43 protein-coding genes and 4 pseudogenes (1 of these 47 cut by a window edge) are annotated in these 57,671 nt (G+C 72.3%); 26 read left to right on the top strand and 21 right to left on the bottom strand.

Going from position 1 to position 57,671, the window contains the following annotated elements:
* The 4 genes in view from ACIQGV_RS10050 to ACIQGV_RS10035 are tightly spaced (each overlapping or abutting the next) and all read left to right on the top strand, a layout consistent with a single transcriptional unit that may run on beyond the window.
* On the top strand, positions 1-940 hold the 3' portion of the coding sequence (locus ACIQGV_RS10050) for an alpha/beta fold hydrolase (protein WP_402492865.1). The gene continues 434 nt to the left of window position 1, outside the view; 940 of the gene's 1,374 nt are visible here — the last part of the coding sequence; its start codon lies beyond the left edge, outside the window; its stop codon occupies positions 938-940.
* Complete coding sequence (locus tag ACIQGV_RS10045) at positions 937-2,853, top strand: hypothetical protein (RefSeq protein ID WP_402492863.1); 1,917 nt, start codon at positions 937-939, stop codon at positions 2,851-2,853. Before ACIQGV_RS10050 ends, ACIQGV_RS10045 begins: the two co-directional genes overlap by 4 nt.
* Positions 2,850-3,986: an AAA family ATPase gene (locus ACIQGV_RS10040; protein ID WP_402492861.1), complete on the top strand. Its 1,137-nt coding sequence runs from the start codon at positions 2,850-2,852 to the stop codon at positions 3,984-3,986. The genes ACIQGV_RS10045 and ACIQGV_RS10040 overlap by 4 nt, the downstream gene beginning before the upstream one ends.
* Positions 3,983-8,527 carry an SAV_2336 N-terminal domain-related protein gene (locus ACIQGV_RS10035; RefSeq protein ID WP_402492859.1) on the top strand — a complete coding sequence of 1,515 codons (4,545 nt, stop codon included), beginning with the start codon at positions 3,983-3,985 and terminating at the stop codon, positions 8,525-8,527. Before ACIQGV_RS10040 ends, ACIQGV_RS10035 begins: the two co-directional genes overlap by 4 nt.
* Before the next feature lie 56 nt (positions 8,528-8,583).
* Here ACIQGV_RS10035 and ACIQGV_RS10030 read toward each other — a convergent pair whose 3' ends face one another.
* A complete protein-coding gene (locus ACIQGV_RS10030; RefSeq protein WP_402492857.1) occupies positions 8,584-12,501 on the bottom strand; it encodes a CHAT domain-containing protein in 3,918 nt (1,305 codons plus the stop codon).
* A gap of 285 nt (positions 12,502-12,786) precedes the next feature.
* Positions 12,787-13,269: a hypothetical protein gene (locus ACIQGV_RS10025; RefSeq protein ID WP_402492855.1), complete on the bottom strand. Its 483-nt coding sequence runs from the start codon at positions 13,267-13,269 to the stop codon at positions 12,787-12,789.
* A gap of 138 nt (positions 13,270-13,407) precedes the next feature.
* On the opposite strand from ACIQGV_RS10025, the gene ACIQGV_RS10020 reads away from it, so the two are divergent.
* Genes ACIQGV_RS10020 through ACIQGV_RS10005 form a run of 4 tightly spaced genes read left to right on the top strand, consistent with a single transcriptional unit; the run spans position 13,408 to position 16,643 of the window.
* On the top strand, positions 13,408-13,800 hold the full coding sequence (locus tag ACIQGV_RS10020) for a molybdopterin-binding protein (protein ID WP_402492854.1): 393 nt from the start codon (positions 13,408-13,410) through the stop codon (positions 13,798-13,800).
* A gap of 37 nt (positions 13,801-13,837) precedes the next feature.
* The gene (gene modA / locus ACIQGV_RS10015) at positions 13,838-14,668 is read left to right on the top strand and encodes a molybdate ABC transporter substrate-binding protein (RefSeq protein ID WP_402492852.1); all 831 of its coding nucleotides are present in this window, start codon (positions 13,838-13,840) and stop codon (positions 14,666-14,668) included.
* On the top strand, positions 14,665-15,552 hold the full coding sequence (locus ACIQGV_RS10010; RefSeq protein WP_402492850.1) for an ABC transporter permease: 888 nt from the start codon (positions 14,665-14,667) through the stop codon (positions 15,550-15,552). The genes modA and ACIQGV_RS10010 overlap by 4 nt, the downstream gene beginning before the upstream one ends.
* Positions 15,549-16,643: an ABC transporter ATP-binding protein gene (locus ACIQGV_RS10005; protein ID WP_402492848.1), complete on the top strand. Its 1,095-nt coding sequence runs from the start codon at positions 15,549-15,551 to the stop codon at positions 16,641-16,643. Before ACIQGV_RS10010 ends, ACIQGV_RS10005 begins: the two co-directional genes overlap by 4 nt.
* 305 nt (positions 16,644-16,948) lie before the next feature.
* Here ACIQGV_RS10005 and ACIQGV_RS10000 read toward each other — a convergent pair whose 3' ends face one another.
* On the bottom strand, positions 16,949-17,749 hold the full coding sequence (locus ACIQGV_RS10000) for a sulfite exporter TauE/SafE family protein (protein WP_402492847.1): 801 nt from the start codon (positions 17,747-17,749) through the stop codon (positions 16,949-16,951).
* A 101-nt stretch (positions 17,750-17,850) separates the two neighbouring features.
* Here ACIQGV_RS10000 and ACIQGV_RS09995 point away from each other — a divergent pair, with 101 nt between their 5' ends.
* Positions 17,851-18,645 (top strand): AraC family transcriptional regulator, encoded by a 795-nt coding sequence (locus tag ACIQGV_RS09995; protein WP_402492845.1) that lies wholly within the window; start codon positions 17,851-17,853, stop codon positions 18,643-18,645.
* Between the two features lie 278 nt (positions 18,646-18,923).
* Positions 18,924-19,304: a DUF3592 domain-containing protein gene (locus ACIQGV_RS09990; RefSeq protein WP_402492843.1), complete on the top strand. Its 381-nt coding sequence runs from the start codon at positions 18,924-18,926 to the stop codon at positions 19,302-19,304.
* A 169-nt stretch (positions 19,305-19,473) separates the two neighbouring features.
* Here the strand turns inward: ACIQGV_RS09990 and gcvH are convergent, their stop codons facing one another.
* Entirely contained in the window at positions 19,474-19,899 is a 426-nt protein-coding gene (gcvH, locus tag ACIQGV_RS09985) for a glycine cleavage system protein GcvH (protein WP_402492841.1), read from the bottom strand.
* Positions 19,900-20,090: 191 nt separating this feature from the next.
* Between gcvH and ACIQGV_RS09980 the strand changes: the two genes are divergently transcribed.
* Together ACIQGV_RS09980 and ACIQGV_RS09975 are read left to right on the top strand one after the other, a co-directional pair.
* A complete protein-coding gene (locus ACIQGV_RS09980; RefSeq protein WP_402492840.1) occupies positions 20,091-20,402 on the top strand; it encodes a hypothetical protein in 312 nt (103 codons plus the stop codon).
* 792 nt (positions 20,403-21,194) lie between these two features.
* Positions 21,195-21,599 (top strand): hypothetical protein, encoded by a 405-nt coding sequence (locus ACIQGV_RS09975; RefSeq protein WP_402492838.1) that lies wholly within the window; start codon positions 21,195-21,197, stop codon positions 21,597-21,599.
* Between the two features lie 300 nt (positions 21,600-21,899).
* On the opposite strand, the gene ACIQGV_RS09970 is transcribed toward ACIQGV_RS09975, so the two are convergent.
* From ACIQGV_RS09970 to ACIQGV_RS09960, 3 genes are read right to left on the bottom strand one after another with little or no spacing between them, the layout of a single operon-like run.
* The gene (locus ACIQGV_RS09970) at positions 21,900-22,223 is read right to left on the bottom strand and encodes a hypothetical protein (protein ID WP_402492836.1); all 324 of its coding nucleotides are present in this window, start codon (positions 22,221-22,223) and stop codon (positions 21,900-21,902) included.
* A 9-nt stretch (positions 22,224-22,232) separates the two neighbouring features.
* Positions 22,233-22,397, bottom strand: a complete 165-nt coding sequence (locus ACIQGV_RS09965) for a hypothetical protein (RefSeq protein ID WP_402492835.1) — start codon at positions 22,395-22,397, stop codon at positions 22,233-22,235.
* Positions 22,398-22,399: 2 nt separating this feature from the next.
* Entirely contained in the window at positions 22,400-23,323 is a 924-nt protein-coding gene (locus tag ACIQGV_RS09960; protein ID WP_402492833.1) for a LysR family transcriptional regulator, read from the bottom strand.
* 100 nt (positions 23,324-23,423) lie between these two features.
* Between ACIQGV_RS09960 and ACIQGV_RS09955 the strand changes: the two genes are divergently transcribed.
* The 3 genes from ACIQGV_RS09955 (at position 23,424) to ACIQGV_RS09945 (ending at position 25,341) form a co-directional block, all read left to right on the top strand.
* Positions 23,424-24,428, top strand: coding sequence for an NADP-dependent oxidoreductase (locus ACIQGV_RS09955; RefSeq protein WP_402492831.1), 1,005 nt, complete (start codon positions 23,424-23,426; stop codon positions 24,426-24,428).
* Positions 24,429-24,459: 31 nt separating this feature from the next.
* Entirely contained in the window at positions 24,460-24,843 is a 384-nt protein-coding gene (locus ACIQGV_RS09950) for a barstar family protein (RefSeq protein WP_402492830.1), read from the top strand.
* Between the two features lie 204 nt (positions 24,844-25,047).
* A complete protein-coding gene (locus ACIQGV_RS09945; protein WP_402492829.1) occupies positions 25,048-25,341 on the top strand; it encodes a hypothetical protein in 294 nt (97 codons plus the stop codon).
* 8 nt (positions 25,342-25,349) lie between these two features.
* Here ACIQGV_RS09945 and ACIQGV_RS09940 read toward each other — a convergent pair whose 3' ends face one another.
* The 3 genes from ACIQGV_RS09940 to ACIQGV_RS09930 all read right to left on the bottom strand — a co-directional run bounded on the left by ACIQGV_RS09940 (position 25,350) and on the right by ACIQGV_RS09930 (position 30,281).
* Positions 25,350-26,324, bottom strand: a complete 975-nt coding sequence (locus tag ACIQGV_RS09940) for an alpha/beta hydrolase (protein WP_402492827.1) — start codon at positions 26,322-26,324, stop codon at positions 25,350-25,352.
* Positions 26,325-26,602: 278 nt separating this feature from the next.
* Positions 26,603-27,670, bottom strand: coding sequence for a DUF3533 domain-containing protein (locus ACIQGV_RS09935; protein ID WP_402492825.1), 1,068 nt, complete (start codon positions 27,668-27,670; stop codon positions 26,603-26,605).
* 379 nt (positions 27,671-28,049) lie between these two features.
* On the bottom strand, positions 28,050-30,281 hold the full coding sequence (locus ACIQGV_RS09930; RefSeq protein WP_402492823.1) for an MMPL family transporter: 2,232 nt from the start codon (positions 30,279-30,281) through the stop codon (positions 28,050-28,052).
* 151 nt (positions 30,282-30,432) lie between these two features.
* Between ACIQGV_RS09930 and ACIQGV_RS09925 the strand changes: the two genes are divergently transcribed.
* Positions 30,433-31,002, top strand: coding sequence for a TetR/AcrR family transcriptional regulator (locus ACIQGV_RS09925; RefSeq protein ID WP_402492821.1), 570 nt, complete (start codon positions 30,433-30,435; stop codon positions 31,000-31,002).
* 404 nt (positions 31,003-31,406) lie between these two features.
* Here the strand turns inward: ACIQGV_RS09925 and ACIQGV_RS09920 are convergent, their stop codons facing one another.
* The gene (locus ACIQGV_RS09920) at positions 31,407-31,574 is read right to left on the bottom strand and encodes a hypothetical protein (protein WP_402492820.1); all 168 of its coding nucleotides are present in this window, start codon (positions 31,572-31,574) and stop codon (positions 31,407-31,409) included.
* 584 nt (positions 31,575-32,158) lie between these two features.
* Between ACIQGV_RS09920 and ACIQGV_RS09915 the strand changes: the two are divergent.
* Positions 32,159-32,347, top strand: a pseudogene (locus tag ACIQGV_RS09915) (porphobilinogen synthase); the annotation flags it as partial.
* A gap of 141 nt (positions 32,348-32,488) precedes the next feature.
* A pseudogene (locus tag ACIQGV_RS09910) lies at positions 32,489-32,755 on the top strand (aldehyde dehydrogenase family protein); the annotation flags it as partial.
* A gap of 272 nt (positions 32,756-33,027) precedes the next feature.
* Here ACIQGV_RS09910 and ACIQGV_RS09905 read toward each other — a convergent pair.
* Both ACIQGV_RS09905 and ACIQGV_RS09900 read right to left on the bottom strand, forming a co-directional pair.
* Positions 33,028-33,483: a (2Fe-2S)-binding protein gene (locus ACIQGV_RS09905; RefSeq protein ID WP_402492818.1), complete on the bottom strand. Its 456-nt coding sequence runs from the start codon at positions 33,481-33,483 to the stop codon at positions 33,028-33,030.
* A 55-nt stretch (positions 33,484-33,538) separates the two neighbouring features.
* Positions 33,539-35,620, bottom strand: a complete 2,082-nt coding sequence (locus ACIQGV_RS09900; protein WP_402493193.1) for a molybdopterin cofactor-binding domain-containing protein — start codon at positions 35,618-35,620, stop codon at positions 33,539-33,541.
* A 297-nt stretch (positions 35,621-35,917) separates the two neighbouring features.
* Between ACIQGV_RS09900 and ACIQGV_RS09895 the strand changes: the two are divergent.
* The 3 genes and pseudogenes from ACIQGV_RS09895 to ACIQGV_RS09885 all read left to right on the top strand — a co-directional run.
* Positions 35,918-36,184 (top strand): annotated as a pseudogene (locus ACIQGV_RS09895) (transposase); the annotation flags it as partial.
* Positions 36,185-36,648: 464 nt separating this feature from the next.
* The gene (locus ACIQGV_RS09890) at positions 36,649-38,031 is read left to right on the top strand and encodes a DUF5685 family protein (RefSeq protein ID WP_402492816.1); all 1,383 of its coding nucleotides are present in this window, start codon (positions 36,649-36,651) and stop codon (positions 38,029-38,031) included.
* Between the two features lie 628 nt (positions 38,032-38,659).
* Positions 38,660-39,436 carry an endonuclease/exonuclease/phosphatase family protein gene (locus ACIQGV_RS09885; RefSeq protein WP_402492814.1) on the top strand — a complete coding sequence of 259 codons (777 nt, stop codon included), beginning with the start codon at positions 38,660-38,662 and terminating at the stop codon, positions 39,434-39,436.
* A gap of 130 nt (positions 39,437-39,566) precedes the next feature.
* On the opposite strand, the gene ACIQGV_RS09880 is transcribed toward ACIQGV_RS09885, so the two are convergent.
* On the bottom strand, positions 39,567-40,994 hold the full coding sequence (locus tag ACIQGV_RS09880; protein ID WP_402492812.1) for an MFS transporter: 1,428 nt from the start codon (positions 40,992-40,994) through the stop codon (positions 39,567-39,569).
* Between the two features lie 96 nt (positions 40,995-41,090).
* Here ACIQGV_RS09880 and ACIQGV_RS09875 point away from each other — a divergent pair, with 96 nt between their 5' ends.
* Positions 41,091-41,726 carry a helix-turn-helix domain-containing protein gene (locus ACIQGV_RS09875; RefSeq protein ID WP_402492810.1) on the top strand — a complete coding sequence of 212 codons (636 nt, stop codon included), beginning with the start codon at positions 41,091-41,093 and terminating at the stop codon, positions 41,724-41,726.
* A gap of 211 nt (positions 41,727-41,937) precedes the next feature.
* Complete coding sequence (locus ACIQGV_RS09870) at positions 41,938-44,718, top strand: SpoIIE family protein phosphatase (protein ID WP_402492809.1); 2,781 nt, start codon at positions 41,938-41,940, stop codon at positions 44,716-44,718.
* Between the two features lie 55 nt (positions 44,719-44,773).
* Here ACIQGV_RS09870 and ACIQGV_RS09865 read toward each other — a convergent pair whose 3' ends face one another.
* The 3 genes from ACIQGV_RS09865 to ACIQGV_RS09855 all read right to left on the bottom strand — a co-directional run bounded on the left by ACIQGV_RS09865 (position 44,774) and on the right by ACIQGV_RS09855 (position 48,882).
* Entirely contained in the window at positions 44,774-45,652 is an 879-nt protein-coding gene (locus ACIQGV_RS09865) for an ABC transporter substrate-binding protein (RefSeq protein ID WP_402492807.1), read from the bottom strand.
* Between the two features lie 737 nt (positions 45,653-46,389).
* On the bottom strand, positions 46,390-46,869 hold the full coding sequence (locus ACIQGV_RS09860) for a hypothetical protein (RefSeq protein ID WP_402492805.1): 480 nt from the start codon (positions 46,867-46,869) through the stop codon (positions 46,390-46,392).
* A gap of 984 nt (positions 46,870-47,853) precedes the next feature.
* Positions 47,854-48,882, bottom strand: a complete 1,029-nt coding sequence (locus ACIQGV_RS09855; protein WP_402493191.1) for a L,D-transpeptidase — start codon at positions 48,880-48,882, stop codon at positions 47,854-47,856.
* Between the two features lie 721 nt (positions 48,883-49,603).
* On the opposite strand from ACIQGV_RS09855, the gene ACIQGV_RS09850 reads away from it, so the two are divergent.
* Positions 49,604-50,572, top strand: a complete 969-nt coding sequence (locus tag ACIQGV_RS09850; RefSeq protein ID WP_402493189.1) for an endonuclease/exonuclease/phosphatase family protein — start codon at positions 49,604-49,606, stop codon at positions 50,570-50,572.
* Positions 50,573-50,634: 62 nt separating this feature from the next.
* On the opposite strand, the gene ACIQGV_RS09845 is transcribed toward ACIQGV_RS09850, so the two are convergent.
* Positions 50,635-50,901: a hypothetical protein gene (locus tag ACIQGV_RS09845; RefSeq protein WP_402492804.1), complete on the bottom strand. Its 267-nt coding sequence runs from the start codon at positions 50,899-50,901 to the stop codon at positions 50,635-50,637.
* 749 nt (positions 50,902-51,650) lie between these two features.
* Between ACIQGV_RS09845 and ACIQGV_RS09840 the strand changes: the two genes are divergently transcribed.
* Positions 51,651-53,051 carry an isopeptide-forming domain-containing fimbrial protein gene (locus ACIQGV_RS09840; protein WP_402492803.1) on the top strand — a complete coding sequence of 467 codons (1,401 nt, stop codon included), beginning with the start codon at positions 51,651-51,653 and terminating at the stop codon, positions 53,049-53,051.
* 98 nt (positions 53,052-53,149) lie between these two features.
* On the opposite strand, the gene ACIQGV_RS09835 is transcribed toward ACIQGV_RS09840, so the two are convergent.
* Entirely contained in the window at positions 53,150-55,519 is a 2,370-nt protein-coding gene (locus ACIQGV_RS09835) for a CHAT domain-containing protein (protein ID WP_402492801.1), read from the bottom strand.
* Between the two features lie 20 nt (positions 55,520-55,539).
* Positions 55,540-56,745: a hypothetical protein gene (locus ACIQGV_RS09830; RefSeq protein WP_402492800.1), complete on the bottom strand. Its 1,206-nt coding sequence runs from the start codon at positions 56,743-56,745 to the stop codon at positions 55,540-55,542.
* A gap of 241 nt (positions 56,746-56,986) precedes the next feature.
* On the opposite strand from ACIQGV_RS09830, the pseudogene ACIQGV_RS09825 reads away from it, so the two are divergent.
* A pseudogene (locus ACIQGV_RS09825) lies at positions 56,987-57,324 on the top strand (alpha/beta fold hydrolase); the annotation flags it as partial.
* 13 nt (positions 57,325-57,337) lie between these two features.
* Here ACIQGV_RS09825 and ACIQGV_RS09820 read toward each other — a convergent pair.
* A partial coding sequence (locus tag ACIQGV_RS09820; RefSeq protein WP_402492798.1) for a peptidoglycan-binding protein occupies positions 57,338-57,671 on the bottom strand: 334 nt, incomplete at its 5' end.

The following is a 57,671-nucleotide window of genomic DNA, read 5'->3' as shown; positions in this document are numbered from 1 at the left end:
CTCCGGCTCCTCCGGCTCCTCCGGTTCCTCCGGCTCCTCCGACTCCTCCGGCTTCTCCGGTTCCTCCGACTCCCCCAGCGCCTCCGGCTCCCCCGGCTCCCCCAGCGCCTCCGACGACGAACTGGTCCGGCTGCTCGAGGACACGGGTCTCGTCGACGGCTACGACGACGCGCTGACCGCGCTCACCGACTCCGACGAGTTGCGCGAGGCATGCGCGGCCGCCCGGGACCAGCCTGCCGCGGGCGAACTCGGCACGGCCGCGAGCCGGGCCGCCGTCGCCCTCCTGCTGGCCGCTGCCGGGGACACGGTGGTGTGCACCGGCGCCGAGCGGGACCGGATGGTCGACCTCCTGAGCAGCCGCATCGGCGGTACGGCGCGCGGCCCCGCACTGCGTGCGGCAGGCGTGCTGCTCCAGTTGGGGCTGCGCTGGACTCCTCAGTCCGTGCTGGACCGCAAGCGGGGCCGGTTCACCGCGGACGGGGCGGCCGTGATCGGTGACATCCTGCGCTACCAGGCGCACGGCGGCCCGCTCCGCGACCATCTGGCGCAGACCATCCGCCTGGGCCAGGAGCCGCCCGTCGTGATCGGTCACAGCCTCGGCGGCATCGCCCTCGTGGACACTCTCGCCATGGCTGCCGTCCGCCGACAGCCGTTACCGGTAAGGCTGCTGGTCACCGTCGGCTCCCAGGCTCCTTTCCTCCACGAACTCGGCGCCCTCCCCGGCCTGCCGCCCGACGCCTCCCTGCCGCCCGGCTTCCCGGCCTGGTTGAACGTCTACGACCGCCGGGATCTGCTTGCGTACCTGGCCGAGCCCGTCTTCCACGGCGACCCCCGGGTGACCGATCACGAAGTGCGCAGCCGCCAGCCCTTCCCCGTCTCGCACAGCGCGTACTGGAAGATCGCCTCGGTGTACGACCGGATCGGTGAGGCGCTGCGATGATGCCCGTCCTCGATCCCCGGAGAGTGTTCGCGCTGGTCGTGGGCGTCGAGTCCTACCAGGTGGGCCCCGGCTGGTCCCTTCCGGGCCCGGCACGCGACGCCGTTCGCTTCGCCGACTGGCTCACCGGCGACGCCGGTGTTCCACAGGCCAATGTGCATCTGCTGCTGTCCCCGCTGGAGCAGGGCCGGGTCCGGCCGTCCCTGCCGGCCACCTCGGAGAACGTTCATCGAGCCCTGTTCGAGGAACTCCCGCAACGCGACGGCGACCTGCTGTGGATCTACTGGGCGGGACACGGTTATCTCGATGCCCGGTTGCAGCAGCTCCTGCCGTGCACGGACGCCACGCCCATGTACACGCGTCATCTCAACCTGCAGTCGGCTCTGCAGTGGTGGCGATCGAGCAATGTCACGGCGGGCCGCTTCCGCCGCGTCGTCGCCGTGTGCGACACCTGCCGCATCGAGACGAGGCGAGCGAAGGGGCTGCGGTTCGGCACCTTCGAGCCCGAGGCGGGTGAAGTCGTTCCCGAGCGCCGCCAGTTCGTCCTCTACGCCGCACGCCCCGGTGAGGCGGCCAGGAACGAGGCGGAACGGGAGGCGGGGCAGTTCACGGACACGCTGCTCAGACACCTCGAGGGCAAGTCGGTCGACGACGGTGTGCGGGGGCTGGCGGGCATCGCCCGCGACGTCCTCACGGACTTCAGAATCATGCAGGCGAACGGCGAGGCATGGCAGCAGCCGCAGTTCGTGCTCAGCGAAGCCTGGGACGGGTCGGCCCTCTTCGGCGACAGCTGGACCGACGACTCCGCCGAACCTGCTCCCGGACGCGCCCGGTCGGCCGTTCTCGACCAGCTCGCCTGGACCGAACTCGGGCAGCTCCTGAGCAACCGCCGGCTGCCCCCGTACTCCTACGACGCCTACCGCTGGGCGTTCGAGGTCACCGGCTGCGCCGTACCGCCGTCCGATGCGCTGCCCTCGGCCCATCTCCTGGACATCGTCCGGGACCTCGACAGCCGCCAGGGCAGACACCACGGACTCCCGCTCGTCCTGCCGTTCGTACGCCATCTGGCCGCCCGGGTCCCCGAGAAGGACGCGGACTGGGGCCGCGAGGCCGACGCCTGGGTGGACCGCACCCGCGCCCGACTCGGCGCGAGCCCCGTCCCGGTCCCGCCGGAGCTCCCGGTCGAGGACGTCTCCCTCCACATCCGTCTCACGCCGGACGACAACGGCCTGTACTGGACTCGGATGTGGCGCTACCAGCGCCGCTTCGAGAACGTATGGGAGTCCGATCGGCCGCTGGGCCTGGACGACGTCCGTGCCGAGCTGGACCGACAGCTCGCGGCCCGGCCCTCCTGCGCCCCGACGCGCATCGAGTTCCACGTGCCGTACGACCTTCTGGACGAGCCGTTCGAGTCCTGGCCCGTCCGCTGGCGCAGCCGGCAGACGAAGGAACTCGGCTGCTACTTCGATGTGCTGCTGCGCTGCCCCGACGAACGGCAGGGTCTCGCCGAGGCTCCCTGGCACCGCAAGTGGGCCTGGTTCAAGACCCAGGGAAGCCGGCATCCCCAGGCGGTGCGCGACGTCTGCGACAGCGATGTGTCGGCCGGTCTCGGCGCCTCGCTGCAGCAGGCGGAGCCGCCCGTGTGCGTCTTCGCCGAAGTCACCGACGCCCTGCTCATGGACACGCTGGACGCCGTGCTCGACGGCGGAGTGCCCATAGCCATCTGGCGCCGCCCCGGCGCCCGCCCGGAAGAAACCGCCGAACCGATCCGTACCGCACTGGCGGTGGATCCGGCCGTGCTGGACGTGCTGTCCCTGCCCGCCCGGCTGCGGCAGGCACGTATCGCCCGTCGCCCTCTCGCCCTCATGTGGGACGATCCGGGGCGCATTCCCGGAAGGCGGACCCTCTCTTCATGAATCGCGCATCGGTGAGCACGGCGGGAGCGGACAAGGACTGGTGGATCTACCGTGGCACGGGCACCGTGGCGGAGAAGCTGGACCGCCTTGCCGCGCACAGCCCCCCGTGGCGGGCTTTCAAGGGCGAGCCGGATCCCCGGTACGCCGCACCGGGCATCACGGGAGCCGCCTGGGAGGAGACCCACCGCCGCGGCGCCGGCTACGTTCCCGACGAGGCCGAGAAGGACATCGTCAACACGGCTCTGTACCTGCGCCGTCCGCTGCTCGTCACGGGCAAGCCCGGGGTGGGCAAATCGACGCTCGCCCACAGCATCGCCGCCGACCTGCAGCTCGGTCCGGTGCTGCACTGGCCGGTCACCAGCCGCAGCACACTGCGGGACGGCCTCTACCAGTACGACGCCATCGGACGGCTCCACGACGCCAATCTGCGTCATCTCGACGCCGCCACCGCACCGCAGTCCCCACCGCCGAGCGTGCCGGTCCGGCAGTCGACGTACCACCCGCCGCCGGCGGCCGCCCCCGCGCCCCGCCCCCGGAGCGGCTCGATCGCCCCGTACCTCCGACTCGGCCCTCTGGGCACCGCGCTGCTGCCCCAGGCCAGACCCCGCGTCCTGCTGGTCGACGAGATCGACAAGAGCGACATCGACCTGCCCGGCGATCTGCTCACCGTCTTCGAGGAAGGCTCCTTCGAGATCGCCGAGCTGGCGCGGATCGCCGCCCGGAACCCCAGGGTGAGAATCGGTACGCACGACGACCCCGAACCTCAGGTCCAGATCGAACGCGGCCGCGTCCAGTGCCTCGCCTTCCCTGTCGTCGTCCTCACCAGCAACGGGGAACGCGACTTCCCGCCACCCTTCCTGCGCCGCTGCATCCGACTGCACCTGGAGCCGCCGGGCCAGGAGAAACTCACCCAGATCGTCCGGCAACGGCTCGCTCTCGACGAGAACACCGACGACACCCCGTACCGTGACCTCATCGAGGACTTCCTCGTCCGCCGGGTGGAAGGCGACCTCGCCACCGACCAGCTCCTGAACGCCGTACAACTGCGGCTCAGCGGAGCCTGGTCGGGCGAGGGGGAGCGCGCCAAGTTCCTCGACACCGTCCTGCAACGGCTGACCGGCCCGTCCGCGTGATCGAGGATCTCTCACAGGCTCTCCGGAAGGCCGGCGTCGACGCCGGACCCGATGAACTGGCGGAGATCCTGTGGCTGGCCGCCCGCATCGACGGCGGCGGCATGCGCCCGGCCGGCCGCCCCGACGACGTGCGGCTCGACACCGCTGCCGCCGCACCGCCGCGGGCGCACGATCCCGGCACTCCGGCCGCCGCCGACGGCTCCCCCCGCCTCGAACGGTTCTACAGCGCCGCCGACATGGCCGGACCTCCGGCCGCCGGGGCGCGGGGCGTCGACCTCGTGCGCGTCCGGCGTGCCGCGTCGCTGCGCGATCCGCTGGCCGTGATGCGGGCGCTGAGGCCCCTCGGCCGACGGACCGGTCCGCCCGGCCGGGCCCTGGCCGGTGAACTCGACGAGGAACTCACCGTTCGCAGCACCGTCGAGCAGGGTCTGCCGGTGCCGGTCATGCGCCCCCCGCGGGGCCGATGGCTGGACCTCGCCCTGGTCGTGGACGCCCACCACTCCATGCTGCTCTGGCACGACCTGATGACCGAGCTGCGCCGGGCCTTCACCCAGGCCGGCGTCTTCCGCGACGTCCGGACCTGGCACCTGCACGGGACCGGGCCGGGCGAATCGCCCTCCGTCGCGCGGACGGGCGGCGGACCCCGCAGCGTTCAGGAGGTCGCCGACCCCTCCGGCCATCGGCTGGTGCTGGTCGTCACGGACACGGTGGCGGAGGGCTGGAGCACCTCAGGGATCCAGGAGATGCTGCGGCAGTGGTGTCTGCACGGCCCGGTGGCACTGCTCAACGTGCTGCCCCGCAGACTGTGGGACCGCGGCGCCGTACGGCCGAGGCCGCATCTGGTCAGGGCTCCCGGACCGGCCGCGCCGAACGCGTCCTGGCGTCTGGAGCAGCCCGTCCGGGGACGCCGCCGCGAACGTCACCGCGCGGTCCCGGGCGACGGCATCGCGGTCCCCGTCGTGAAAGGGGACGCCGCCTCGATCTCCGCGCTGGCGGAATTCGTGGCGGGCGACGGACGCTGGACCCGCTTTCCCTGTCTCACCGTCACGAACCGGCCGGCTCCGCCGTCCCCGCGGAGTGCGCCGAACGCACAGCCTCCCGCCACTGTCGAGGAGGTCCTCCGGCGCTTCGAGGCCGACGCCTCGACGGTGGCCCGGACTCTGGCGGGCTATCTGTCCGCCGTGCCCCTGACCCTGCCGGTGCTGAACCTCGTACGGCAGGTCATGCTCCCGGAGTCCGAACCCGGACATCTGGCGGAGGTCGCACTCGGTGGTCTCTTCGAGTCCTGGGAACAGGATGCCCGTGAGGGCCGGGCGAACCTGGACCGGATGCCGTTCCGCTTCCGCGCAGGCGTACGGGAGGCGCTGCTCGGCTCCCAGCGCCGGGACGACATCACAGCGGTGCAGGCGCTCGTACGCCGCGAGCTGGGAGCCTTCGTCACCGATCGGAGCACGTCAGGGTCGGCCGGTGACTTCCTCGCCGCGCGAGGAACCGGGTCGAAGGAGCGGCGGAGCCGGCACACCATGAGCCCGCACGCTCAGCCCTTCGCCGAACAGGCAGACGCACCGGGCCCCGTGGGCCTTTCCGTCCCTGAGAGGTCCGAGCCGCCCGAGCCGTCCGGCGGGCAGTTGCCGCGCCCCGGTGAGCGTGACGACGTACGAACTCGGCTGCGGGAGGCGACCCTTCGGGCCGCGAACGGACACAGCGCCCTCGTGCTGCTGATCGGAGATCCCGGGTCGGGGAAGTCGTCCGCCGTCGCACGCGCCGTTGAGGACATGCCGGACGGCTGGAGGCTGTGGAGGCCCGATGCCTCACTCCCTCTGGCGGAGGGAGCGCCTCAGGTCGGTCCCCGGACGGTCGTCCTGCTCGACGATCTCCAGCACTACACGACGGCTGCCGGTTCCTTCGTCGAAGAGATGGCCTTCTTGGTACGAGGGCTGATCGAGGACACCGAGCGGGCACCCGTCCTGATCCTCGGAACGCTCACCCCCGAGGCATGGGACAGCTTCCTGGCCATGGCGCGAGGAGGGCCGCCCGGGTTCCACGAGAGCTGTCGCGCCCTGATCGCCCGGGCGGACGTCGTCCGGTTCACCCCGGCCGAGGCCGCGCCCCCGCAGGGGACGGGCGGGAATCCGGACGCGGGGCTCGTGACGATCATCGGTACCCGGGGGCCGGTCGCAGGCGGAAGCCGGGTCGAGGTTCTGGGGACCGGACTCCTGCTCGGCCCGCGCCTGGTCCTCACCGCCGCGCACATGCTGCATCAGCACAGCCCACCGGAGCATCCGAAGGTCCTCATCAGACGCGGCACCGCTCGCGCGGCCGACGCGCTCGACTGCCGCGTTCTGTGGAACGACGCCACCCACGACGCGGCCCTGCTGCTCATCGAGGACGGCCCCTCCCCCGACGGTCCCTTCCCCACCCCCCGGTGGGCCGAACCGGCCGGCGACGAGCCGATCGGCCCGTGCCATGTCGCCACCACGACCGGCTCCGGCGATCGTCACGCGCCCGTCGGCGGCCATCGGACCGGCATCCTGCACACCACGGCCCCGCACCCGAGCGCCACGTACGAGTTCGAGCCCGTCCCGCCTCTGCCGCAGTCCCCGGGCACGCGATCGTGGACACGGCTCGTGTCCGGCGCTCCCGTGTTCTTCGGCGACTTCTTCATGGGCCACGTCATCGCCGTGCGGGAGGACGGCTCAGGACGCCCTCGACCCGTTGTCGCCGGGATCGGTGCCCTGAGCCGCGACCAAGGGTTCACCGACGTCTGCCGCAGGTACATGCGGGACATCCCGCGCTTGGCCCTGCTTCCGTCCGCGCCCGCAGGAGTCACCGGTGACAGCCGCGCGAGCAGTGGCCCGGGCGAGCGCCGAGCGCAACGGGTCTTCGTCTCCCACGCCTTCGAACGCGCGGACACCCTCGACACCGAACGGGTCCAGAGGGTCGACAAGCTGGGACAGTCGCTGAGGGCCAGGGGTTTCGACGTGTATGACGACCACCGCCTGCGTGGGATCTCTCCCGGATGGGGCACCGCGATGCTCCAGGCGAGGGACACGGCGGACGTGATCCTGGTGTTCGGCTCCCCCGCGTACCGGGACCACTCCGAAAGTCATGAAGCCGGCTCTCTGGCCGGCGTGGCCTTCGAGGCCCGCCTGCTGCGCGACGAACTCACCCACAGCCCGGACCACGGCCGGCAGAGGATCGTGCCTGTGCTCATGCCCGGCAGTACCGACGCAGACCTCCCGGACTTCCTCAGGTCTCTCGATCCTGTCGTGCTCGGCCCGGACTCCGACACGGACTTCGCTCGGATCACGGCACGCATCGGGCAGTATCCGGCCACTGCCGACCGGCCGGTGACGGCTCACCGGGCACGTCGGCTCATCGACCTCGCGGCGCTCCAGTGGGACGCAGGTCATCGCACCGAGGCGGTGGCCACCGCCGATCGAGGCATCGAGATCTACCGGCGCCTGACCTCGGAAGACCGCGCCGCGTACCAGCCGCTGCTGGCCCGGTCCCTCGTCGTCCAGTCCGATCGTCTGGCCGAAACCGGTCGCGCAGAGGAAGCGCTCCGCGCCGCGCGCGACGCCGTCGACACCTACGAGGGGCCATGGCACACGACGGGCACGGCGCGGGCCGGCCGCGCCGCGGCCCTGTCCGGCCTCAGCCTGCGGCTGTCCGAAGCAGGACGTCCCGAGGACGCTTTCACCGCCGCGACGGAGTCTGCCGGCCTCTTCCGCAGCCTGCCCGCCGAGATCTCCTCCCCTCATCTGGCCGGCTTCACCACCTCGATGACACGCCTCAGCGAACTGCTGGCGGAGTCGGGGCGACGAGAGGAGGCCCGCGCCCTGGACGAAAGCCTTCTGGCCCAGCAACGCCGGGTGCTGGGCGAGAACCATCCCGAGACCCGCGCAACCGCCGGCCGTCTGTCCGTCCGGCGTACGGGGACGGCGCGGGCGGGTGAAGCGGGCGGCTCGGCCGAGAACCCTCCGGCCGAGTCAGGTGCCCGGCCGCTCCACCGTGCGCCGACCGGTCGGGTACGCCACGACGAAAAGATCACGGTGTACGTGTCGGCCGAGGAACTGATGGACCTGGAGCACGCCCGCATGCTGCTCCGCAGCGAGCACGGACTCGCCGTCGACCGCGGGCGCATCGTCCGCGAAGCCCTCGCCGTGGTGCTGGCGGACATGGAGGCCCGGGCGGACGCGAGCATCCTCGTACGACGGCTGAAACCCGGCGCCACGGACGTACGCGCCACTGCCGTGCAAACGCCCGGGCCCTCCGGCGACCCGCCGCCCTCACCCGAAGCCGGCACGTCGCACGGCCAGGGCCCCCGTGGCCGAGCAGCCCGTGACGAAAAGATCACGGTGTACGTGTCGGCCGAGGAACTGATCGATCTGGAGCACGCCCGCATACTGCTCCGCAACGAGCACGGACTCGCCGTCGACCGCGGGCGCATCGTCCGCGAAGCCGTCGCCGTGGTGCTGGCGGACATGGAGGCCCGGGCGGACGCGAGCGTCCTCGTGCGACGGCTGCGAGGACGCTGAGCCCCCAGACACTCACCACCACGACCGCACCCGTTCGTGCCCTCCACGAGACGGGGTCAAGCGCCGCTGTGCAGGTAGGCCGCCCACAGGGACGGTGTACGGGTCCTGTCCCGTCCGCCGGGCAGGCCGTGGCCGTCGCGGACGGCACGGACGGCGTGGTGGAGGGCGTGGGCGGCGCGGCCGGGGTCCGGGCCGCCCAGGTCCGTGCGCAGACAGGCGTAGAACGTGTCGGCGACGTCGACGGCGATCCGGTCGGAGATGGCCCACAGCGTTCCGATCACGTGGGGGAAACCGGCCAGTTGGAAGGCCGAGGTGAGATGGATCGCCTCGTCGGCCAGCCGGGCGGAGTCGACGGCCGCGGTCCGGCAGGCCGAGAGATAGGCCAGTCGGGCGTGTTCCAGCCGGACCGGCGCGAGGCCGGCGACGGTCAGCGGGGCCGTGTCGTGGTCGTGCAGCAGCAGCATGCTCTTCGACGGGTCGTCGGGATGGCTCGAACCGTGGCAGGCGAAATGAACGACGGCGCAGTGGGGCAGGTGTGCCAGGACATTGGTCCTCGTCGGCAGAAGGTGGTGTGCCGGATCGGCGTCGTGCTCAGGATCCGGTGCGGTCAGTACCACCACATCGCTGAGGTGGCGCCGCAGACGCTCGACCTCGGCGGGCACATGGCGCAGCGGAAGGCCGCCCTCGGTGCCACGGGTGGTGGGCATCGCGACGACGAGCGCCCGGAGGGCCGGGTCCTGCCCGGCCTCGTGACGGCGGGCGTGGCGCAGGGCGCGCACGGTGGGGGTGTACGAGGACACGACCCGGTCCAGGACGGTGCGCCGCCCCGGGGCGTCCGCCGGGTCGGTGTGGTGGCCTGCGGCATGGACGGGAAGCAGGCCGAGCAGGCCGCCCGGTGCCCACCACACGCGGGGCCACTCACCCCCCTCCGGCGGCTGCCGGTCATGGCCCAGTTCGGTCAGGACGGGTTCGGCAGCGGCGTCCCACAGCCACTCCAGGGTGAGCCGCAGCACGGCCTGGGCCATACGGTGCCGGGCCGCGTCCCGTGTGGTGGACACGATGCGCAGGGCCTGCCTGAAGGCGTCGACCCGCTGGAGGAGCGTGTCGTAGCCGAGGCGCGGGAGCGGGAGGGCTGTGATGCCCGCCCGGGTGAGCAGCAGGGCATCGCTGCGCAGACGGCTGACGTTGAACACCACCACGGGGCCCGCCCCGGCCTCGGCCAGCAGCTCGTCCGCGGCCGGGGGCAGTCCGAAGGTCGCGAACTCCTCGTCCTCCCGGATCTCCTCAAGGGTCGCGGTGAGGTCGTGGGCGAGCCGGTGCCGGTCCCGGGCCGTACGGTCCGCGCGGTCCGGAGCGCCGCCCGGGCCGGCCGCCGACAGCTCTGCCGAGGGGGCGGCCCGCTGGTCGAGCCGGTCGCGGAGTTCGGTGAACCGTGCGGCGAGCAGCGGATGCCGCCTGCGCAGCTCGGTGAGGTCGTCGCGGGTGTCCAGGGCCTGGCTCATCAGCACCGCGCGTCCCGCTTCCAGCAACTGCAGCGCGCGTACGGCGCGTTCGCGGGGCGGGCCGGCGGAATGGGTGAGGGCGAGCGCGGCAGCGTCGCTGGCAAGGTCACGGAACTGGCTCAGTGCGTGCTGCTGGTCAGGGCGTTCCAGGCGGCGCGGGGCCATCTCCGGCAGCCGCCGGACCGCGGCCTCCAGCAGTTCGGCGGCCCGTGCCTGTCCGCCGTCGAGGCGTACGAGCAGTCTGGCCGCGGCCAGCGCCGCGTGGATGCGCACGAGGGGAGGAGCGGTGGCCGTCCCTGCCGCGGCCTCGTGCCGGGCGACGGCCTGGACGAGGTCGTCCGGGTCCTGGGAGTGTCCGTACCGGGCTGCCAGGGCCCTGCCGAGGTTGAGCAGGCGCATCGCCCTGTCCGGGTGATCGTGAGGACTGGCCCCGACCGCTCGGAGGCCCGTCCCGACGGCCTCGTCGAGATCCGCGGGGTCCGCGGCGTGCTCGAAGCGCAGGCGCAGGGCGAGACTCAGGTTGTTCAGCCGTACCGCCGCGTCGGGATGGCCGGCGGGGACGGTCGCCGAAACCGCCGCCCGTCCGGTGCGGACGGCCTCGTCGAGGTCCGCGGGGTCTCCGGAGCCCGCGGTCTCCTCGAAGCGCAGGCGCAGTGCGTTGCTCAGATTGGAAAGGATGCCCGCCCGTCGGTGGTGCTCCGGACCGGCTGCCTCCAGGGCGCGGCGCTGTGCGGCGATGCTCGCCCGGAGGTCGTCGGGGTCGTGCGTGCGCTCATAGCGGTGGTGCAGGGCGACGCCCTGGTTGTTCAGCGTTCCCGGCAGGTCGCGATGTCCGGCCGGGGTGGCCCGGATCGCCTCGTCGCCGATACCGATGGCCTCGTCCAGGTCTGCCTTGGCTCCGGTCCGCTCGAAGCGCGTCAGCAGGGCGGCGACGAGGTAGGAGAGTGTCTGCACGTGGTCGATGTCGTCGTGCGGGGTGCTCCCGGCGGCCTGACCGAGCGTGTCGACGGCCTCGTCGAGGTCGGACTGGACGCCGGTCCGCTCGAACCGCTCCAGCAGGGCGGCACCCAGGTAGGTCAGGGCCGACGCCCGGTCGGGATGGCCGGACGGCATGGCCGAGACCGCCTGCCTGCTGATCGGCACGGCCTCCTCCAGATCGGCGAGGTCCCCGGTCTGCTCATGGCGCGTCACCAGTGCCGCGGCCAGGTTGGAACGGAACGTCGGCCAGTCGGGGTGCTCTTCGTGCGGGGTGGCCTCGACGGCACGGCGAAGATGGCCGACGGCCCGGTCGAGGTCGCTCCGGTCCGTCACCCGCTCGCAGCGAAGCTGGAGTGCCGCGGCCAGGTTGGACAGTGCCAGCGGCCGCCCCGGATGGCCCGCGCGCAGGGTTCGGACGGCTTCCTCTCCGCGGCCGACGGCCTCGTCGATGTCCGCCGGGGTGTCGAGGCGCTTGAACCGATGGGACAGGACGAATGTGAGGTTGGTCAGGACCGGTCCCCGGTCGGGGTGGTCGGCCGGGCACACCCGGACGGCCTCCCGGCCCGTGTGCGCGGCGCCGTCCAGGTCGGCCAGGCTCCCTGTGCGCCGGAACCGGTCCAGCAAAGCGGTGCTCAGCCGGGACAGGACCGGCGCGTACCGGGGGTCGTGCGAGGGCATGGCCTCGATGACACGTCGGCCGATGTCGATGGCCTCGTCCAGATGGGACGGGTCCTGGGAGTGCTCGAGCCGGGCCCACAGCGCCTTGAACAGACTGGACAGCATGAGCAGCGTCTCGGTGGTGGAGCCGGGATCGACGGCCAGTACGGCCTGCCGGCCCGCCCGGACGGCCTCCTCCAGATCGGCCTCGTCACCGGTCCGCCTGAACCGGGTCAGCACGGCGCGGTGGAGCATGTGCAGCACCACCTCGTCGGACGGCCGGAGTCCGACGGCTGCCCGGCTCAGGCGAATCACCTCGTCCAGGTCGTCCGGGTCGCCGGTGCGGTCGTACCGTCTCAACAGCAGCATGCCGATGGTGGCCACACGTGTGGCCCGCGCGGGGTGGTCGTCGGGGGTGCCGCTCAGGATGCGCCGCCACAGGGCGATCGTGTCCGCCGAGGCTCCGTCGAAGCCGGGCGGCGGCTCGCGCAGCTGCCGGGCCGCGACCGTCGCGGCGGCGTCGGTGACCAGCGGCAGCAGCAGTGAGGGTACGGCGAACCGCACGCCGGCCAGGATGCACGGGGTGAAGAGGCCGACCGCGGCCTCCAGGTCGGCCGCGGCCGATTCCCCCGGCCGTGCCCGAGCCCGAAACCAATGGAGCATGCCGAGCGCCTGATGCACCGCCAGGTCGTCGTCCGTGCGCAGGTACGCGGCGAGCTGCTCCGCCTCCTCGCCCGCCCGTGTCTCCAGCGCCGCGGTCGACTCGCCGTCGGCGCAACGCCACAGCCGCTTCTGCACGGCGGCCAGCAGGCGTGCCCGCTTCCCCCAGCCCCTCACGAAGACCGAGCGTAGCGGCGTGCGCGGCTCGACGGACGAGGTCGGCAGACAAAGCCACGAGCGCGGTCGACCGGGCCGGGTCCGCTTCCGGGCCCCTGCAGGCGGCCCCGACGCGGGAGGACCGGACGCGGGAGGGGACGACCGCCGCCCGTGACCGGCCCGGTCTGTTCTTCGAGCGCAGTCCGTTCAGCGGCAGTCGGTGCAGCCCCGTCCCGGACACCGGTCCCGTCCCGGGGCGGCCGGGCGCCGGCGGCGGGTCGTGCCAGGCCGCACTCCTCGTCGCTGTCAGCTCCATGCGGTGTAGCCGCCGTCGACTCGTACCGCCTCGATGCCGCTGATGTACCGGGCCCCGCAGCGGTCCTGCGGCAGCACGAGCTGGGAGCCCGCGCGGTCCAGCGGAGTGTCGTCGAGAGTGACGGCGAGCAGGACGGGGGCCCGGCCGAAGTCCGGATCGATCTCCGCCCAGGACAGCAGCGCGCGGTGGCCGTCCGACCCGCGGACCGCGATCAGGAAACGCAGGCGGTCCTTGCGCCGGGCAGGGTCGAAGGCAGGGGCCGCGTCCATGAGGACATCGTGCAGAAGGGGTCCGGTGAAGCGGTGACGCCGGATGCCGCTCGTGGTGCACTCGAAGGCGGTCTCGGTCCCGTGCTGGGGCCAGGCGAGCAGGTCGGGCACCGTCAGCCGGGCCGGTCGGTCCAGATCCCCGGTGAGGACGAATTCCGCCATGTCGCCGGGAGCCGTACGGGCAGCTGCGAGGGACTGACTCACGGGCTACCACCTCCTGGGGGACCGTACCCGCACCCTCCTCCCGTACAAACGCACATGCAAGGACAATCCCATGAGATCCCAGCTCATACAAAGAAACAGATGACTTTCACCTCGCACTTGCGGCAGTATCATCGGTGCATGCGGACCTACCGGATCGGGGACGCGGCCGTCTTGCCCGGCGTCAGCGCCGACACCGTGAGGCGTCCGGTCGACGGCGGGAAACCCGTCGCCGACCGCGACGGGACGGGCCACCGGATCGTCCCCGGGCCGGCCTTTGCGGCCCATGCCCGGCAGTTGCACCACGGGGAGCGGGAGACCTCCGCCTCCTCGGCCCGCAACCGCTTCACCGTCACCGTCACCGTCACCGACGTGATCCCCGGTGACGTGTCCGTAAGGCCGGAGATCCAGGCCGGACCGTTCCGGGTGGTGGCCGTGGTCAGCCGCGAGTCCGCCGAGGGCCTGCGGCCGGAACCCGGCGCTCCGGCGGTCGGCGTGATCAAATCGACCGACGTGGTCGTCGGAAGACCGTAGTCGAGTCCGTTCAGGACCAGAGGGAGTTGGACCCGTGATGACCCGTTCCGTGCGCCGGACCCACCGGATGCTGCAGGTGACCGGCGTGAGCGCCGCCGCCGTGCTGGCCCTGAGCGCCTGCTCCTCCGACGGCTCCCCCTCGTCCGGCTCCGGCTCCTCCCCCTCGGCGTCCGCCCCCGGGTCGGACAAGGTGTCCGGGGAGGTGACCGTCTTCGCCGCGGCCTCGCTGAAGGAGAGCTTCGAGAAGCTCGGCAAGCAGTTCGAGCAGGCCCACCCCGGCACGAAGGTGACCTTCAGCTTCGGCGGCAGCGACGCACTGGCCGCGAGCATCACCGGCGGGGCCCCGGCGGACGTCTTCGCCTCGGCCAGCCCCAAGACGATGAAGATCGTCACCGACGCGGGCGACAACGCCACCGAGCCGGCCACGTTCGTGCGCAACCAGCTGGAGATCGCCACCCTGCCCGGCAACCCCGACAAGGTCGACTCCCTGAAGGACCTCACGAACCCGGACCTGAAGGTCGTGCTGTGCGACAAGGAGGTGCCGTGCGGCGCCGCCGCCCAGAAGGCCCTGGACGCCGGCAGGCTCGAACTCACCCCCGTCTCCTACGAGGAGGACGTCAAGGCCGCCCTCAACAAGGTGATCCTCAAGGAAGCCGACGCCTCCGTCGTCTACAAGACCGACGTGAAGGCCGCGGGCGACAGGATCGAAGGCGTGGACTTCCCCGAATCCGCCGACGCCGTCAACGAATACCCCATCACCCTGCTCAAGAGCTCCGAGAACACCGCCACCGCCCAGGCGTTCATCGCGCTCGTCCAGTCCCCCGAGGGCCAGAAGATCCTCACCGAAGCCGGATTCCTCAAGCCGTGACCTCCCCTTCCACGGACAAGGCCGACGCCGCGGACACCCTCACCGGTGGCCCGCGGCGCCGCCGCGTCCCCCTGCGCCGCAAAGGCCCCGCGGGCCGCAGGGCCCGCGGGGGCGCCCCGCTGCCCCTCCTCGTCCCCGCCGTGATCGGTCTGGCGTTCCTGGTCCTGCCCCTGATCGCCCTGCTGATCCGGGCACCCTGGAGCAGCATGCCGGACCTGCTGACCAGCCCCGAGGTGTGGCAGGCGCTGCAGCTGTCCCTGCTGTGCGCGACCGCGGCGACCGCGGTGAGCCTGGTGATCGGAGTGCCGCTGGCCTGGCTGCTGGCCAGGGTCGAGTTTCCCGGGCGCGGGCTCGTACGGGCCCTTGTCACCCTCCCGCTCGTCCTGCCGCCGGTGGTGGGCGGTGTGGCGCTGCTGATGGCGCTCGGCCGCAACGGGGTGATGGGGCGGTGGCTGGACGAGTGGTTCGGGGTGACGCTGCCGTTCACGACGGCAGGAGTCGTCGTCGCGGAGGCGTTCGTCGCCATGCCGTTCCTCGTGATCAGCGTGGAAGGCACCCTGCGGGCCGCCGACCCCCGCTACGAGGAGGCCGCCACGACCCTGGGAGCCTCCCGCTTCACCGCGTTCCGCCGGGTCACCCTGCCGCTCATCGCACCCGGCGTCGCCGCCGGCGCCGTCCTGGCCTGGGCCCGGGCCCTCGGCGAGTTCGGCGCGACCATCACCTTCGCCGGCAACTTCCCCGGCCGGACCCAGACCATGCCCCTCGCCGTGTACCTGGCCCTGCAGAGCGACCCGGAGGCCGCGATCGCCCTCAGCCTCGTCCTGCTGGCCGTGTCGATCGCGGTCCTGGCCGGACTGCGTGATCGGTGGATGAGCACCTCATGACCGACATCGGGAAGACCCCTCAGGACACCGCCGGCGTGCCCGGCCCGGCCGGTGAGGGACTCGACGCCCGGCTGGTGGTCGAACGCGGTTCCTTCCGCCTCGACGTGCAGGTGACGGCGGCACCCGGCGACGTCGTCGCTCTCCTCGGCCCCAACGGCGCAGGCAAGACCACCGCCCTGCGCGCGCTCGCCGGCCTCGTACCGCTGTCCGGGGGCCACCTCCGTCTGGACGGGGCGGAGCTGGACCGCACACCGCCGGAGTCCCGCCCGGTCGGTGTCGTCTTCCAGGACTACCTGCTCTTCCCGCATCTGACCGCGCTGGACAACGTGGCCTTCGGGCCCCGCTGCCACGGCGCCGGCAAGGCGCAGGCCCGCGCCCTGGCCGCCGAGTGGCTGGAGCGCATGGACCTCACCGCCCACGCCTCCGCCAGACCCCGCCGCCTCTCCGGGGGGCAGGCCCAGCGCGTCGCCCTCGCCCGCGCCCTGGCGACCCACCCGCGCCTGCTGCTCCTGGACGAACCGCTCGCCGCTCTCGACGCCCGCACCCGCATCGACGTCCGCGCCCGGCTCCGTCACCACCTGGCCGACTTCGAAGCCGTCGCGGTGCTCGTCACGCACGATCCGCTGGACGCCATGATCCTGGCCGACCGTCTCGTCGTCATCGAGGACGGACACGTCGTCCAGGAGGGCACCCCGTCCGACATCGCCCGCCACCCGCGCACCGACTACATCGCCCGTCTGGTCGGACTCAATCTCTACCGGGGCCGGGCCGAGGGGCACACGGTCCAGGTCGAGGGCGGCCCCGCGATCACCACCACCGAGGACCTCACCGGCCCGGTCCACGTCGCGTTCCCGCCCAGCGCCGTCACCCTCCACCGCGAACGCCCCACCGGATCCAGCGCCCGCAACCTCTGGCGCTGCGAGGTGGCCGGGCTGGAGACCCACGGCGACCAGATCCGGGCCGACCTCACGGGCGAGCTGCCCACGGCCGCCGACCTGACGACGATCGCCGCCGCGGAGCTCGGCCTCCGCCCCGGGGCAACGGTCTGGGCCACGGTCAAGGCGGCCCAGACCCACGCCTATCCCGCCTGACGGGACGACGGGGCCCGTCGGCCCGAGATCCGTGAGGTGCCGCCCGGACGCCGCCCCGCGTCCGCGACGGCGACCGTCGTCAGGTCGGCGGCCGACCGGCCGGACGGGGACCGACGCGGTTTCCGGGAGGAGCGGGGCCACCACGGCGCCGGGGACCCCTGGCAGAAGCAGCCCTGCTCCTGCCGGAGGCAGAAGGGCCGAGGGCCGGGCCGGCCACCTGACGGCCGGCTGGCGGCTGCCGGCCGCCGGTTGAACGACGGCGGATCCTGCCCGGCTCCCGCGCCGCGCCGGGCCTGGCGTCGCCCTCACGTGGCCACGGTCGCCACCAGGACGATCACGAGCAGGGCGACGTAGGCGGCGGAGTGGACGCGGTCCGGGACCCTGCCGGTGACGCGCCTGGCGACGGCGATGGTGGGCAGTGATCCGGCGAGCAGGGCGACGGCTGCACCGGGATCGACGTAGCCCACCTGCCCCGTGCCGGCGGGGACGGTCGCGGCGAGGGCGTAGACGACCGTGCCGACGACCGCCACGGGGACGCTGAGGGGGTTGGCCATGGCGGTCGCCTCGGCCATGGGAAGACCTCTGCGGCGCAGGAGCGGAACCGTCATGACGCTGCCGCCGACCCCCAGTGCCGCGGCCACCACGCCGATGCCCGTTCCGCCGAGGGTGACGGTGGCCCGGCCCAGGGGCTTCGGACCCGCCTGGTGCGCTGCGCGGAGGAAGCCCCTGCGCAGCAGGCTGTCGGCGATCGTCACCAGCAGATAGGCGGCGAACAGCAGGCGCAGCGTCCTGTCGCCGACCATGGTGGCCGCGAGGGCCCCGGCGGCGGCACCGGCCGTGATGAACGCCGCCAACGGCCAGACGTACGCCCGGTGCAGCCGGCCCTGGCGCCACTGCGTCAGGGCCGCCGCCACACTGTTCACGACCATGACCGCCGCCGAGGTCGCCACCGCCACGTGCATGGCGTCCGTGTCCGTCCCTGAGCGCGCCGTCAGTACGCCGTGGACGACGGGAACCGTCACGAAGCCGCCGCCGAAGCCGAAGAGCACGGTCATGACGCCGGTCAGGCAGCCGAAGAACAGGAGGACGAGGAGGGAGGTCAGCACAGCCACGACGCTAGATCTCACGGCACTGGCGGACAATCGAAGAACTGCCAGATTCCTACGCGCAGCAGACAGCGGCGCACGATCCCGCGTACCCTCGCGGCATGCGCAACATCCCGGTCGCCGAGGTGGACGACCTCGACCGCGCCGTGCTGGCCATCGGCACCGACTACCCCCACGACCATCTGCTCCCCTGGCACGAACACCGCCGCGCCCAGGTCCTCTACGCGGCCACCGGCGTCATGCAGGTCGAGACGGCGGACGGCAGCTGGACGATCCCCACCGCCCGCGCCGTCCTGATCCCGCCCCTGACCCGCCACCAGGTCACCATGACCGGGGTCAGCACCCGCAGCCTCTACATCGAACCCGCCGCCGTGCCGTGGTTCCCCGCCCGCTGCCAGGCGGTCGACGTCTCCGCCCTGCTGCGGGCACTGATCCTGACAGCCGTCGAGGCAGAGCCGCGCTATCCCGAGCACGGCCGGGACGCCGCGGTCGCCACGCTCGTCCTGCACGAGATCAGGAGCCTCGCCCCCCTGCCCCTCGACGTGCCCCTGCCGTCCGATCCGCGCCTGCGCGGCCTGTGCGAGGCGTTCCTGCACCGGCCGGACATCCACGACCCGCCGGCCCGCTGGTGCACGGCCCTCAGCATCAGCGAACGCACATTCGCCCGCCTGTTCCGACGCGGCACCGGCCTCACCTTCTCGCAGTGGCGGCAACGCGCGTGCATCCTGCACTCCCTGCAGCACCTCACCGCGGGCGTGCCCGTCACCCGCATCGCGGCCCTGCTCGGATACGACAACCCGGCCGCCTACACGACCGCGTTCAAGAAGCTCCTCGGCCGGCCGCCGACGGCGTACCGGAGTCCCGGCACCGCCGGCGCACCGGACCGAGGCGTCTGACAGGTGGGCGTCGGCCGCAGGGACCCGCAACGCCGTGGCACGACCGTCGGCGGTTGCACGACCGGCTGCCAAGGCCCTTTCCCGGCAACACGGTTCGCGACGTCCGTGCCGGTCGGCGCTTCATGCGCCCGTACCGGGAACGAGACTGCGACTCCGATCCGGTACGGCGGCCGGCGGATAGTCTGTCGACAGCCGCAGCGGGGTGGCGCGCGGCCGAAGCCGGGCGGCGGGTCGGACCCGCGGAAGGGTACGGGGGCGACAGCGATGGAGGGGGCGTCATGGATGCGCTGATCGGGGTGGGGTTGTTTCTGCTGCCGTTCGGTCTGCGGATCCTCCATGTGGAACGAAGCATGAGACGTCATGCCGTACGGGTGACGGCTGTGTGCGTGGACCACATCCACGAGGGCTACACGGCCGATCCGAGAAGGATGGTGTGCGTGCACACCACGGCCGACGGCCGCGAGATGCGCTGGGTCGTCAGCGCGGCGCCCGACTTCCCCGGAATCGGGGACCCGGTTCCCCTGGTCTACGACGCACGGAACCCCGGTCTGGCCCAGCGTCAGCCCCCCGGGCCGGGGTGGGTCACCTGGGGCACGGGCTGGAGCCTGCTGGCTGCCTCTCTGCTGACGGCCGGCCTGCTGTCGAGGTTCGTCCTCTGACATCCGCAGGATCGTCGGGCGGCGATCCGAGGAACCCCACGCGCCGCTCTGCCCGTACGGGCACCGTTCCCGCCGACTCCCCCGCAGACAGCCCCATGGCCCCCGGAAACCCTGGACGGGCCGGCCGCCGAAGCCACCCGGCGGCCGGGGAGACATGGTGGTGGCGCAGTCACTCGCCGATGGCCGCCTTGTAGCCGGCAGCGTCGAGGAGCTGGTCCATCTCGGCCTTGCGTGACGGCTTGAGCCTGAAGATCCATGCCTCGTAGGCTTCCTCGTTGATGAGCTCCGGGCTGTCGGCCAGCTCCTCGTTCACGGCCGTCACCTCGCCGCCGACCGGAGCGTAGATGTCGGACGCGGCCTTGACCGACTCCACCACACCGGCGGGCTCGCCGGCGGCGAAGACCTTGCCGACCTCTGCCAGCTCCACGAAGACCACGTCGCCGAGCGACTTCTGGGCGTGGTCGCTGATCCCGACGGTCACCGTGCCGTCCGGCTCCCACCTCGCCCACTCGTGCGACTCGGCAAACCTCAGGTCAGCTGGGATGTTCGACATGCTCGCCCCACAGAAGTCGTAGTTGATCAACAGCCCCAGCATGCCCCATGTTGCACGTGAATGACCGTATTTCAGCAATGCAACCACCGACGGCTGTTCCCCGGCTCCGGAGCCCGGGGGACACCCACGCAGCACGGCTGGTCGGGGTACGGCCTTCACCGCCACCACGACCTCGGCTCCCGCAGCTCTTCTCGCCTGAACCGACCGGCAGGGCCGCCGGTAGGCTCCGTCATGTGACGGGGACCAGCACGCGTGACGCTCGACTCAACCGGCTGTGGGGCGCCGTGTGTGCCTTCGCCGGGATCTTCTTCCTCGTATGGGCACTGTCCTGGGTCAAGGCGAACGTGCTCAATGACGACCTGCACAACCACTGCAGGGCTGTGCACACGACCAGCTTTCCCTTCGAGAAGTCCTGCACGTCCGAGGACGGCGCGGTCGAGGGCGCGAACAGCGTGGTCCTGGAAGGAGTCTTCTTCGGCTCGCTGGCCGCGACGGCGGCCTGCCTGGCGGCCGTGTTCACGATCGAGGCGAGCCGGAGGAAGTAGCACCACGTGGACGGCGGCGGCTTCGCCCCCCGGAGGCGAGCACACTGCCGTCGGCCGCACAGAGGACGCCGGGATCCACCGTGGCCCGGGGGTGACGTCCGGTCGGCTCCTCGGCGTGCGCCCGTGCGTGACGGCCGGACACCAGCGGCCATGTCCGGAAGTGTACGGGTCATGTCGTTCCGGACGCTCGTGCGGAGGGTCGCTCCCCGCCAGGATGTTCATGACGGAGCGCCACGGACCACACGGATCCGTGGCGGAACACCCGGCACGGAGGAGCGGGTTCATGGGATCGGGTCGGACGGCGGCGATGTCCGGCGCGTACGGGCACACCGGTCGGTCCGTGGTGACGGGGCCGGCGGAGCGGGGGTGTCGCCCCCGTGCTGTCCGGCCGCGGCACCGGCAGGCTGAAGGCACCGGCGGAAGAGACCGGTCCGGACGCCCGCCCGGAGACGGTGGACGACCCGGACTCGCTCGGCCGCGTGCCGGCCGGTACGACCGCGGCCGTCACCTGCGCCGGGCCCTTCACCTCGACGACCGCCCGCCCTCGAACGGCGCTTCCCGCAGCCGGCGGGATCCCGGTCCGTGATCGGGGAGTACACGATGACCGACATGGCGACCTCCGCAGGTTCCCTTGCCGGACACGGGCGTTGACCTGCTGCCGATGAACACCGGATCGCCCTGGCGGCGATCCGGCTTCCCCGCCCTGCCCCGCAGAGATCTGTTTCTCCCCCGCAAGCGGGAGACATGTCCCCGCCCCGGCCTGAAGGCCGGGGCGTCCACGAAGGAATCCCGATGACCAGACAGACGACCGCAGTGCCGCGCGGCGGCACCTTCCTCAGGACCGCGGCAGTCCTGCAGACCCTGGCCCTCTTCTTCCAGGCGTCCACCGCGGGCATGCTGCTGACCTCGTCCCACGCCTACATGCTGCACGACTACGGGTCGAAGGTGATGTACGCGGCCGCCATGCTGTACGTCCTCGCCACGGTCCTGGCCTGGCACCCGGGCGGCGGTTCCCCGCGCCCCGTCCTGTACTCCGGCGGCTTCCTGCTCCTCGCCTCGGCCCAGGTCGTACTGGGCATCGCGCACGTGGCCTCACTGCATGTCCCCCTGGGCGTGGTGATGTTCGCCCTCAGCACCCTGGCCCTGGTCCGGTCGCTGTCCCCGCGTTCGCTGCCGCGCCCGGCCGCCGGTTCATAGGCGTCCGGGGAATCGCGGTGGGCGGTGAACGCGCCGGCCACGCGCGACCTCCCGGCACCGACCGGCCCGGCCCGGATGCCCGGTACGGCCTCGAACCGTCGCCGCCGACACCACCTGCCCGGCGAGCGATCCCTGCAGAACCCCCTCGGAAAGGCAGGACCCGATCATGTCCGTTCGATCCGCGCTCTGCGCCGCCGGCAGGTCATGTCCGAGCCGCAGCCGAGTTCCTGGAGCAGACACCTCCACCGGATGCCGGTGTGCGGCACGAAACCGAGCCGGTCCGATGCCCGCAACGAGGTCTCATCGGCCTTCACCGTCGTTCCCCGCTCCGTCCGGTGCGGTGGCCGCCTCGTCGCCCGGCGCAGCCGCCTCCTCGGCTTCTCCGTACATGCTGACCCGGAGGCGCTCCTGGGCGGCTTCGAGTCGCTGGGCGTAGTCGGGCATGAAGATTTCGGCCAGGGTCTTGTCCAGCGTTCCCGAGATCGAGTAGATCGGCGACCAGACGGCTCGGTCGCGAATGATTCCCTCGAGGTCGTCGGACCGGAACATCACTTGGTACAACCAGTCCGACAGCACGAACGCCTGGTCGCGTGTGAGCCTGATGGTGATCGCGTCATCGTCCACGGCTTCAACCTAGCCGCCTTCGGCGGCGGGGTCTTCTGCGTAATGCGGTGAGACCTTCCAGGACGGGGCGGTGCCCTCGGTCTGCCGGGCCCGGGTCCCTGCGGGTTCCTTCTTGATCAGCTCGCGGCGCACCCCGTCGGAGCCGTCCCGGACGGACCGCCCCTGCCGAAGCATCCTCAACGGGTCCTCGCGCCCACCGCTCCCGATGCGGAGTCGGCGGCCCGCAGTTCCCGTACCAGGGCGCGTACGACGGCGGAACCGGCGAGCTCCGGAGTGGTCACATGGCCGACGCGGCGTGTGGGGCGCTCCGGGCCGAGATCGGTGATCTCGACCGAGTCCGGTGCTCCGACCAGGGAGAGCGCGGGCATGACCGCCATTCCGTGCCCCTTGCCCACGAGCGAGAGCACCGCTCCGTCGTCCTCGGCCTCGATCGTGGCCCTCGGGATCCAGTCCTGCGCGCCCCACCAGGCGCGGGTGTAGGAGCCGCAGTTCTCGGCCCAGTCGACCAGCGGCAGCGAGCGCGGGGCCGGGTGCCCTGCCGGATGGACCAGGGAGTAGCTCTCCTCGAAGAGCCCGCTCGCCACGAGCCCCGCCGGCAGTTGCGCTCCGTCCAGGGTGGCGATGGCGAGGTCCGCTCTCCCGTCGGCCACCTCGCCCGCCGTTCCGCGCCCGAGCTCGCGGACGATCCGCACCTGCGGTTCGATCCCGGGATGGCGTGCGCGCAGCCGCTGCAGGACCGGCGGCAGCAGGTGCAGCGCGACGCTGCGGAAGGCCGCGATCCGCAGCGGGCCCTCCGGCTCCGGCGACGCCTGGGACCGGGCGGCTCCTCGTGCTTCGGCGACCAGTACGTCCAGCAGGTGCAGGACGCGGCGCGCATGCGCCACAGCCCTCTCCCCCGCCGCGGTGGGTCTGGCACCGCGGCGGCCGCGTTCGAACAGAACGGTGCCGATCTTGCGCTCGCTGCCGCGCACCGAGTGGGAGACGGCGGACTGTGTGAGGCCGAGCGCCTCGGCGCCGGCCGAGAAGCCTCCGGCGTCCGCGACCGCCACCAGGACGCGCAGTTCGTGCGGGGCGAGATCGGTGTCGGTCGTGCGGGCCACAGGGCGCTCACCTCGGGGTATGAGAACTGCTCATGGAACGGGGCGTCGTATGAGCCCAACCGCCTGCCCGAGGGCTCCATTCCCGCCCTACGGTCCCGTCATGACCGAGCACGCGATCACCGTCCAGCAGACCGCCCGCCCCCACGGCTTCCCCACCACCGAGGATTTCGCCTTCGTCGAGTCCGCGGTTCCCGATCCTGCGGTCGGCGCCGCGCTCGTCCGGAACCTCTGCTGGTCCGTCGACCCGTACCACCGCGAGATGATGGACGACGTGCCTGGCGGCTTCGCGTTGCACGCACCGCTCGAGGGCCGGACCCTCGGGCGTGTCGTCGCCTCGCGGACGCCGGAGCTGGCCGAGGGCGAGATCGTGTTCCACCGGCAGGGCTGGCGCACTCACTCCGTGGTCCGCCCCGAGGAGATCCGCAGGCTCCCCCGTTTCGACGGGGTTCCCCTGACGGCCCACCTGAGTGTCCTCGGCGGCACCGGACTGACCGCCTACGTGGGCCTCACCCGCGTCGCCCGGCTCCGCGAGGGCGACGACCTCTTCGTCTCCGCCGCGGCCGGCGGCGTCGGCACGGCCACCGGCCGGTTCGCCCGGCTGCTGGGTGCCGGCCGGCTGGTGGGCAGCGCGGGTTCGGCGGCCAAGGTTGCGTACCTGACCCGAGAGGTGGGCTACGACGCGGCGTTCGACCGTCACGACGGCCCCGCCGCCGAGCTGCTCGCCAAGGCCGCGCCGGACGGCATCGACGTCTTCGTCGACAACGTCGGCGGCGAGCAACTGGCCGCCGCGGTGGGCGCACTGCGCGAGTTCGGGCGCATCGTCCGTGTCGGCACCATCAGCCGGTACAACACCCCGGACGCGCCCCCGCCGCACTTCAACTACTCGGACATCGTGGAGAAGAGCCTTCGCATGGAGGGCTTCCTGGTCAGCAACCACCGGGATCTGCAGGACGAGTTGTACGAGTTCGCGGTCCCCCATCTGCAGAGCGGCCGGCTCGCGCTGGACCAGACGGTGGTGGACGGGTTCGAGCACATCGTGGACGCGTTCCTGGGCATGCTGCACGGCGAGAACACCGGAAAGATCATCGTGCGGGACCGCGCGTAGGACCCACCGGGCCGGGCGTAGTCTGCGGGCTGTGACGGTGAGATACGTGCTGGACGGCAACCAGGTCAGGACGCTGGAGGATTTCTGGCGGGTCGCCGGGGAGAGCATCGGCTGCGGTGGTTACTTCGGCCGGAATCTCGATGCCTTCGCCGACTGCCTCCGCGGTGGCTTCGGAACACCCGACGACGGCGACTTCGTGATCGAGTGGCGTGATCACGAGGCTTCCCGCCGGTGTCTCGGGCACCCTGAGACCGCCCGGCAGCTCGAGATGTGGCTCGCCCGCTGCCATCCGACGAACAGGGCGCGCATGGCTGCCAGACTGGCGGAAGCCCGCGCCGACCGTGGTCCGACCGCCTTCGACTGGCTGGTCGAGATCATCGAAGAGGAACTTCCGGGGGGCCTGCGCCTTCTCTAGCCGGGCAGACCGGTCACGGATCCGGCGGACGGCCCTCGTCGGCGCAGCCGACGGGGGAGGCCGGAGCGGCCTGCGGGTCCATGCCGAAGGCAGCGGCGGCAGCGAGGGCGGGGCCGCCGTGTCCACCATGCCGACAAAGCGGGCGCCACGGGTCGTCCGGGGGGCGGGAACCCGCAGCCGTCCGGGACACGGGCGATGCGGGCCGTGACCTGGTCCGACAAGGCTCTCGCCTCCGCCGCCGGCATGGCGCAGGTCCGCCACCGGATGCGCCGCGTCGCCCGTGGCGGCAGGCCCAGGCCCGGCACCCACCCGGCCGTCGCCCTGATCGCCGAGCGGCGGAAGCAGCACAAGGCCCTGCGCCGCTACCGCGCCTGGCTGCCCTCCCGAGGCACCGTGCAGGCGTGCCGGCGCGCCGGCGCTTCGGAATCCACCGAGGCGCCGAACGCCGCCCCCTTCACGGATCGAGGCTGCGGCGGCCGACACCGGCCTCGGTCCTGAGGTGCGCCTCAACGGCCGTGCAGTGCCGTCCTGAGGAAGTCGACGGCGAGCTTGCGGGCGACATTGGCGGCGCGGGTGTCGCGCAGGCTGTCCAGGAGCAGGAAGTCGTGGACCATGCCGGCCACCCGGACGGAGGTGACGTCCACGCCCGCCTCGCGCAGCCTGTTGGCGTACTGCTCGCCCTCGTCGCGCAGCACATCGGCCTCGTCGGTGATGACCAGGGTCGTGGGCAGGCCCTTCAGCTGGTCGAGGCTCGCCCGCAGCGGGGAGGCGTGATGCTCGGCGCGCTGGGCGGGGTCGGTGGTGTAGGCGTCCCAGAACCACTTCATGCCGTCGCGGGTGAGGTAGTAGCCCTCGGCGAACTGCAGGTAGGACGGGGTGTCGAAGTCGGCGTCGGTGACGGGGTAGAGCAGGCACTGGGCCTTGAGGTCGAGCCCGCCGCGCTCCTTGTTCATCAGCGCGAACACCGCCGACATGCAGCCGCCGACCGAATCGCCGGTGACGACGACGCGTGAGGCGTCCAGACCGTGTTCCGCCCCCTCCTGCAGGACCCACTGGCCCACGGCGTAGTTCTGCTCGACCTGGGTGGGGTACTTCGCCTCCGGGGCCCGGTCGTAGACCGGGAAGACACCTATGGCGCCCGCGCCGACGGCGAGTTCACGGAAGAGCCGGTCGTGGGTCTTGTCGTCGCCGAAGACCCAGCCGGCGCCGTGGATGTAGAACACCACCGGCAGCGGGCCGCTCGACCCCCTGGGCCGGATGATGCGGGTGCGGACCGTGCCCCACTCCCCCGCGTCCACGTCGATCCACCCCTCGTCGACGTCCGGGCGCGGCACACCGGGGTCGACCTGCAGACCGAGCAGGATGTCCCGGCCCTTCTCGGGGGGCACCTCGTAGATCCGGGGGTGCGGGTCGGTCGCCTCGCACAGCTCCTTGGCGGCAGGTTCGAGACAGGGGGTGATCGGCGGAGGAAGCACGGTCATGTCGGCTCCATGTCACGGGTACGTGCGTGCCCTTGTTCCTGCGGCCACGGCCGCAGCTGCTGGCCCCCCGCCCCGGGGCCGAAATGCCCGGTACCCATGGTTTCGCGCCCTGTCTTCCCTGTGCAACTTGGCGCATCGATCCAGGCTGACCAGGCGGGCGGCGGGTGAGTCCTGCCGCACACCTGCACACCCAGGGGCCCGTCTGCGTATACGTCCCTGTGAGCCGGTCGTGGGATGTCCGGCTCGGACGGGAACCTCGACGCGTCGGCGCGATCGCTCTACCGCGCCCCGCCGGTCCGGGGTGTGCCACCGGCGCCCGTCCCGGCAGGATCGTCCGGGTGAGCCGTGCGTCGCTGTCGCACGACAGCCACGGCCAGGGTGATCACGACTCCGGCGAGTGCCCAGGCACCCAGCACCAGCAACGAGCCGGTCATGTCGTTGCTGTCGAAGTAGGCGATCGAGCGGGCCGACCAGGTGCCCGCGCCCGGCGGCAGGAACGGGCCGATCGCGTGCCAGAACGGCGGCAGCATCGGCGGTGGGAGGGCGCCGCCCGCGCTCGGGTTGCCCGCGATCACCACGAGCAGGATGGCCAGGCCGATACCGATGACACCGACAAGTCCCTGGAGGGCGAGGGTGGCGGCACCGACGGCGAAGGTGACCAGGGCGCCCAGCCACCACAGCGCCACCACGCCGCCCGGCAGAGCGCCCAGGACCGGGCCGACGATGACGGCGCCGCCGAGCCCGCCGACGATCGAGACCAGGGCCATCGTCCCCAGCCGGATCGCCCCGCGGGTCGGGTTCGCCGGACGGGCGCCGGCGCTGATCGCCAGGATCGAGGCGCACAGATAACCGCCGACGCACCAGCCGATGACCAGGTAGAACGACGACAGTGCGTTGAAGTCGCGGGACGAGGCCGGGGCGACGTCGACGGTGCGCACGGTACGCCCCTGGGACTTCTCCAGGGTGGTGACGAGCGTGTCCAGTGCGAGGGCCAGGGTCCTGCCGCCGCCCGTGGCGACCAGCAGGGTGTCCTTGGTGCCCGCGGGATCGACCACCAGGGCCGCGTCGATGTCCCGGTCCAGGATCTGCTGTCGGGCCGCCGCCCGGTCGCCCGCCGCGCGCGGGTCCAGCGGTGAGCCGGGAAGTCTCTCCAGCCGGGCCACGGCCTGATCGGCCACGGCAGGCGGGGCCGCGACCCCGAAGGGGACGTCCTTGAGCTCGGGGTCGTGCAGGGCTCCCACATAGGAGGCGATGAACAGCAGCTGGAGCGCGAGCACGCCGATCACCAGCAGCGTGGCCCGCGGGGTGACGGCGTCCTTCACCTCGGACAGGGTGCTCTGTGTCATGGCCTGAACGGTCCGTAACGGCGGGTGTTCACGCAGGTGGGACACGCCGGACACGGCCACAGGACTGATGTTCGTGAACTGCTCGGCGGATCCGCCGTTCATCTGTGGACCGCACCGGCCCGGGACCGCGCCGCATCGCCACCGGCCGCCCGGCACACGCCGGGCGGCACGGTCCGCCTCCCGAAGGCCGGCCCCGGAACCGGCCCGTTCGCTCCGCAGAGACATGAGGGCGGGGCCGGCTCATCGGTGAGACCGCCCGGCCACCGACGCGGCGGTCGGCACCTCGCACCTCGCACCTGCCCCAGGGCCGAGACGATCGTGGTCAGGCCGAGAACCAGCGCCACGCAGCCGGTCCGGCGGATACGACTGCCCGGAGGCGTCAGGCCCGCACGGCCGTCCTGTCGTCGGACGAGGCGTTCTTCATGCCGGCGCCCGGGTCCGCAGCGGGTTCGGCCGGCCTCGCGGCCGGAAGGCGCGCACCCTCGATGTCCACGTCCGGCAGCAGGCGGCCGAGCCACCGGGGCATGCTCCAGGCCCGTCGTCCGAGCAGGGCCATGGCGGCGGGCACGAGCGTCATGCGGACGACGAAGGCGTCGATGAACACGCCGAAGGCGAGTGCGAAGCCGATGGACTTGATGATCGGGTCCTCGTTGAAGATGAATCCGCCGAACACCGCGACCATGATCAGTGCGGCGGCCACGACGACCCTCGCGCTGCGCGAGACGCCCTGGACGATCGCCTCGGCCGGGTCCTTGCTGTGCTCGTAGTGCTCGCGCATCCGGCTGACGAGGAACACCTCGTAGTCCATGGCGAGCCCGAAGAGCACTCCGGTGAGCAGGACCGGGAGGAAGCTGGTGACCGGCCCGGCGGCCGCCACGTCGAGCAGGCCGTTCAGGTGGCCCTGCTGGAAGACCCAGACCGAGGCGCCCAGGCTCGCGCCGACCGAGAGCAGGAATCCGAGTGCCGCCTTGAGCGGTACCAGCACCGACCGGAAGGCGATGGCCAGCAGGATCAGCGCCAGGACGACGATGACGGCGATGAACAGGGGCAGCGCGTCGCCGAGCTTGCCGGCGACGTCGATGGCCATGGCCGTCTGCCCGGTGACATAGAGGGTTCCGCCGGCGTCGGCGACCCCGGGTGCCAGATCCCTCATGCGGTGGACCAGATCGGCGGTGGCCTGTGCGTCGGGGCTCGACCTCGGCACGACGGACATGACCACGACGCCACCGGAACGGCTGGGCACCGGGGGCGAGACGGCGGCCACGTTCTTGTCCGAGACCAGTGCACCGCGCAGCTGTGCCACGGTGGCCTTCCGCCGGTCCTGCGGGACGCGCTCGGTGTCCACCACAGTGATGAGGGTGGCGTTGAAGCCCGGCCCGAAGCCCTCGGTGAGCAGGTCGTAGCTCTTGTGCTGGGTGGTGGCCTCGGGCTGGGAGGCGTAGCTGGGCAGGCCGAGGCGCAGGTCACGGGCGGGCAGGGCGAGCGCCAGCAGGCCCAGGACACCGGCGAGCAGGACGACGGCCGGCGCGCGGGTGACCGTGCGCGCCCAGGCAAGGCCCCAGGAGCCGGCGGCGCGGTCCTTGCGCTTGTCCTTCCGCCCCCGGCGCGGGCGCATCCGCTCGCCGAACACGCCGAGCACGGCCGGAAGCAGGCTGATGGCGACCAGGACGGCGATCAGCACGGTCACGGCACCGGCGAGCCCCATGATCGTGAGGAACGGGATGCCGGTGATGGCGAGCGCGGCCAGCGCGATGACGACGGTGGCTCCGGCGAAGACGACCGCGCTGCCCGCCGTGGCGGTGGCCCGCGCGACGGACTCCTCCCAGCCGGTGTCGGGGTCGGCGAGCTGCTCGCGGTGCCGGGAGATGACGAACAGGGCGTAGTCGATGCCGACGGCCAGGCCGATCATCAGTGCCAGCACGGTCGCGGTGCCCGTCATCTCCACGAAGCCGGAGACGAACATCGTGCCGAGCACGCCGACGGCGACGCCCAGGAGTGCGGTCAGCAGCGGCAGTCCGGCCGCGACGAGGGAGCCGAGCGCGACGGCGAGGACCACGAAGGCGATGACGACACCGACCAGTTCGGCCGGTCCGCCCGCCTCGGTCTGCGGAAGCATGGCCGATCCGCCCAGCTCGACCTGCATCCCGGCGTCCCGCAGGGGCTCCACCGCGGCGGTCAGTTCCTCCTTGGCCTCCTCCGGCACCTCGGACGCCTCCGCGGTGAAACGGACGTCGGAGTAGGCGATGGTCCCGTCGGCCGAGACCGCGCCGGACGACGCCGGCCGGGAGACGTCGACGACCCCCTCCACCGTCGCCGCCTCGCGCAGGACGCTGTCGAGCGCCTTGCTCTGCGCCGGGTCCGCGACCGTCTTCCCCTCGGGTGCGGCGACCACGATGCGTACGACACCGCCGGCGGCCGGGGGGAACCTCTCCTCCAGAAGGTCCTGCGCCTTCTGGGACTCCACGCCCGGGACCGTGAACTCTGTGGAGGTCTTTCCGTGCAGGGTCGCTCCGAGGCCGCCGACGACGGCCAGCAGGAGTATCCAGGTCGCTATCACCCAGCGGCGGTGGCGAACCATCCAGCGCGCCCAGGTGTACAGGCGTGAGGCCATCGATGCATTCCTAACCGGTCGGGACCCTGATCGAGGGAAGCCAAAGAGGATGCGCGACGGAGGGCCGGGGCGGGACTCCTCCCTCGCTCTTTACAACATACGGCATTTTTACAGTCGACTGTAAATTAGCTACCGGTGGTAAGATTTCGGCATGGTCGGTGACAGCCTCAGGGAGCGCGGCAAGGCGCGACGCAGGGAAGCGATCCTCACCGCGGCCTACGAGCTGTTCGCCGAGCGGGGCTTCGACGCCACGAGCATCGCCGACATCGCCGAGGCGGCCGAGGTCTCACCGCGTACGGTCACGCTGTACTTCCCCACCAAGCTCGAACTGGCGATGGAGCACTTCAACGCGTTCGTCGACGAGCTGGCCGCGGCGCTGCACAACAGGCCCGCGGGGCAGGGCATCCTCGACACCGTCGAGGAGTGGCTGCGCGAACAGGGCGACTCCCCGAGCAAGTTCGACGGCCCCTACGACCGGATGCTCGAGTCCAACCCTCATCTCAAGGGGCTCTGCCGGGAGCGCCTCACCGACGTCGTCCAGGACGGCGCCCGACTCCTCGCCGAGGAGCGGGGCTGGCGCCCCGACGACCTGGCGCCGCGCATCCTGGCGGCCACGGTGGCGAGCGTGATCGGCGAGCTGACGCACCGGTCGGAGCCGGGGGACCTCGAAAGGGCCATGACCTTCATCCGCGCCGCGGCCGCCACCTTGCAGCCGGGCTGATCCGGACCGGGCGTCCCGGGGCGCCCTTCCGGACCGGGTCCGAGGGGACGGCTCACACGCCCGGACGGGCGGCCCTCGGGCGGCGGTACGCGGTCACGAGGATGCCGGCCCGGACCGTCGCGACCGCTCCGGCCATGTCCGGGCCGGCTGCGCCCCGCCCGCCGCGGTCTCCGGCTCGTCCAGGAAGAGGGCCATCATCTGTCCCCACGCTCACGAACGGCTCTCGCCGGACTCGTTCGCCACGGTGAACGACCACTGGTCCGTGGGCACGCGAGGGTGTGAGTCCGGCGGACAGGACGCGGACGGGACGGGGAACGGCTCTGCCGGACACCGCCCTGGCGGCAGGCAGCCCTCGAACCGGTGGGTCCTCTGGTGGAATCCCGGCGTCGAACCGCCCACCCGCTCTATTCCTCTCGCTCGAACTCGGCCTCCGCCCTCTTCTCGTCGAGGTCGGCCTGGGCATGGGTGTACAGGTCCTGCACGAACGTGCGGGCGGCCTCCGGCGAGATGCCCTCACCCAGCCTGAGCAGACGAGCTGTCCACGGGTCGAGCGGATCGGTCGATTCAGTCATGAGGTTCCCCAGGGTTCACGGGCCGACGGAGCGAGGAACGGTGCCCGCCGGACGGTCGCGGACCCGTCGGCGCAGGAGCGCGCATCGACGGCCGGTCCGCCGGGCGGCAGTACGTTGCGACAGCCCCCGATACGGCGATGGCGGGCGTCGGGGGAGGAGAAGAGGCCGGTCCCACCGTGAGCGAGCGGGCGTCGCGGGCGACGACGGCTCCGAAGCCGCTCGCGGTGTCGGGGACATGAGGTGAAGCGGTCACGAGGTCTCCCAGCCGATGAGGTCCGTCGGGGCCCGCCCTGATCGGGTGAGGGCGAGGCGGCCGACGCGCTCGGGTGCCGCTGTTCAGGGCGGCTCCGTGCCCGGCTGTCGTCGTGCACGGGCCCGTGGGCATCCAGCGGCTGCTCAGCGCGACCGGGTACCTGGCGCCGTTTCTCCGTACCATGGTCTCCGCCTGCGCCGGGGACGCAACCCGGCACGGTCCACGCCCACAGCCGGCCGGTGCCCGTTCCGCGCCGACACGGTAGGCGCACCGGTCGCACGGGCGTGGCCGCGAGCTTTCGCACGGCCACGGATCCTTCCCCGGGACGCGCCTGCGTCCCGGCGGCCCCGTCCTGCCCGCGTTCGTGCGGGAGGGCATCGCAGCGCCGGTGCCGATCGCCGCGACGCCCGGCGTCGTGCAGCACACCCGCGGCACACCGCGCACGGCGGCGGTCGAGGCGGTCGAGGCGGTCGAGGCGGTCGAGGCGGGCCCTTCCGGGATCACGCTCCGCGACGAGCCGCTCCGCCGCCTCGGCGGGACCGTCGCGTAGGACGCGTCGCGCGACGCCTTCCGGCAGCTTCCCAAGATCAGGGTCAGCTCCCCCACAGGTCCCACGCTCACCCCGAACCTCTGCTGCAGCATCTCCACCGCCCGGCTCACGATGCTCGCTCCGTCCCGCGCGATCCGCTCCCGTCTGCCCTGTGAACTCTCACCGCTGGAGGTCGCACCGGACGCGGCACGGGTCACCACCAACGCCCCCTGCACCGGTGTGCCTCCGGCCGACTTCCCCGTCTTCGTCCCCGACGACGTCGAGGCCGCGTCGTTCGCCCGTGCCCGGGCCGCGCAGAGGACGTGGGCCGCCGCACCCGCCGAGGAGCGCAAGAAGGTCCTGCCGCGGTACCACGACCTCGTCGTCGCCCGCCGGGACGAGGCGTTGGACCTGATGCAGGCCGAGAACGGCAAGACCCGCCGCGCCGCGTTCCTCGAAGCCGTCGGATGCCCGGTCCTGTCGGGGGCGACGACCGCTGCGACCGGCCGCAGGACAGCCCCGGCACCGGTGAGGGCGGGTGTCCGAGGACCGGCGGTCCGGATCGGCACAGCCGCAGGCCGGGGCTCGGGTCCGGGTGGAACCGGCGGCTGCGGGCCGGCCCGCAGCCGGGCCCCGCGGCTCGCCTGTCCGTCCGCGGTGACCACAGGCGGTCAGCCCTTCGCGGATGCCTTCTTGATGGCCTCGCGGATGCGGGAGTACGTGCCGCACCGGCAGACGTTCTCGATCCGGTCGATATCGGCGTCCGTCGGACTGGAGGTCCGCTCCAGCAGGGCCGCCGCGGCCATGATCTGGCCCGGCTGGCAGAAGCCGCACTGGGCCACGTCGCAGTCCAGCCATGCCTGTTGCACGGGGTGGAGGGTGTCGCCGTCGGCCAGGCCCTCGATCGTGGTGACCTCACGGCCCGCGCAGTCCGCGACCGGGAGGACGCAGGGCTGGACCTCCGCGCCGTCGAGGTGGCTCGTGCAGGCCCGGCAGACTCCCACGCCGCAGCCGTACTTGGGTCCGGTGACGTTCAGCAGGTCACGCAGCACCCACAGCAGCGGCATGTCGGCGGGGGCCTCGACGGTGACCGGTTCCCCGTTGAGGACGAAGGAGTAGGACGGCATCAGCACCTTCTCGGACAGTGATCGGACGGCGATCGGACGGTGATCGGCAAGTCGGTCAGAAGTTGATCGGGAAGCGTCGGGGCCTGGTGCCGGTGGCGCGGGCGTAGGCGTTGGCGACGGCGCCGGCGGCGGCCGGGACGCCGAGTTCGCCGGCCCCGCCGGGTTCGCCCCGCGACGGCATGATGTGCGCCTCGAAGCGCAGCGGGGCGTGCCGCTGGCGGGCCCAGTGGAAGTCGGCGAAGCTCTTCTCGCGCACCGCGCCGCGGTCGATGTGCAGGCCGGCCTGGAGCACGGTGGAGATACCGTCGACGGCGGTTCCCATCAACTGGGCCTCCAGCCCACTCGGGTTGACGGCGGTTCCGACGTCCGCCGCCATCACCACCTTGGTCACCCGGGGGTTCTTCGGGTCGGTGGCGTCCATCTCCACCAGGCAGGCCACACAGGACCCGTACTCCTCGTGGACCGCCACACCCTGCGCGTGGCCGTCCGGCATGGCCCGGCCCCAGTGTCCGGCGGACGCGACCTTGTCGAGCACGGCCTTGACGGTCTTGCTCCTGAGTGTGGCCCGCCGGAACACGACGGGGTCCTTGCCCAGTCGTGCGGCGACCTCGTCGACGACCACCTCCTCGGCGGTGCGTATCGTCCCGGAGTCGACCGAGCGCCAGGCGCCGAGCGGCATCGCCAGCTCGACCGAACCCGAATCCCCGGACAGGCGCCCGAAGTTGTACAGCCCGCTGTCACTGGGCAGCGGGCCCGCGGCACGGACGGCCACCGCACCCTGGGCGGACACGCCCTCGAACGACTCGCTCACCGAGGCCGTCGCATGGGCGAAGGCGACCACCCTCCCCCGGGCGTAACTGGCCCGTATCCGGTGGTGGGAGGCGGGGCGCATGCGGCCGTGCCGGATGTCGTCGGCGCGGCTCCACATCAGCTTGACCGGCAGTTTCGCCTTCTTCGAGATCCGCGCCGCCTCGATCGCGGCGTCGTGGTCGAGCCTGCGTCCGAACGAGCCGCCGCCCCGCACGACATGGACCCGGACCTTCGGCTCCGGCAGCCCGATCTCCGCGGCGATGGCGCTCCGCGCGCTCTGCGGTGTCTGCGAGGAGAACCAGATCTCGGCACGGTCGGCGCGCACGTCGGCCACCGCGGTCAGCACTTCCATCGGCGCGTGGCTGACGAAGGCGAACGCGAACTCTGCCTCGACCTGGGCCGATCCACCGGGCGCGGCACCGAGCAGGGGGACGGCGGCCCGGAGCCGGGCGCGGACGGCGGCGTCGGACAGCCCCGCGAGCGGGCCCGGCGCCCAGGTGATCTTCAGGGCGTCGCGGGCCTTGAAGGCGTGGTGGAAGGAGTCCGCCACCACGGCGACACCACCTGCGATCCTGACGACCGCGTGGACACCGGGCATGGCGCGGGCCTCCCGGTCGTCGACCGAGACGGCCTTCCCGCCGATCGTCGGAGGCCGGGCCACGACCGTCGGTCTGGCCCCGGCCACTGCCAGGTCTCCGGCGAACTTCGCCTTCCCCGTGACGATGTCCCGCGCGTCGATACGGGTCGTCGGCCGCCCGATCACCCGGTGCCGGGACGCCGGCTTCGGCTTGGCGGGCACGGCGGTCCGGCGAACGCGGGCAGCTCTGACCGTCAGGGATCCGAAAGTGGCCGTACGGCCGTCGGGTGCGACCACCATCGTGTCCCGGGTGCGCAGGGTTCGCGCCGGCAGGTTCCACCGGAGGGCGGCGGCGGTCACCAGCCGGGCGCGGGCGACGGCGGCCAGTTGCCGCGCCGGCCCGTACAGCGAACTCACCGAGCTCGAACCGCCGGTGAACTGGTTGCCCCTGGTCCGGGCGTCGGCGAGCGGGATGTCGACGTCGACGAGCCGGGCGTCGAGCTCCTCGGCGATCATCATGGCGACCGCGGTCGTGACGCCCTGGCCGACCTCGGCGCGCGGCAGCCGTACGACGATCTTGTTGGCCCGGGTGACCTCCAGGACCAGCCTCTCCTCGTCGTCGCCGGTCACGAGGACGGCGGACGGCCGAGCGGCACCGTCGGCGGTCTCCTCGGCTCCCTGCGCGGACGGCGTGTCACAGCCGAGCGGTGCGGCGATGGTCAGGGTTGTCGCCGCGAGTGAGTAGACCACGAACTTCCGGCGGGACAGCTGGCGGGCCAACGGGAGCTCCTCTCCGAGAACACGAGGTCGGTTCCCCTGGTAGGAGGCGTCCGTGCTCCCCGAGGTTCCCTGTGCGCGTCACCCGCTCCCCGCGCACCCTGCTTTGAGCACCCTCTGCCATGACTTGGACTGCTCATGTGATGCGCCGTCATCGGGATCCTCCGTGGACACCCGGCCTTCAGGCCGGGGTGGGGGCGCCTCCCGCTCGCCGGGGAGAGACGGACTCCTGCGGAGCGGGGCGAAGGAAAGCCGAACCGCCGGGCGCTGGAGGAACGCACCCGTGTCCGGCTCGCCATGGCCCGGGGCGGGAGCTGTCCCGCAAGGCCAAGGGGTCCGGCGACCGGGACAAGGCCGCCGCAGGGTGGCCCGGGGCATGCCCGGATCGCCGACCGCCGGCAGGACTTCCTGCACAAACCGTCGGCTCGGTCCGGCCGTGAGAGCCGAACAGCCGTGACCGAGGACCTCATCGTCCGCGACCTGCTCCAGAACCACGGACTCGCCCGCGCCGTCCAGGATGCGGCCTGGACGGAACTGTGGTCCGTACCGGCCATGCGGAGCGGCGGAGCATTCGATCGCGGCGGAGCGGGAAGGCCATGACGCCACCGGTGGGCTGCTTCCCCATGACTCGTGCACCTGGACGCCGACCGCTCGGCACACGGACGGGCAGGACGCACCACTGCTGACCGGACACCGGGGTTCTGTGCCCCCGGCTCGGCTTGTCGTTCGGCTTTCGGCCCCGGCCATGCCGCTCAGCCGGACACCTGGGTCAGGTAGAAGAGTTCGGGATCGCCTTCGTCCAGGCCGTGGAGCAGGCCGACCGGGCTCCAGCCGGCGCGCTGAAGCGAAACCGCAGCTCACACACTTGCGCGGGACAGGCTTTAGCATGTCCCCCGTTGAGTGCCGGGCGGCCCTGCGTTCCGCGCGGTCGTGCCTCATGTGCGACGTTGCCGCCCGTCCGGCTGTGTCCTGGCAGCCGTGTCTACGGGGGGAGAACTTCGGTGTTCGGAATCATCAGGCCGTGCCGTCATCGCCTGGGCGAGGGCATGCGTACCGAGTGGATGGCGCATCTGTGCGGGCTGTGCCTGGCGCTGCGCGGCGAGTACGGGCAGTTCGCACGGGTGGCCACCAACTACGACGGCCTGATCGTCTCGGTGCTGACCGAGGCGCAGTCGGAACGCACCGGCGACTGGCGGCGAGGCGCCGGTCCGTGTCCGCTGCGCGGGATGCGGTCGGCGGACGTGGCACAGGGTGAGGGCGCCCGGCTGGCGGCGACGGTGTCGCTGGTGCTGGCCGCGGCGAAAATACGTGACCACGTGGCCGACGGCGACGGCCTGCTGGGCCGCCGCCCGGTGACGCCGGCGGCACGCCGGATCGCCCACAGCTGGGACCGCGCGGGTGCCGCCGGCGGCGAACGGCTCGGCTTCGACACCGCGGTGCTGCTCGACGCGGTCGAACGGCAGTCGGAGATCGAACGGCTGACCGGCCCCGGCGGCTCGCTCCTGACGGTCACGGAACCTACGGAGACGGCGACCGCCGCCGCCTTCGCGCACACCGCGGTGCTCGCCGACCGCCCGGGGAACGCCGAGCCGCTGGCGGAGGCCGGGCGTCTGTTCGGCCGGCTGGCGCATCTGCTCGACGCGGTGGAGGATCTGGACGCGGACGAGGCGACCGGCGCGTGGAACCCGATCACCGTGACCGGCGTCGCCCGCACCGAGGTGCGTCGGCTCTGTGACGACGCGGTCCATGGGATCCGGCTCGCCTTGTCCGAGGCTGAGTTCGTCGACGGGCGGCTGGCGCAGGCGCTGCTGGGCGTCGAGTTGGAGCGTGCCGTCGACCGTGTCTTCGACCCCCGGCATCGTCACCACCGGCACCGCCACCAGGCACAGGGCCCGCGCATGCTTCCTTGGCTGGGGCGTCGTACGGCGACGGAGACACTCCCGGGGACCGGCACGGGCACGGACTGCGGGGTCGGGGTGCTTACAGGCGCGGCCCCGGAGGGCGCCCCGACGGCGTCGGGCCGTCCCTCGGAGGGGCAGTGCCGGCGTTGTGGCCAGTGGCGCCGGTTGTGCCGCGATTGCAGGTTGTGCTCCAACTGCTGCACCTGCAACGAGGACGCCGGCCAGGACGACGCGGAATCCTGGCAGTTCGGTGACGGCAACCGCAGCAGCGACTCTCGCCGGGACGGTTCCGGGGGCGACGGCTGGTTCGGCGGACCGAGCGGCGGCGGTTCGGGCGGTTCCTGGGGCGGTTCGGGCGGGGGCGGCCGGGGGTCGGGGGGCTCCGGTGGCTCCGGTGGTTCCGGTGGTGGCTCGGGGGACGGCTGCTGCGGTGGCGGGGGCTGCTGCAACCCCTGCAAGTGCTGCTGCGACTGCTGCGACTGAACGACGGACGAGCCAGGAGGGCCCCGGCCCGGAAGCGAACCGGGTACGGGGCGGTACGTCCTGACCATCGCCCCCCCGACATCGGCTCGCAGTCTCCGAGGGCCACATCGCCGCCCTCGGACTTCCTGGGCCGGCTCCCGGCCGGGGGGCTGCGTGGCCTCGCTCGTGTCCCCGCAGGCGCCTTTCCCGGGCGCGGCACCACCCTGCTGCTCGCGGCGGTGCTTCCGTCGCCGTGCGCGCTCCTGGCTCTCGGGCACAGCCGGTTCAAGGGTCCGCACCGCCCCTGGCGCTGGGAGAGCTGCGCGGCCGCCTTGTTCGCCGCAGGGTTCATCTCCTGCGCGACAGCCGCGATGTGGGCCCTGTGAGCAACCCTCGGGGGCACCTTCCGGCCGGCAACGGCGCAGCGGCGGCCGTCTCCTGCGGAGTCCGCGAAGTGACCGCGAAGTGACGCCGACGCGTGTGCGCATGCCGCGGTTGCGGGCCCGGGACCGTACGCCACCGGCTCCCCTCTCACGGCAGTGTCCGCCCACGGCTTCGGTCCCTCCGGCGGCATGGGCGACAGTACGATCAACGCCGTGAGCGCTCCCCGCACGGCCCGGCAGGCCACCGGACGGAAGGTGACAAGTTCATGAAGGCCCTGCGACTGCTGACCATGAACACTCTCTTCACCGGCGATGTCCCGGCCCGGCTGCGTGCCCTCGGCGCGGCGCTCGACCGGTCCGACTACGACGTCGTCTGCCTGCAGGAGGTCATGTTCCGCCGCAACGCCCGGCTGATCCGCCGTGCCGCTCCCGCGTACCGGCACTTCGCCTGCTCGGGCACGGTCCTGCTCAAGGGCGGCCTGGTGCTGCTGTCCCGGTGGCCGATCAGCCGGTGCCGGTTCGTGCGGTACCCGATGACGGGCCCGGTGCGCGGCGAACTCCTCATGCGCAAGGGTGCACAGCTGGCGTCCGTCGCCACCCCGGACGGTGAACTGGTGATCGTGAACACCCATCTGTCGGCCAACCGCGACGACGACTGGTCGCCCGCGAACCGGTACATGCGGATCGCGGACGCCGAACTGGCCCGGCTCACCGAGCTGATCGCGGCCGTCAGCCCGTCCCTGCCCGTCGCCGTGGTCGGTGACCTGAACCTCCCGCGCGACTCGGCGGCACTCACCGGCTTCGCCGCCGCAACGGGGCTGCGCGACATCCTCGCCGGCGACACGCGTCCGACCTACCGGCCCACCCCTCGATGGCCGTCGCCGCCGGCTCTGGACCATGTACTGGTCCGGGCCGCGGCCGGGGAGACGCTGACCGGCAGCGCCGACTTCGTGTTCCAGGACAAGGTGCCCCTGGGCGACGGCCGCCAGGCATACCTGTCCGACCACTACGGCGTGCAGGCGCAGCTGATCCGGTCGAAGTGACGCGGAGACCGGTCCGGCCGGGCTCCAGGAGCACGAGGCGGCAGGCACGGAGCCGCCCGGTGGAGGCGGGCGAGGCGGCACCCGGCAAGGGGACGGCGCCCTTCGACGGGCAACGGTGCGTCGCGGTGGGTCACGCGGCTCGCCGCGCTCGCGGGGAGGCGGCACCCGCGCCGGCCTCCTTCGGCCGTGATGTGCGGGCGACGAGGAGGAGCAGTACGCCGCAGGCGGCGACCAGGATCCAGCCCGGTCGGGACGCGTGTGCGAGCCCCGTCGGACCGACGGACGTGACCAGGCCGCCGGCCAGAGCGATGCCGAGAGCGGAGCCGAGCTGCCGTGCGGTGGAGGTGATCGCCCCGGCCACGCCGGCACGGGCGAGCGGCAGTCCGTTGACCGCGGTGTCGGTGAGCGGGGCGTTGGCGAAGCCGAACCCGATGCCGATGAGCGAGTACGCGGCCAGAAGCAGGAGCACGCTCGTGTGCGGGGTGAGCCGGACCATGCAGAGGCCGCCGGCCGTGATGAACCCGCCGGCGAGGAGCAGCGGCAGCCGCGGCCCCGCGCGGCCGACCATGCGGCCGGACCAGGGGGCGCAGACGGTCGCTCCGACGGCCAGGGGCAAGGTCGCCGCCCCGGCGGCCAGCGGCGTCCATTCCCGGGTGTGCTGCAGATAGAGGGTGTTCAGCAGCAGCGCCGTGTTCAGGGCGACGAAGACCGCCACCGCGCCCACGACGGCACCCCTGAAGGCCGGGCGCCCGAAGAGCCGCAGATCCATCAGAGGCTCACGTCGGCGGGACTCGACCCACACGAATCCGGCTGTCGCCACGGCGGCCCACGTGTATCCCGCCAGTGCCTCGGGCGACGTCCAGCCGATGCGCGGACCTTCGATCAGGACGCCGACCACGCCTGCGAGGACCATGGTCAGCAGGGCCTGGCCGGGCAGGTCGAGCCGCCGGACCCGTGGCGCCCGGGACTCCGGCACGAACACCGCGCTGAGCAGCAGAGCGGCCGCGACGACGGGCACGTTGATCCAGAACAGGGCCCGCCAGTCGAGCCCCGCGAGCAGCGCGCCGCCCGTGACGGGTCCGGCGGCCATGCTCAGTCCGAACACGGACGCCCAGACGCCGATCGCCTGCGCCCGTTCCTTCGGGTCCGGCATCGCGTTCACCACGATCGCGAGCGCCACGGGACTGAGCATCGAGGCGCCGGCGCCCTGGAGGGCGCGGGCCGCGACGAGTACGCCCGCCGACGGGGCGAGCGCGCAGATCAGTGAGGCCGCGCCGAACACGGCCAGCCCGCACTGGAACACCCGGCGGCGTCCGAAGCGGTCCGCCAGTGCGCCGGAGGAGATCAGGAGGCCGGCCAGGACGAGGACGTAGGCGTCCACGATCCATTCGAGACCGTGCATGCCGGCGTCCAGGCCGCGCCCGATGGCCGGCAGACCCACATTGACGATGGTGGTGTCCAGACCCACCAGGAACATGCTCAGGCAGCAGACGGCCAGCACCGTCCAGCGTCTGCGTGCGCTCAGCAGGGGCTGAACAGGATGTGTCGTCGCGGTCACGGTCCACCTCTGACGTCCGGGAACAATGCCCGGCAAGACTCGGCCCGGGCGAGGGCCGCAGCCCATCGATTTTGCGGACACTGCAAAACTGGACCCATGAACGCAGAGACCAGGGACACGGAGCTGGAGCAGATCCTCGACGGCATCGGGCCCCGGCTGCGCAGGCTGCGCAAAGAGCGGGGGCTCACGCTAGAGGCACTCGCGGCCACGACCGGGATCTCGGTCAGCACACTGTCCCGGGTGGAATCGGGCCACCGGCGCCCGACCCTGGACCTGCTCATCCCGCTGGCACGAGCCCACCGTGTCGCCCTCGACCAGCTGGTGGAGGCACCGGCCAGCGGTGACCCCCGGGTGCATCTGCGGCCCCTGCGCAAGGAGAGCGGCAGCGTTCTCGTGCCGCTGACGCAGTACCCGGGCCGGGTGCAGGTCTTCAAGCAGGTACTGGCACCCCGCCCGCCGGAACTGGTCACCCACGCGGGCTACGAATGGCTCTATGTCCTCGCCGGCCGGCTACGCCTCGTCCTCGGGGCGCAGGACTTCACGCTGCGGCCCGGCGAAGTGGCCGAGTTCGACACCACCGAGCCCCACTGGTTCGGCCCCGCGGACACGAGCGCGGTGGAGATCCTGCACCTGTTCGGTCCGCGAGGGGACCAAGCCGTCGTCCGCACCGGACCGTCCGTGACCGGTCCCGTCCCGCCGGCCGCCCCGGAACCGTCGTCGACAGCTTCATGACCCGCGACACACGGCGGGAGGCGGGCAGGCTGTTCTCGGCGGCGGCCCGGGCGGCTCTCCAGGCGCCACGGCGTCCACGCCTGCGCCCGGGGCGACGCGCCGTGGCCGCCACCGGGTCCCCCCGTACGGACGGCTTCCCGCTCGCCGCGGCACCGGCCCGGCGGGCCCGCCCTGAGCCGCGCACGCCGGGCCGGTCACTGATACTGAGGAAATGGGCAAACTTGGACAATACGTCCCGACGGGTCGACGGGACGACCGAGTGCCGCCGAAGGCCGGGCCGCCGGAAGCCGGCCCGCGGGCCCGCCGCCGTCCGACCGGCCGACACGCGCTGTCGTCGCTGAAGCCGCGCAGCGTCGCCGGTCAGGTCTTCCTGCTGCAACTGGTGGTCGTCCTGCTGCTCATCGCCACCGCCGTGGTGGCGCTCGTGATCCAGGACCGCAACCGCGCGATCCAGGAGGCGGGCGACCGGTCGCTGGTGGCGGCCGAGTCCTTCGCGAACGCCCCGGGCACCGCGGAGGCGATGAAGAGCGACGACCCGACGGCGGCACTCCAGCCACATGCCGAGGCGGTGCGCAAGAAGACCGGCGTCGACTACGTCGTGGCACTGAGCCCCTACGGCTTCCGGTGGACCCACCCGGACCCGGACCAGATCGGGAAGCACGTCTCCACCTCCTACGGCGAGGCACTCGAGGGCGAGCCCCACCAGACCACGTTCGACAGCAGTCTGGGGAAAGCGGTCGACTCCACGGTGGCCGTCTTCGACGAGCAGGGGACCGCGGTCGGCCTCGTCACCGTGGGGGTCACGGTGGACAAGGTGACCAGTGTGGTGCAGCACCAGCTTCCGGTGATCTTCGCCGCCGGCGGTGTCGCGCTGCTGCTGGCCGCGGGCGGGTCGGCACTGGTCAGCGGGCGCTTGCAGCGCCAGACCCGGGGCCTGGGGCCGGTGGAGATGACCCGCATGTACGAGCACCACGACGCGGTGCTGCACGCGGTCCGTGAAGGCGTGATCATCCTGGACGGCGACGGAAGGCTGCTGCTGGTCAACGACGAGGCACGCCGGCTGCTCGCACTGCCGCCGGAGGCCGAGGGCAGGCCGGTCACCGGACTCGGGCTGAGTCCGGCCCTGGCCACACTGCTGGGATCGGGCCGGGCGGCCACGGACAAGGTCTTCCTGGCCGGGGACCTCCTGCTCGCGGTCAACGTGCGGCCGGTGGGCCCGAAGGAGGGCAGCGTGGCCACCCTGCGGGACACCACGGAGCTGCGCGCCCTCGCGGGCCGGGCGGACGTGGCGGGCGGGCGCCTGCAGCTGATCTACGAGGCCAGCACGCGGATCGGCACCACCCTCGACATGAAGCGCACCGCCGAGGAGCTGACCGAGGTGGCGGTCCCGCGCTTCGCCGACTTCGCCACCGTCGAGCTGGTGGAGCCCGTGCTGCTCGGTGACGAACCGACGGGGGCGCGCATGGAGATGCGCCGCATCGCCGCCGCGGGCATCCGGGAGGAACCGCCCCTTCACCCCGTCGGGACGCTCATGCGCTACATACCCGACAACCCGGTGGCCATCGGCATGGCCACCGGCCAGCCGGTCCTGGTGACGCAGCTCGCCACGGCCGACGGTTGGCGGGCCCAGGACCCGGAACGGGCCCAGAAGGTCATCGAATACGGTATCCACTCCATGATCTCGGTGCCGCTCCAGGCCCGGGGCCAGTTGCTGGGAGTCGTGGAGTTCTGGCGCTCGGAGCAGGATCCCTTCGAGTCGGACGACCTGTCCCCCGCCGAGGAACTCGCCGCCCGGGCAGCCGTGTGCATCGACAACGCGCGCCGCTACACCCGCGAGCACACCACGGCCGTCACCCTCCAGCGCAGCCTGCTGCCCGGCGCACTCCCCGAGCTGTCCGCCCTGGAGGTCGGACACCGGTACCTGCCCGCCCAGGCGGGGGTGGGCGGCGACTGGTACGACGTCATCCCCCTGCCGGGAGCCCGGGTGGCCCTGGTGGTCGGCGACGTCGTCGGACACGGTCTGCACGCCGCCGCGACGATGGGCCGCCTGAGGACCGCGGTGCACAACTTCGCCGCCCTGGACCTGCCTCCGGACGAGCTCCTCGCGCACCTGGACGACCTGATCACCCGGATCGACCAGGGCACCGCGGCCGAGGGCGACACCGAGGCCGTCACCGGCGCCACCTGCCTGTACGCGGTCTACGATCCGGTCTCCGGGCGGTGTGTGCTCGCCCGGGCCGGTCATCCCGCTCCGGCACTGGTCTCGCCCGACGGCTCCGTGACCTTCCCCGACATCCCCGTCGCCCCGCCGCTCGGCGCAGGAGGAGGTCTGCCGGTCGAGACGGCCGAACTCCTGCTGCCTGCCGACAGCCGGCTGGTCCTCTACACCGACGGCCTGGTCGAGGCCCGGGGCCGCGACATCGACATCGGGCTCGGCATGCTGAGGGAGGCACTCGCCCATACGGACGGCGCCACCCCGGACGACACCTGCCGGGCGGTGCTCGACGCGATGCTGCGCACCAGGTCGAGCGACGATGTCGCCCTGCTCGTCGCACGCACCCGGCTGCTCGACCCGGAGCAGGTCGCGGAGTGGGAGGTCCCCGACGACCCCGCAGCCGTCTCCCGGATCCGCGCCGAGGCCACCCGCAGGCTGGAAGCCTGGGGGCTCGGCGAGGCCGTCTTCACGACCGAGCTGATCCTCAGCGAACTGGTGACGAACGCCATCCGGTACGGGGCGAACCCCATCAGCCTGCGTCTGCTGCACGACCGTGACAGCCTGATCTGCGAGGTCGGCGACGGCACCAGCACCTCCCCGCACCTGCGCCGCGCGACACTCACCGACGAGGGTGGCCGTGGTCTGTTCCTCGTCGCGCAGATGTCCCGCCGCTGGGGGACCCGGTACACCGACCGAGGCAAGATCATCTGGGCTGAGCAGGCGCTCGACGCCGGTGCCGCCGGGGACCTGAGCGGCCTGCTGACGGCGGACCTGTGAAGCAGGACGGAGACCGAGGCGCCGCCCGCCGCGGGGCGTACGCCATCCGGAGCGTTCAGGAGCCGCTGTCGACCGTGAGGTACGGGATCTTGGCCGGGTCCTGGCCGAAAGCGGCCCCGAGATAGACGGCCGACAGCTTGGTGAGCGTCCCGTCGTCGATCAGCTGCTTGATGATCCGGTCCAGCTCGTCCTTGTTGGGTGACCCCTTCGGGTACAGGGCGCCGTACCCCTGGTCGGTCCGGTACTGGCCCACGAGGCGCACCCTGCTTTCCTGCTTCTGGGGATACGCCAGCAGAATCGTCGTGTCGTGGACGACCGCGTCGATCCGCCCCTCCTCCAGCGCCGTGACCATCTCCGGGTCGTTGGCGAAGGCGGTGACGGGCTTGGTCGGCTTGAGGCGGTTCTCGACGAACTCCTCGCCCGTGGTGCCCTCGGCCACTCCGATGCGGACGTCACGGATGTTGTCCTCGCCGATGTTCTCGCCGTCCCTGATCAGCACTCCCAGGGTCGAGGAGAGATAGGGCGGGGAGAACTCGGCGACCTTGCTCCGTTCCGGGGTGATCGTGATCTGCGCCAGGGCCAGGTCGAAGTCCTCGGTCCTGCCGGACACGACCTCAGGGAAGGGCGCGTTCTCCACCTTCAGCCGGTCGAGTCCTGACCGGTAGGCGATGTTGGCGGCCATGCAGTACTCGTAGCCGCTCTTGACGGATTCCGGCGTGTCGCCGTTCCACCAGCCAGGCGCGGGCAGGGTCGTCCTGACCGTGAGGGCGCCCGCCGTCCGGGGTGACAGGTGGAACTCCCCGTAATGCCCCGAGACCTGGCAGTCGCCGTAGCGGACGTTCGACGGCTCCGACCCGTCCTGGTCACAGGCCGATGCCGCGACGATGAGCGCCATACCGGCAGCCAGAGAGACGATCGCTGCCGCGGCGCGCATCATTGCACCTCCGGTAGGGGCATACTCCTTGAGTCACCATAAATCACCCCGCCCCATATGACTGCCGGAGCCACGTGGGAAGGCTCCGGGACGCGCGGGCCGGGTCGCCCCGTCCTCCGGCGGTGTCGCCGTGGCCGGCCGGAAGCCCGGGCCTTTCCGGGCCCCGCACCCCGGTCGCGCCGCACCCCGGCATGATCAGCCGGGCGGCGGCACCCGAAGAGACCGCGGAGCGGGTCGCCCGCCCCCGGGACGTGACTCCTCGCCGCTCAGGAACGGGGTCGTCGCCCGCCTCCTGCGCGCGAGCCCTTCGAGAGCGGCGCCGGCCGCGATCAGCGGGCGTGGCGTCGTCGCAACGCACGGCGCGATCCGCCCGGTCCGGCGCCGGACCGGGCGGATCGCCGCTGAGGGGCCGGGCGGTTCCGCGCTCCGGGGTCGCACCGGTGACGGACCGGACCCCCGGGGCCTCCCGGACACCGCCCTTGCAGACGGCCGGCCCGCCTGCGCCGCAGACCTCCTCGATCGCGTCGCCCGCCGTCGCACGCGCGCCCGATCCCGTCAGCCACGCGGTCGGCGTGACCGACGGTGACACGTCCTGCCCCTTCCGTCCGGCCACGACCTGATCAGGGGATGTCCGGACACGGTGTTCCCGGGCGCCCCCGCCGAAACGGCTGGTGCGCGAGCCGGGCCGTGCCGGAGGGGCGGAGGCACGTGCGTGCCTCCGCCCCTCGGCGGCTGTGTCAGACCTGCCAGAGCACAGTGCACCAGACCTCGTTGTTGTCGCCGATGCCGCAGTCGGCGATCTCCCCGCTGCGGACCTTCGTCCAGACACCCTTCGCCCGCCAGTGCCAGCTGCCGACCCGTGAGAACCGCTCGTGGTAGCCGTGGCCGGCGAACGTGAAGGCGTCGACGTCGTTGCCGGTGCCGTTGCCGCCCCGCGTCCCGTTGCCGAACGACGCCTGCTTGCACCTGGCGTGCTTGAACTCGCTTCCGGGGCCGCCTTGCCAGTTCCACACGTCACAGTAGTGGGGGCCTTCGCCGAGGCTCGTCGTGTAGTGCATCGTCTCGCCGGTCCGGTTCTTCACCGCGCCGCACAGGGAGCCGCTGCAGACGTCCGCGGAGGCGGTCGTCGCCCCCGCGACCACCACTGCGGACGCCATGAAGGCGGTGGCGACGACGGCCACGGCTGTCCGGTTGGCCCGGGATATCGACTTGCGCATGACAATTCCGTTCTCTCGTTGCGTCGGCCTGGTTCATGCTTGACACGACTGCCGACAGGGCGGGCGACGACGTCGCTCCCGGAAACGCCCGCAGGCCGGTGCCCGCGTTCCGTCCGGCACGCGTTGCGTACCGCGTTCCGCCTGACGGCACGCAGGTCGAGGATCTGCTCAGGGGCGACGGCCACAGCGTCGGACGCCTCGTGCCCCTGGGACAACACCCGTCGCCCCACCTGTGACGGTGGAACGATCCCACCCCCGGCCACCTGCAGAAACACGGAAGCCTGGGATGCCCGTGGGACGGGAGGCCCCTTGAAGGCGGCCCGCGAGGTCGAGCACGGCACGCATGATGAGTGTGCGATGCCGAAGGAGCGTGCTGCCGAACCGGTCGGGCAAGCACTCCTGCACGAGCATCAGAACCGTCCGCGCTCACAGGGCACCGTGCCGCCGGAGGTGGCGACCGGCGTGACGGAGCACGAGTTCGGCCGGCTCGTCCCGGTCCGGTCCCGGGCACGGGTCGAGACGGGCGATGCCCGGCGTCTCGTCGCCGGCGGCGGGCCGATGCCGGTCGACGGCGAGGACGGCAGTGTCCGCATCGTCCCGGTCGTGAGCTTCAAGACGAACGACTGGCAGAACGAACACTGTCGGCGGTTCAGGGGACATGCACCGTCCGGCGCACAAGTCCCGCTCAGCGCGCATACGGCTCGGGTCCTTGCGGACGAGAGGCGGCCGGCTGCCCTGCGCGCCCTGCGCCGACGGGTACGGACGCTGAATCCGCATCAGTCGCTCGCCCACGTGTCGGCACCGGAGCGCGGCGAGGCACCCGGCCGCGAACTCGTCGGACCGGCGGAAGCGGAGGTGCCGACACCCGGCTTCCCGCTGGTCCGGACGGCTGGCCCGGCCTGTCCCGCCGAAGCGGTCCCCTCGACGGCACACCCGATGTCCGCCGCCCCGCCGCGGCAGGCGGTCCGCAGGACCACGCGGACTTCAGATCAGGGGGGCGACGCGCGCGGCGGCCGGGGCGGAGGTGCGTTCCGCAGCGGGTGAGAGCGGCAGGGTGCTGCCTGCCCGCCATTGCCCCCAGCCGAGGTTCCAGTCCCCGTAGCCGTTGCCGAAGGCGGTCATCGGTTGTCCGGGGCCGCCGATGACACGGATGACGTCGCCCGGGGTGAGGGTGTTGTAGAGCCAGACGGCGTTGTCGGTGCCCATGCCGGTGCAGCCGTGGCTGACGTTCTCCACCCCGTGGGCGTCGGCCGACCAGGGAGCGGCGTGCAGGTACTCGCCGCTCCAGGTGACCCGGACCGCGTGGCGGACCTTGAGGTCGTACGCATCGGGACTGTCCTTGGGGATGCCGATGGATTCACCGTTCATCCGGACGGCGGGCTGCTTGTCCAGGACGATCTTGACCCCGGTGCGGGTCCGGTAGCCGTCCTTGCCGGTGGTCACCGGGATCGTCCTGACGGTCTGGCCGTTGCGGTACACCGTCATGGAGAACTCGGCGATGTCGGTGACCGCCTCGACCCGGTCCCCCGTGGTGATCCTCAGCGCTCGCGACCGGCCGCCGTACAGCGAATCCGTGATCCTCACGCCGTCGAGGGAGCTGCGGGCGGTGATGACGGCGTGCGCGGGCCAGAAGGACGGGGGCCTGAAGTGGAGGGTCTGCGCGTCCACCCAGTGCCAGGATCCCGCGGCGTGGGGGACGGACGTGACCCGCAGTCCCTGTTCGACCGTGGCACGCGCCTGCCGGTCGCTCCGTGCCACCGGGTGACTGAGACGCGCCGTGAGCGGCTGTCCCACCCCGTAGACGCCTGCCCCGGGCCCGAACCGGACAGTCAGCACCTCAGCTTCGGACGGCCGTGAAACAGCCCTGGACAGCGGCCAGGAGGGGACCACTGTCCAGGACGAAGCCCTGGCGGCAGAAGGAGGGGCGATGCCGGAACGGGAGCCCTCGGTGTGCCTGACGGCCCTGTCCTTGTCCCTGTGCACCGTCCGAGGTGCCTCCCCTCCGAGGTGCATCGCAGGAGCCATCAGCATCACTCCTGCGGACACCGGCAGAATGCCTCGTTCCCACAAGGCACGCGTAGGCATGCCGACCTCCCGCCGAATAGAGAGCACTGGAAAACAGACTGCACCTGAATGATCAACGCGCTCGCCCGCCGGCGCGAGCCGACCGCCGGAGACCGGGACCCCGCCCCCGGCCGGCACGACCGCACCCGACTCCCCGTCACCTAGGTGTACTGCCTTGTGAGGTTGGGGACGCGGAGGGTCATGTGGCGGAGCCACCTGTCCCTCCGCGCCGTGCGGCTGGGGGCACCTCCCGCGCCCTTGAGGCAGTGGGGGAGTGCGTGCCGGGCGTCGCGACGCCGCGGAGATCCGTCAGAAGGGCCCCAGCCCCGGCAGCCGCCCGCGTCGAGGACAGGGACGCGCCAAGAGGCACTGTGCGGCATCGGCCGAACGGTCGTCCTGACGGCACCGGCCGGGGTCCGGAGCACTGCGCCCTCCCGCCGCACCGGCCTCTTCGGCCTGCACCCTCGCACCGGACCTGTCACACGTCCGGCCGACGGCTTCCCCGGCAAGAACAGGAACCGATCCTTCCGACGGGTCGTCCTGGGTAGCGGGCCCAAGCGGACGGGAAGCTCCGGCGCATCGGAAGGACAGCGGCGTGACGCCGACAGTGAAGGCAGCGGTACTCCGGTGGGCGCGGCCCCGGCCGGGGCTGCGGGCTCCGGGCGAGGACGTGAGAGAGGGCTCACGGGGCCGGTCGGTCCGGGCACGGGGGCAGGTGCTCGCCGCGCTGGCGGTGTCGACGGCCGGGCTGCTGGCGTTCCCCCGGGCGGTACCGAACTCCCCGGGCCGCCTGGGCAGTCTGCTGGAGACCTTCCTGCCGTGGCTGGGCCTGGTGGCCGTGGCGCTGTTCGGCCTGGCACTGCTGCGTCGTTCGGCACTCGCTCTGGTGGCCCTGCTGCTGCCGGTGGCGGCCTGGACGCACCTCTTCGGCGGACTGCTCCTGCCCGGCGCGAAGCCCGGCGCGCACGACCTGGTCGTGGTGCAGCACAACGCGAGCGACGAGAACACCGACGCAGCAGGCACCGCCCGCGCCCTGGCCGGTGCCGGGCCGGACCTCATTGCGCTGGAGGAGCTGGTTCCGGAGACACTGCCGGTCTACGAGAAGACGCTCGCCCCGCGCTACCCGCATCACGCGGTCCGGGGCACTGTCGGGCTCTGGTCGACGTATCCGCTCACCGGAACCCGGCCGGTGGACATCAAGCCCGCCGGGATCACAGAGCCGTGGAGCCGCGGGCTGCGGACCACGGTCCGCACGCCGCACGGCGACATCGCCGCGTACGTCGCGCACCTGCCCTCGGTCCGCGTCGGAGCACGCGGTTTCACGGCCTCCCGCCGCGACGAGAGCGCCCGTCTGCTCGGCAGGGCCGTCGCCGCCGAGAAGCTAAGAACAGTGATCCTGCTGGGCGACCTGAACGGCACCGTCGACGACCGCGGGCTCGCTCCGCTGACCTCACGGATGAACGTTCCCGAGCGGGGCTTCGCCCTCAGTTTCCCCGCTGCCTTCCCCCTGGCCCGGATCGACCAGGTCATGGCTCGCTCAGCGACCGTCGGCGACATCCGCACCCTGCCCGCCACCGGCAGCGACCACCTGCCGGTCACCGCCCGGATCACACTGGAGGACGGCTCGGCCCGGCCCTGAAGGGGACCGGGCCGAATCGACGTGCCGGCTCTTCCGAAGGCGTACCGCCGTCCCCGAGCCGCTCAGGACTCCGGCACCGAGGGCGCGGCCGGCGGGCCGAGCAGCGCGAGGGCCTCGGCACTGGGCGAGGCGGGCTCGGCGTGGTGGACGACGAGTTCCTGGCCGGGGGCGGAGCGGACGCCGAAGGTCTGCATGGTGAGCGTCAGCGGGCCGACCTCGGAATGCATGAAGCGCTTGCGTTCCAGTGTCTTGCCGCGCGCGTCGCGGCGGCCCCACAGCTCGGCGAATTCGGCGCTGGTGTCCAGCAGTTCGGTGAGGACCTGGCGCACACGGGGGGTCGTCGGGGGCCGCGCCGTGACCGAGCCGGAAGCCGGCCACGCAGTTGCGTGCCACGGCGTGCCGGTCACGGCAGAAGGCCGTCGCCGCTGATGGACGGCGGGACGAGAGCGTGTGGCCGAGGGTGGCGACAGCCACGCTCAGCACGGCCCGCACACCTCTGCCGGTGCCCCGGTTCGCAGGTGACTTCACTTCTCCCCCTCGCGGACGACGGTCTCCCCTCCGGCTCTCCACCAAAGGACCACCAGCATGCAACCCTCACGGCGTGGTGGAGCCGATGCCTCATCCGGCGTGCCAAGAGACGCAGTTCCATTCATGTGGAAGCCGTCCGCTTCACCACGGTCCGACGAACGCCGTGCGCTCTGCGGCCCGCCACGGCACCGACGTGCCGCTGCGCCGGGAGCGTCAACCTCGCTCGCGGCTGATTCACCCTCAACAGGGACAACCGCACAGGGCCCGACGGGGACTTCCGGTCATGACGGGGCGGGCGGGAGAGGGCCGAGAGATGCATGGGGTGGCTGCGGTGCGCCTCGGCCCCGGGGGCGACGGAACGGAGGGAGAGGTTCCGGTGGCGGATCCGCAAACGTGCCCCGCGGGATTGACCAAACTCCTTCGCCTGTCACTTTACGTGTCCACTCGAATGCGATGCGCTACGGAGCGTTTCGGCTCCGCCGCGGCGCGCAGAGGTGCGGCCGGCGGTGCGTTCGTTCGTTCCAGCAGCGTCGACTCGAGAGGAAGAACCATGACCACACCTCCCGCTGCTCCGCTCCGGGTCGCTCTGGTCAACGGCAGCTTCGAGCAGCCCGTCGTGACCGGCGTGGAGATCCTGCCGGACGCCTCACAGACCCAGGCCCCCAAGTGGGTCCCGGGCTGGTTCACCACCGCCTCCGACCACAGGATCGAGCTGTGGCGTTCGGGCTTCCAGGGGGTGCCGGCAGCCGACGGCGCCCAGTTCGCCGAACTCAACGCCAATCAGGTCTCCACGCTCTACCAGGACCTGCCGACCACTCCCGGTACGAAGCTGTACTGGCGGCTGTACCACCGCGGCCGCCAGGGGGACGACACCATGGCGCTGGACATCGGCGCGCCGGGCTCCGTGGTGGAGCAGAGGCGCTTCACCGACGGCAACACCGCCTGGGGCCACTACACCGGCACCTACACCGTCCCGGCGGGCCAGACGCTGACGCGCTTCGCCTTCCGTTCCCTCTCCGCCGCCGGCGGCAACCGCGGCATCGGCAACTTCCTGGACGGCATCTTCTTCGGCACCGCTGCCCACGTGGTGCTCGACAAGACCGCCGTTCCCGCGGGGCCGCTGGAGGTGGGCGACGTCGTCACCTACCGCGTCACCGCCAGGAACGAGGGCGGCGGCGATGCCGAGAACCTCGTCCTGACCGACTCCGTCCCCCAGGGCACGACATACCTGCCCGGTTCGCTGCGCATCGTCGACGGCCCCGACGCCGGAGCGCAGACCGATGCGCAGGGCGACGACCAGGCGTACTACGACGCCCGGGCGAACAAGGTCGTCTTCCACCTCGGCAACGGCGCCACCGCCGCGGACGGGGGCAGCCTGCCCAGTACCGAGACCCTCCCGGCGGGCACGACGGTGGAGTACCGGGTCACCATCGACCGGGCCAGTGGCGGCAAACAGATCAGCAACACCGCGACCGCCTCCTACGAGAACCGGCTCGGCGACACTCCGGAGCCTCTGACATCCACCTCCGACGAGCAGGTCGTCCAGGTCGAACCGGCTGCCGACCTGGCCGTGACGAAGGCAGCCGACGCCACCACCGTCACCGTCGGCCAGACCGTGGCCTACCGCATCACCGTCCACAACACCGGCCCGAACGACGCCACCGGCGTCACCGTCACCGACCGGCTCCCCGACGGCCTCGCCTTCCTGTCCGCCACCGGCTCCGGAAGCTACGACCCGGCCACCGGGCAGTGGACCGTGGGAGACCTGGCCGACGGCGCCCGCACCACCCTCGTACTGCGGGCCAAGGCCACCGAGACCGGCCTGGTCAGCAACACCGCCACCGCCACCGCCACCGAGAAGGACCCCGGCACCACCGACAACACCGACACCGTCAGCGTCTGCGTCACGCCGGCCCCCTCCTGCTGCGATCCCTGCGCCGGCCGGAAATAGCCCCCTCCCCCGGCCGATCACCCCGAGGAGCGTCGCGGTCCCTGCCCGGGGGCGGCAAAGGCTGCTCCAGCGCGCGAGGCCCGGAGCCGGCGTCGTGTCTACTCGCCCTGTGAAGCGGCGAGGGCGGTCGCCGCCGGGCTGCCGTACACGGCGTAGGCCAGCCATGTCGGATCGCCGCCGTACAGGTCGCGGACCTCCTGCCGGGCCGCGAGGGAAGCCTGGCCGAGCGGCCGGCGGTGTGTGATCAACTGGTCGTAGAACGCCTCGGCGAACTGCAGCGCGGAGCGGGACCGGACGGGCCAGAGCGTGCCGACGAAGGCTCCCGCTCCGGCGTTGAGGAACTGGGGCGCCCATCCGAGGCTCTCGCCGAACCAGTCGATCTCCCCCGCGCTGCGGCAGGCGTTGAAGAACACGAGCGGGCGATGGGGACGCAGTGTGCGCAGCTGTGCCGCCGACGCCAGGTCGATGGGGTCGAACGGCCCGTCGGCCATGGTTACGCACGAACCGGCTCCCGTGAAGGCGTTGTGGCAGGCGAAGTGGAGCAGACCCGCGTGTCCGGCCTCGATCAGTGCTGTCAGCGCCGCCCGCTCGGTCAGCACGTCGCCGTCGGACGCCTCCGCCCCCAGCAGCGCCCGGAGCGACGACACCTCGGCGGCGGCGTCGTCCGGTGAGCCCGGCGGTACGACGAAGGCCGCACCCCGCAGCGTCATGCTGCGGACCCTGTCCTGGCCGAACACCCTGCGCACCACCGGAAGCCACTCGGCCAGAAAACCTCTGTCCTCGTGCCCCTCGTCCAGCGGATAGAGCAGTTCCCAGGGGACGACGTCCTGCTCCCCCAGCACCGTGAAGGCCGTGATCCGTTCGGACTCGTCCCAGAACTGCCGCCGGACGGGCCGGGGAACCGCCGACGTCCACAGCTGTACGCCGTGGTTGCGCAGGCGGTCACGCACCCGTGAGGCATCCCCCTCGCCGTCGGTCGCGGCCGTCCCGGCGGCTCGCTTCAGCTCCGCGTAGATCCGCTCGGTCGCCCGGCCCCCGTCGCCGGCGTAGTGAATGACCTCCGGCGGGTAGAACGTCTCGCTCATCAGCTGGAAGCTGAACGTGCCGGCCGCCTCGTCCCTCAGGACCTGGAGCGTGACCTCTCCGGGGTCGAACGCCATGGAGGGCAGGGACACATGGCGGTGAGGTCCGTCCTTGGTGACGTTGCCGTGCCCGACCGCGATCTGGCACGTCACCTCCCCGAGGAACGTCCCGCCGCGGAAGGCCCGCACGGTGGCCTGGTGCAGTCCTGGTCGTGGGGCCTTCAGCCGGAAGAGCAGGACGTCCGAGTCACGGCCCGGCACGATGTGCAGCTCCTGCTGGAGCTCACCGAGCACCACGAGACCGGGTGCGTGAACGGTGACCAGGATGTCGGCGCCGTCCGGCGGCACGTGAAGGGGACGCAGCAGCTGCACCCCTGGTCCCTCTCGCTCACGCCCCCGGACGACCTGTACGTGCAGGGGAACCTCCCGCCCGGGCGCCGTCTGCTCCGCCAGTTCCGCGACCAGTTGGCGGGGCTCCGCGGACCCGCCGTCCGCTTCCCTCCCCGCGGCGGGCGGGGTGGGCGGCGGCCCGGTCACGATCGGCAGGGCACCCGGCCCCGACGGGACCGCGGCGTCGCCCTCGACGTCGTCCTCAGCAGGTTCCTCGGCGACGTCGTCCGGTCCGGACCGCCGGTTCTGTTCCGCGACGAGCGCCATGAGGGTCCGGACATACTCTTCTCGTACGGTGAGGGAGTCCCGACGCATGTCCTCCAGGATGGTCTCCAGTCGTTCCGGAGCGATCGCGAACTGTCGGACGAGTGCCTCGAGCCGGTCCAGGTCCCCTCTCCCCAACCTGAGTTCGCTCTGTCGGAAAGCTTGCCGGTCCATCTCCAGGTGGCGCTCCCGGGCCATGTCGAGCGGCCTGTTCTCCTCCGGCCCTCTCAGCCGGACCAAGAACTGCAACTGCAGCCCGAGACTCGCGCCCATCTCGTTCCACCGGTCGTCGGCGAACATCGCCGAGAGGGCGCGTCCCGCCCTGTCGGCGTCCGTCGCCGCGTAGGTGTACGTGACCCTGCGCAGTGCCTCCTCGACCGGGGCCCTGAACCGTTCGGCGACGTCGGTCACCTCGGCGACGGCGACACGATGGGGGTCGGCCACCCTCCACTCGATGTCGACCTCTGCCCGGAAGACGTCGGGCCCGTCGGCGGCGGGCAGCACCGTCCGCAGCGTGGTCATGAACGTGCCGAGCGCGATCTCGAAGACCCTGACCGGCCGGGCCGGCGTCCAGCCACCGGTACGCCTGCGGCCGTAGGCCGTGATCACGCTGTGGCTGCCGTTCCGGTAGAGGACGACCAGGGCCTGTGTCGCGGCCGGCCGTGGGACACCGCGTGTCTGCGGCACATAGGACCGCAGGAGCGGACCCGGCACACCTTCGTTCCTGCCCATACTGCCCTCCCGGGCTGCCGCTAGGGGACGGTGGTCATGGCCGTGCTGATCTGCGCTGCCACCGACGGCAGTTCCCAGTAGGCGGAGTGGGTCCACATGCCGGTGCTTGCGGCGTGCGGCACGCAGACGTCGACCGGAGCAGTGCCGTCGTGGAGCCGGAACACCCCGGCGGCGACGAAGGCGAGCATGTCGAGGGGTTCCCAGAGGTTCGTCCAGCGGCTCAGGGAGGGAGGCAGCACGACCGGCTCCTCGCCCGCGTAGGGCTGGATCCGGCCGCCTCGCGGGTCGCACGCGTGGAAGAAGGCCGCCTGCGAGCCGAAGGTCACGAGAGAGGACGTCCACAGCGGCGTCGTCGCGGTGGCCATGTCGACCGCGACGACTCCGCCGAGGCTGTGGGCGACCACACGGACCGGACGGCCGGGCGTCCGTCCGAGGCCGGGGTCCACGCTGTCGATCGCCTGTCGTACGCGGGCGTGGACCGCCTCGCGGTGGCGCTGGTAGACCAGGACGTCTCCGAGGAACCGGGTGGTGCCGGGCGCGAACCTGGTCCGCAGTGTGTCGTTCAGGCGTCCGGCAGCGGCACGGACGGCCGCGCCGGCCACACGGTCCAGGTCACGCAGCCGGTGGCGCAGCATCACCCGCAGTCGCCCCTCGGCCTCGTCGCCCGCGCGCAGTCCGTCGTAGGAGCCGAACGCGTCGCCCTCGAAGTCCTCCGCGTCGATGAGGACCTGGGCCAGAGCCCGGCCCGTCTCGAACAGCAGGACCGGATCGTCGGTGTGCCGCAGCCACTCGGTCCTCGGCCATTCCTCGGCCAGACAGTCCAGCGCCTCGTCCGGCGTGACGTGCTGCGGACCGCCCCTCAGGCCCGTACCGGCGTGCCGTTCCTCGTCGGCGAGCCGCTCCCGGGCGGCTGCCTCCACCTGTCCCCACGGATTCGCCGGCGGGGAGTCCGAAGCCGCCGGCGCCCCGGCGAGCACAGCCTCCGGGACGGTGAGGGCGGGGAGGTCCTGCGTGTCCCGCAGCCCGCTGCCGGTGCCGGTGTCCGACGGCGTCGGGGGGCGGGCCGGGAGCGCCGCCCTGACGAAGCGGTCGTCCGCGCCGAGGTCGCCCCAGTAGACCGGCACCATCGTGAGGCCGGTCGCTGCCTGCAGGCCGGCGACCGACGCCGCGAAGCCCCTCTGGTCACGGTTGCCCACGCCATGGATGACGAAGACGGGATCGTCCATGCTCTGCGGCTCCTCGCGCTCTTCCAACTCCTGCAGCTCTGGGCTGAGTTGACGCTGGTCGAACTATCCCACGACGAGGAGGGGACTGAAGGCGGTCCGCCGGCCTGCGCAGGGACGCGGACCGCCGGCCGCTCCCCTCGGGGACCGCTTCCTGCCACGATTTCCTGCCACGACGGGCCGGCCGGCACGAAGCCCAGGACATCCGCGGCACGAGGGACGAGAACCGGGGGGAGAGGGTCCGGTGCGCGCACGAGTACGGACGGCCGACGGACGCCGCCTCATGGTCGAGCAGCCGGGAGATCCCGGAGGCAGAGCGGTGTTCCTGCTGCACGGCACCCCGGGCAGCAGGCTCGGCCCTGCCCGGCGCGGAGCGGTTCTTCACCGGCGCCGTATGCGGCTCATCACCTGCGACCGGCCCGGCTGCGGCCTCTCGGACCGCGGCCCTGGGCGCCGCGCCGCGTCGCGGACGCCGTCGCCGCGATCGCGGACCACCTGGGAATCGATCGTCTCGCCGTCGTCGGACGCTCGGGCCGCGCTCCCCACGCGCTCGCCCGCGCCGCACCGCTGCCCGGCCGGGTGAGGTGAACGGCCGTCAGCCCCTCAGGGCTGCCCAGGTCTGGGGACCCACGATGCCGTCGACGACGATCCCGGCACGGTGCTGGAACTCACGCACATGCGTGTCGGTGACGGGACCGAAGTCCCCGTCGACGACCAGCGGTTCCATGTGCGGCAGCCGCATGTTGAGCAGCTGCTGAAGCTCTCGCACCGCAGCGCCCCGGGAGCCCGTGCTCAGCGTCCGCTGACCGGCGGAGGCACCCGTCCCCCCGCCGCCCCTCAGGGCTGCCCAGGTCTGGGGACCCACGATGCCGTCGACGACGATCCCGGCACGGTGCTGGAACTCACGCACATGCGTGTCGGTGACGGGA

This window comes from Streptomyces sp. NPDC093094 (assembly GCF_044754345.1).
Taxonomy (GTDB): domain Bacteria; phylum Actinomycetota; class Actinomycetes; order Streptomycetales; family Streptomycetaceae; genus Streptomyces.
This window is presented reverse-complemented; position numbering and strand designations above follow the sequence as displayed.

Excerpts from the sequence above, each read along its gene's own strand:
- ACIQGV_RS09995 (WP_402492845.1), top strand. The coding sequence starts at position 17,851 with ATGCGCAACATCCCGGTCGCCGAGGTGGACGACCTCGACCGCGCCGTG.
- ACIQGV_RS09965 (WP_402492835.1), bottom strand. The coding sequence starts at position 22,397 with ATGCTTCGGCAGGGGCGGTCCGTCCGGGACGGCTCCGACGGGGTGCGC.
- ACIQGV_RS09930 (WP_402492823.1), bottom strand. The coding sequence starts at position 30,281 with ATGGCCTCACGCCTGTACACCTGGGCGCGCTGGATGGTTCGCCACCGC.
- ACIQGV_RS09885 (WP_402492814.1), top strand. The coding sequence starts at position 38,660 with ATGAAGGCCCTGCGACTGCTGACCATGAACACTCTCTTCACCGGCGAT.
- ACIQGV_RS09905 (WP_402492818.1), bottom strand. The coding sequence starts at position 33,483 with ATGCCGTCCTACTCCTTCGTCCTCAACGGGGAACCGGTCACCGTCGAG.
- ACIQGV_RS09855 (WP_402493191.1), bottom strand. The coding sequence starts at position 48,882 with ATGCACCTCGGAGGGGAGGCACCTCGGACGGTGCACAGGGACAAGGAC.
- ACIQGV_RS09835 (WP_402492801.1), bottom strand. The coding sequence starts at position 55,519 with ATGGGCAGGAACGAAGGTGTGCCGGGTCCGCTCCTGCGGTCCTATGTG.
- ACIQGV_RS10045 (WP_402492863.1), top strand. The coding sequence starts at position 937 with ATGATGCCCGTCCTCGATCCCCGGAGAGTGTTCGCGCTGGTCGTGGGC.
- ACIQGV_RS09920 (WP_402492820.1), bottom strand. The coding sequence starts at position 31,574 with ATGACTGAATCGACCGATCCGCTCGACCCGTGGACAGCTCGTCTGCTC.
- gcvH (WP_402492841.1), bottom strand. The coding sequence starts at position 19,899 with ATGCTGGGGCTGTTGATCAACTACGACTTCTGTGGGGCGAGCATGTCG.
- ACIQGV_RS09940 (WP_402492827.1), bottom strand. The coding sequence starts at position 26,324 with ATGACCGTGCTTCCTCCGCCGATCACCCCCTGTCTCGAACCTGCCGCC.
- ACIQGV_RS09935 (WP_402492825.1), bottom strand. The coding sequence starts at position 27,670 with ATGACACAGAGCACCCTGTCCGAGGTGAAGGACGCCGTCACCCCGCGG.
- ACIQGV_RS09860 (WP_402492805.1), bottom strand. The coding sequence starts at position 46,869 with ATGCGCAAGTCGATATCCCGGGCCAACCGGACAGCCGTGGCCGTCGTC.
- ACIQGV_RS09865 (WP_402492807.1), bottom strand. The coding sequence starts at position 45,652 with ATGCGCGCCGCGGCAGCGATCGTCTCTCTGGCTGCCGGTATGGCGCTC.
- ACIQGV_RS09955 (WP_402492831.1), top strand. The coding sequence starts at position 23,424 with ATGACCGAGCACGCGATCACCGTCCAGCAGACCGCCCGCCCCCACGGC.
- modA (WP_402492852.1), top strand. The coding sequence starts at position 13,838 with ATGACCCGTTCCGTGCGCCGGACCCACCGGATGCTGCAGGTGACCGGC.
- ACIQGV_RS09875 (WP_402492810.1), top strand. The coding sequence starts at position 41,091 with ATGAACGCAGAGACCAGGGACACGGAGCTGGAGCAGATCCTCGACGGC.
- ACIQGV_RS09990 (WP_402492843.1), top strand. The coding sequence starts at position 18,924 with ATGGATGCGCTGATCGGGGTGGGGTTGTTTCTGCTGCCGTTCGGTCTG.
- ACIQGV_RS09840 (WP_402492803.1), top strand. The coding sequence starts at position 51,651 with ATGACCACACCTCCCGCTGCTCCGCTCCGGGTCGCTCTGGTCAACGGC.
- ACIQGV_RS10005 (WP_402492848.1), top strand. The coding sequence starts at position 15,549 with ATGACCGACATCGGGAAGACCCCTCAGGACACCGCCGGCGTGCCCGGC.
- ACIQGV_RS09870 (WP_402492809.1), top strand. The coding sequence starts at position 41,938 with ATGGGCAAACTTGGACAATACGTCCCGACGGGTCGACGGGACGACCGA.
- ACIQGV_RS09925 (WP_402492821.1), top strand. The coding sequence starts at position 30,433 with ATGGTCGGTGACAGCCTCAGGGAGCGCGGCAAGGCGCGACGCAGGGAA.
- ACIQGV_RS10040 (WP_402492861.1), top strand. The coding sequence starts at position 2,850 with ATGAATCGCGCATCGGTGAGCACGGCGGGAGCGGACAAGGACTGGTGG.
- ACIQGV_RS10020 (WP_402492854.1), top strand. The coding sequence starts at position 13,408 with ATGCGGACCTACCGGATCGGGGACGCGGCCGTCTTGCCCGGCGTCAGC.
- ACIQGV_RS09975 (WP_402492838.1), top strand. The coding sequence starts at position 21,195 with ATGACCAGACAGACGACCGCAGTGCCGCGCGGCGGCACCTTCCTCAGG.
- ACIQGV_RS09830 (WP_402492800.1), bottom strand. The coding sequence starts at position 56,745 with ATGGACGATCCCGTCTTCGTCATCCATGGCGTGGGCAACCGTGACCAG.